This is a genomic window from Thermocrinis ruber (assembly GCF_000512735.1).
GTDB classification, from domain to species: domain Bacteria; phylum Aquificota; class Aquificia; order Aquificales; family Aquificaceae; genus Thermocrinis; species Thermocrinis ruber.
In genome coordinates this window covers 1-53,640 of sequence record NZ_CP007028.1, presented here as the reverse complement: position 1 = coordinate 53,640, position 53,640 = coordinate 1, and the positions used below count along the sequence as shown (strand labels likewise).

Genomic DNA, 53,640 nt, shown 5'->3' with positions numbered 1-53,640 from the left:
CTTCAAGGAAGTCATAAAAGAACTTGGCAAGGGCTTCTGCAGTAGGGCAAAAATCCACCGGGAAGAGCTTGAGGGCACCGTATTTTTCTGCTAATTCTTTAAGCTCTGGATACATAGGGTCCGCTTTGTCTATGATAAAGCTGTGGTCAATGGTGTCTATTAGCTCCTTCAGGGCATTTTTTACATGGTAGAAGTCTATTACCATGTCCTGCTCAGAGAGGGTATCAGAGCCCAGCACTACTTCCAGTACATAACTATGTCCGTGCAAATTTACGCACTTGTTAACTGGGATCTCCTTTCCAATAGTAAAGTCAGCTCCTCTTCCGTAGGTTAGGTTTTGCTTCCAAACCCTGTGTCCCGCCTCAAACCTAAAGACCTTGGATATTTGCCACTTCACACAAACTCCTCCATCATCTCCCTTCTTACCTCTCTTATTCGGTTATGCTCATCCACATAAACAAGAACAGGCTTAAAGTCCTTCAACTCTTCCTCGTCAAAGAGACCATAAGACGCTATTATGATAATATCTCCCACCGCACCAAGCCTCGCAGCGGCACCGTTTAGTCTCACCTCGCCCGAATACCTTGGTGCAGGAATTACATAAGTGGAAAACCTACTGCCTGTGTTCACGTTGTAGACCTCTATCTTCTCGTATGGAAGTAGCTGGGCCGCTTCCATGAGGCTAACATCCAAAGATAGGCTACCTTCGTAGTGAAGTTCTGTACCTGTTATCCTTGCCCTGTGTATTTTGGACTTTAGCATATATCTCTTCATGGGAGTATAAAAATATAAAAAAACTCTTTATTCTTTGCAAGTCCGTGCTATAATAAAGTTCAAGGAGGACTTGAAAATGCTACCCAAGGAGCTAATAGATTTTATGAGAAGTGTGGGAGTTTTCCCCATAGTCCTTACCACCACCGACAAAAACGGAGACCTTCACACCACCTTTATAACATGGGTTTACCCTGTTGATGATAAAACCCTTCGGCTTGCCCTCAGTTCCAACGCCAAAAGCGCAAAAAACATGCAGGAAACGGGAAAGGTAGCCATAATGGTCTTTAGTGCAAACACTGCCTTAGCCCTCTATGGCAATGCGAAGCTCATTCTTGAGAGAATAGAAGAGGTAAAGTTCCCTGTTTCTGTGTTTGAGGTTTCCATCCAAAGAGTGGAGGATGCGCTCTTTCCCGGTGGCACCGTTGTGGGAACTATACCCTTTATGCATACGGGCGACCTGCAAAAGGCAGGAGAACTGGACGAGCTTGTTCTATCCGCCTTAAGAGGTTAACCCTTAGAAGAAGAATCCCAAGACAAAGTGTATTCTACTGCGAGAGGTGTCACCGGGTACCTTTTTGGTCTTAAAGGCCCAGTCCAGCTTAATGGGGGCAAAGGGGGTGATAAACCTCACTCCTACGCCATAGCCTCCTTTTAGATTTTGAAGTTTTAACTCGCTGGTTTTATCAAAGCCAAGCCCTGTGTCGTAAAATAGTGCTCCGTAAAGTATATTTTTGTAAAGTGGATAGTTGGCTTCCGCAGAAAGTATTATTTGCCTTTTGGCACCTATGGGGTCTGAAGTGTTAGGGTCCAAAGGACCTGCATAGCCATATTTGTAGCCTCTGATTGTGAAGTCTCCACCTACGAAGAACCTTTCGTCCAAGGGCACCGTCTTTCTGCTGTAAGGTTCCACAACGCCAAGGACTCCCTTAAAGGCAAGTATTAAGTCTGTATCAAAAAATGGATCCTTTAGAAAGGTTTGATGGGATAGGTTAATTTTGTTAAACCTTTCCGTTCCTCCCAAAACGGGCACTGCAACCGAGTACCCTATCTCTGTAAGAGAACCCTTTGTGGGAAAGAGATAGTTATCCCTTGTATCCCTTGAAACGCCAAAAATAAACTTTCTAGATTGTCTTTCTCCAGCCTCCTGAAGTATTATGGGTGATGCGTTCGGAGATATGTTTGAGTATTTGACCCTCTGAAAGCTAATCCCACCGCTGATCCTCCAAAATTCGCTTATCTCTCTTGATATTATCAGGTCCAAACCTGTTCTTCCTACCGTGTAAGTTGTGTATTCTATACGCCTGTCGTAAACGGAACCACTAAGGTCTATGGGTAGGTTCAGAAACCATTTTTTTGTGTAAGAAAGGGCGTTGTCTTTTATTTTGCTACCGTAAGATACGGAAATGCTGGCTATGTCTCCTGTGCCTAAAAAGTTTCCCTTTCTAAGGGAGATAAAACCAGACAACTTGGTTACCTGGTTGTAGCCCAAACCTACAGAGAACTGTCCGGTAAATCTCTCTCTTACTCTGGTTTCCAGATCCAGCTTATTCCCTTCGACAGAGGAGGGTTCTATGCTAACATCCTCGTAATAACCCAGGTTGAAGATCCTCGTTCTTGACCTCTCCAATTCCCTCTGGTTGATAAGGTCTCCTTCCTGAACCCTCATCTCCCTTCTTATTACGTAATCTCTTGTTTCATAGTTTCCTCTTACCTCTATCCTTCCCACATAGAAGGGCTCACCCTCGGATATCCTTAAAACCACTTCCACTTCCTTTTTTTGGTTATCCCTTCTTTCCTCTCTATCCACAGAAACACCAAGGAAGCCTATTTGGGTGTATTGATCCCTTATGTTTTTAATGATGTTCTTTATAACCTCATCTCTATAAAATCCTCCCTTGTTCTTTTTAAGAAGATTACCTATCAGCTCCCTGGACGAAAAGTAAGTGTTCCCCTCTAGCTTCACTGCCTTCAGTTTATACCTTGGTCCCTCTTGAACTTCTATGAAAATCCTGTACCTGTTTTTTTCTTTTTCTACCCTGTATGAAACCTTTGCCTCCAAAAAGCCCTCAGACCTGTAAAACTCTTCGATCCTCTTTATATCCTCCTTAAGGAGTTCTTCACTAAAGGGTGGCTTTAGTCTAAAGGCAAGCAAGCTCGGGGGCTTCGTTTCCATCAGGTTCAAAAGTCTTCCCTTCCTAAAGCTTTTATTTCCTTTTATTTCAACGCTTGCCACATACTCAGGCTCACCCTCTATTATGTTATACACAAGCTTAGACGCTCCCTTTTTGGGCACGAGTTCATAAGAGACCTGCACGTTTGGGTATCCTTCCCTTTCGTATGCTTGAATGATCCTGTTTTTTATGGTTTCCATCTCCTCTTGGCTGAGGACCCTTCCCAGCTTTAGCCTTCTTTGTACCTCCACTTTCTCTTCTATGGCGGGTGAGGAGGTGAATTGCCGGGTCAACTCCTCCACATCTATCTTTCCCACCTCTGTTTCTATACCGATTTTCTTTTCAAGCTCATCGCTCTTTATCTTCTTGTTTCCTCTGAATTCTATTTTGTATATAACCGGCAGGTCTTTGACCTTGTAGGTTAGGAACACTTTATCTCCCAACTTTTCTTCGTACACTTCCACGCTTTCAAAAAAGCCGGTTCTGTAAAGGCGTCTTATATCTTCCCGCACTGCAAAGGGATCGTAAGACATACCCTCCTTAACCTTTATAAGTCCTCTAATTACATCCTCCGGCACATATAGGGCACCCTCTATTTTTACGCCCTCCACCCTTTGGGCAAAGAGCCAACCAAAGCTTACTAAAAGCAAGAGAACAATCCTACGCAATTTCTACACTCCTTTCTCCGGCTTTTATTACACCTAGTTCAAAGGCTTGAGGGATTTGGGAAAGCACTTTGCTTGCGTTCATTTCATCCACAACCAGAACAAACCCCACACCCATGTTAAAAACCCTAAACATCTCCTCCCTTTCTATTTTACCAAGTCTTTGCACCCAGTCAAAGATAGGATTTTTTGGAATTTTCTTCTCTTCCACCACCGCCTTTGTACCTTCTGGAAGGATCCGAACCAAGTTTCCCGGCAGTCCCCCGCCCGTTATATGCGCCATGCCTTTTATTTCCACTTTCTTTTCAATAAGCTCCTTTACCTCCCTCCAGTATATTCTTGTGGGTTCAAGCAAAACCTCCCCAAGGGTTTTTCCAAACTCTTCCATAAAGGTGGAATAGCTAAGTTTGTTTATCTCTACAACCTTTCTGATAAGGGAGTAGCCGTTGCTGTGAAAGCCCGAAGAAGGAAGTCCTATTAGAATGTCTCCAGGTTTTATGTTTTCCCCGGTTATGAGTTCCTCCTCTTCGCACACACCCACACAAAAGCCCGCAAGGTCATAGACGCCATCCGGATAAAAGCCGGGCATCTCTGCAGTTTCCCCGCCCACCAAGGGCATCTCCGCCTGCTTACAGCCTTCCAATATACCCTCAATAACCTTCTTTAGAACCTCCAACTCTATTCTGCCAGTAGCTATGTAATCCATAAATCCTAAGGGCTTAGCGCCGGAGGTTATAAGGTCATTAACGTTCATAGCCACAAGGTCTATGCCTACCGTGTGATGGATACCAAGCTCTTGGGCTATTTTGAGCTTTGTACCCACCCCGTCGGTGGTCATCATGAGTATTGGCTTTTTGTAGCCCTGCAGAGAAACACCGCTGGCAAAACTTCCAAAAAGCTTGATTTGGAAGCCCAAGCTCCTTGTCTTTTCTTTTATAAACTCCACAAATCTTTCTGCCTTTTCCAGGTCTACGCCCGCAGATTTGTACGTTAGCTTATCCATTTAAGTAAAACTCCTCCAAAACCGAGTAGATAGGTCCTATGGAAGTTAAAGAACTCCTTATTATGGATATTCTGTCCACCAGGTCCTCTCCAAAATTGTAGTTTTCGTACCTTTTGAGAAGGTTCTTTAGCTTTTTCTTATCATACTCCTTTATTCTGCAAATGGTTACATGAGGGTAAAAGGGCTTACCATCGCTCCTTATACCGTATTTTTTGTTGGTGTTGTATACATCCTTAGCCAGCGCCTTGAGTCTTTCTGCACCCTCTGATACACCAATCCATAGCACCCTTGCCTTATCTATGTCTGGGAAAACTCCTAAGGATTTATACTTTACCCTTATGGGTTTGTTTCTCTGAGAGACCTCCTGCACGCCCTTTATTATATCCATCAATTTCTCCTCCGGCACCTCTCCTATGAACTGAAAGGTCATGTGGTAGTTTTGTGGTTCCACCCACTTACCCTTTATAAAGTCCTCCGTTTGTTCCTTTAGCCTTTCCACCTGTTCCTGTATGGTCTTTGTGGAGAAGAAACCAACAAAAACTCTTACCACGCTTTTCTATTATAAAGCCACTCTACCCACTTTCTGAGCTCTATAGCTAAAAAGACAACCACTGGCATTATCAGGGTATACTGCAGATGTTCCACGTCTAAGGGCACCGTCTTGAAGAAATCCTCAAAAACATAAACCGCAAGGGCCTGTAGAACTATGCCTAGGATTATTCCTAAATACACGTAAGGGTTCGTTCTTACGTATTCAATTGGGTTCAAAAGGAAGGGCTTAGAGCTTATCTCTTGAATTCCAACAGCCCACAGGGAAACGACCGATGAGGTAAAGCTTATAGAAAGCGCCAGCTCGTAAGGATACTTAGACAGTATATAGCTAAAGAGTAGATAGTGCCCAAGGGCGCAGATTATGGCGGTATAGAGTATGTAAATTATCTGCTTCTTCCCCAGGAAAACTTCTTGAGGTCTCTTGGGCTTTTCCTTGGTTGGATCTCCTTCGTACTTGGTGAAGGGATAAGCCTTGTCTACCACACCATCGGTAACCAAGTTTAGCCAGAGTATGTGGGTAGGATACAGTGGTAAAGGCATTCCGGAGATGATGGCCAAGCTGTTGTAGATTATCTGAAAGCCGTTGGCGGAAAGGAGATATCTTATAACCTTGGCTATGTTTTGGGCTATTAGCCTACCTATCATTATGGCTTGGACGATAACCGTTAGATTATTGTCTGTTATGATCATGGCAGACGCATCCTTTGAAACTTGGGCACCAGAACCCATAGCTACGCCCAAGTCTGCCACCCTTAGGGCTGGTGCGTCGTTTACCCCATCGCCCGTTACCGCCACGATCTCTCCGTGGGACTGAAGGACCTTAACTATCCGATACTTGTCCTCCGGAAGAGCCCTTGCCACCACGGTGGTGCGTTTTAAAAGTTCGTAGAGTTCAGCGTCTGAATAGTTTGCAAGAGAAGCTCCCTCTATAGCAAAATCTCCCTCTTGGTAGATACCAACCATACTTGCCACCGCCTTTGCGGTCAGCAGATTGTCCCCAGTGATCATGATCACTCTTATGCCTGCCTTCTTTGCCCGTTCCACTGCCTCCTTTACACCCTTTTTAGGAGGATCTAAGAAACCCACCAAGCCAATTAGCTCAATTTTTACGCTATCTATATCCTCTGGAATCCTTTCAAGCTCTGCGTATCCAAAGGCTAAAACCCTTAGCCCCCTCTTTGCCATATGATCATGTTTTTCTTGTAAAACATTTAGGCTATTGCCCGCAAGCTTTGAGAGGCTTTCAAAAGCCCCTTTTATGTATAGTTTGTAGCCTTTATCACTTTTTACTACCACCGCCATCAACCTTCTTTTGGTGTCAAAGGGATGCTCCCAAACCCTCTCAAAGATACTTCTTATGCCCAACCAGTTAAAGCCCATCTCGTCCAACCACTCAAGAAGGGCAAGGTCTACCGCATCTCCCTTTTTGCCGTCCGAATCGTTGCACAAGGCGGAGCATAAAAATAGCTCTTCCTCGTTCAAAGGTATATAGTCTTCCACCTTCAGCCTTCCTTCCGTTATGGTGCCAGTTTTATCAGTGCATATGAAGGTGGCACTACCTAAAGTCTCCACCGCGGGCAGGTATCTGACCAAAACGTTGTTTCTGGCAAGCCTTATGGCACCTATCACAAGGGCTATGGTTATGACTATGGGAAGTCCTTCAGGCACCGCGGAAACAAGCTGGGCTACTGCAAAGAACACGATGAATTCCCAACTCCTACCTTGGGCTATACCTATCAAAACCAAGGTGGAGAGAATGAGCACTAATCCTACCACCAATTTTTTGGAAAAATCTCTTAGGGCAAGGGTTAGGGGGCTCTCCGGAGGCTTTTCTTCAAGCTTTTCCGCCATAAGCCCCATCTGGGTTTGCCTTCCCGTAGCAAAAACGACCGCCTTTGCCTTTCCTCTAACCACTACCGTGCCTTTGTATAGGCAATTGACCCTTTCGTAAAGAGGAGTGTCCTCCGGTAAAACAACATGGGAGTATTTTTCTACGGGCACCGATTCGCCCGTTAAAAGTGATTCATCCACCAACAGACCCGCCTCTTCCAGAAGCCTTAAGTCTGCGGGTACCACATCCCCCTCCGATAGAAGCACTATGTCTCCGGGCACCAAAAAGACTGCGTCTATCTCCATCTCTTTGCCATCTCTAATGACAATTACTTTTTGCCTTGTTAGCTTCTTTAGGCTCTCTATTGAAGCCCTCGCCTTTAGCTCCTGATAAAAACCTATAAGACCGTTTACGAGAACGAGCCCCCAGACGATCACAGAATCTTTCCAATCTCCAAGTAGAAGAGCCAAAAAGCCTGCCACAACCAAGATCAAAATCAGAGGATTGGTGTATTGCCTAAGCAGGATCGCCCAGACGCTCTCTTTCCTCTCCTCTATTTCGTTGAGCCCATAGCGCTTTAGTCTTCTCTCCGCTTCCTCTTGGGAGAGACCAAAGGGAGAGGTGTTTAACTCTTTTAGGACTTCCTCTATGGCTTTATTATGCATTAAAATCATTATACGTTCTCAGGGGACGTAGCTCAGTGGGAGAGCGCCTGCATCGCAAGCAGGAGGTCGGGGGTTCAAATCCCCTCGTCTCCACTTATATTTAAGAACTATGGGTATATTTTCCGAGGACCTTATAAACCTGGGTAATCTCATAGATGCAGAGATTGAGGTAAAAGTCCCTAAAGAGCTTTTGAACGAAACCTTTAAGGGCTTAAACTTTGAGGTGCTTGATGGCTTGCTGAGGGTTGGCTTTAAAAAGAAGGGATTTATCTTTTCAAAGAAAGTGCAGGTGCCCCTAAAGGAGGACGCGCAGAGTGTAAAAAACGAACAGCCGGATATAAGGGCAATAGGACTTACGGTAATGACTGAGAAAGGCTTGGAGGAGCTCTTGCAAAAGGGACCCTTTAAAAGGGAAGGAGAGCACGTATTTTTTAATCTCTGGGAAGCTATAACCAAAACAGAGGAGTACGCCAGAGTCCCCAAACAGTTCAAGAACAGGCTTCTTATAAACCGGTACAAACTCAAGCAGGGATATATACAGCTTTGGGTAAGGGTGAGCAAGGGATTATAATTTTTTCCCATGTATTACCTTCTTACAGTGCTTTTTATAATGGTTGCCCTGCTCCTGATAGTGGTGGTTTTGATGCAGAGGGGCAGGGGAGATGTGGGTAGTGCTTTCGGTGGTATGGGACAAGGTGTCTTTGGTCCCGGTGGCGTGGATACCATACTTACCAAGGCAACCTACTGGCTTGGCTTTATGCTCATGGGCATTGCCCTGCTTATAAGCTTTTTCCATCCCTCAAAGAGGGGCTCCCTTTTGGAAAATGAAGGTAAAGGAGCTAATACTCAGACCCAGCAAAGTGTCCCAAAGGGACAGACAGCTCCTTCTGGCACACCTTCTGGGGGTAAAAGCCCCTGAACTCTATCTGAAAATGGAGGAAGAGGTCCCCCTTCAGCTCTTGGAAGAGTACGAAAAATCTATAAAAAAGCTTGAGGAAGGTTATCCATTGCAATACCTTATTGGAGAATGGGACTTTTATGGAAGAACCTTTAAGGTGGCGGAGGGGGTTTTGATTCCAAGATCCGAAACAGAACTTTTGGTGGAGAAAACTTTGGAGCTGTTGGACTCTCGTAGGGATTACACAGGCTTAGAAATAGGAGTGGGGAGTGGTTGCATTGCCATTACCTTGCTTTTAGAAAGGGAAAGGCTGTTTATGTATGGCACGGATATAAATCCAAAGGCTTTGGAACTTACAAGGATAAACGCAGAGAACTACGGTGTTTCCCAAAGGCTTAAACTTTTGCAAGGCAAAGATTTTGAACCTGTAAAGGGCCTTCGCTTTGATTTTGTGGTTTCTAACCCTCCTTACATACCGGAGGGTCTTTGGGAAACTTTACCCGAAGGCGTAAAGCTGGAAGGTAAAGATGCCCTAATAGGTGGCAAAAAGGGTTGGGAGTTCTACGAAAGATTTGCCCAGCAGGTGGGAGATTTTCTCAAAGAAAACGGCTTTTTTGTTTTGGAAATAGGGCATGACCAAGGGCAGATAGTCCAAGAACTACTTAAGGATTATTCCCCTAAAATTTTCAAAGATTACTCAGGGCAGGATAGGGTGGTAGTAGGATGGAAATCTTAGGGCTTTTAGTTGCAGTGGTTTTCTTTGTTATATTGGAAGGTATTTTTTCTGGTTCAGAGATCGCCCTCGTAAAGACAGACAGGAGTAGAATTCTTGCCCTGTACAAAAAGACCAAGTATGAGTTTTTGATGGATTTTTACGAAAATCCAGAGGACTACATAACCCTAACAATGCTTGGATACACCGTTAGCATAGTTCTTGCCACCACCTTTTACACGCTGATAATCTTCAATTTGGCGGAGACCTTTAAGTTCTTATCTGGTTTGGAGGTACTTTTTTCTGCCACCCTTGTGATCTTTACTCTTATTTTTGGCGAATTTGTTCCAAAGGGTCTATTTCACAAACACTCAGAAAAAGTTTTGGTGCCCAGCCTCTGGTTTTTGAGCAAGCTAAAAAGGGTTCTTTTGCCTATTCTTAAGGCGGTTAGAATTTTGAGCCGACAATTGGGCAAAAGATTAGAAGGGTTATCTAAGGAAAAGCTTTCCCGAAGGGATCTGTTGGCAATAAAAGAAGAACTCGCGGAAGGAGAGGAGCTAAGGCTTGCGGTAAAGCTACTGTCTGCAAGGGATACTTACCTTTCGGAGGTGTTAAAGCCCATCCACCAGGTGGTCATGATCAGTGAAAACGCCACCGTAGAGCAGGCAATAGCAGAAATGAAGAGGAGCGGATACAAAAAACTGCCCGTTTATAGGGGCAGGGTGGATGAGATTGTGGGATATGTAGACATGTTTGATTTGGCGGAGTGGTATGGAAGGAACCTCAGCATAAAGGACTTTATTAGACCGGTTGCAGTCTTTCCTGAGTTTGCGTCTTTGCAAGAAGCCCTTGAGACCTTTAAAAGCACCAAGGAGGGTATGGGAATAGTGGTAGATGAGTTGGGAGTGGTTTTGGGCATTGTTACCGTTGATGACCTATCTTCCTTCTTTATGGGAGGCTTGGGTCGGGAGGAGCTGGAAGAGGATCGGGTCGTAGAGATAGAAAAGGATAAGTGGATCGTAGACGGGCGCTTTCAGATAGAGGACCTTGAAAGGCTTTTGGGCGTAGAGATTCCCAAGGGACCTTACTCCACCGTAGCGGGACTTTTGATCTATCATCTGAAACGAATCCCCAAAAAGGGAGAGCAGACGAACATCCAGGGTGTTATGTTCAAAGTGGTTCAAGCAGATGAAAAAAGGGTGCAAAAGGTTATGGTTGAGAAGGCTTCTTCTTAACTAACAAAGACGCCACCACCGAGATGAATATGGCGCTGAAGATCAAAAGCAAAGACACAAAAACCGGTATTTTATAAAACTCTGAGATCAGCATTTTCACGCCAATGAAAGCTAAGATGAACGAAAGCCCATAGTGTAAAAAGTGAAAGAGTGGCAAGATGGCATCTGCGGCAAAATAAAGGGACCTGAGCCCCAATATGGCAAAGATGTTGGAAGTATAAACTATGAAAGGATCCCTGGAGATGGCAAGTATGGCGGGCACCGAGTCAATGGCGAACATAATGTCTGAGCTTTCCACAAAGAGAAGGGACAAAAACAGTGGTGTAGCATAAAGCTTTTTGCCCTCTCTTACAAAGAATTTTCCATCCTTGTAGTTAGGTTTTAAAGGTATGAGCCTTTTGGCTATTTTGTAGACCAGTGTTTCTTCTGGGTGAAATTCTTTTTCCTCTGTAATCAAAAGCTTTACAGCGGAGACTATGAGGATTACACCAAAGATGTAAATTACCCAGTGAAAGAGCTTTATAAGTTCAACACCCGCAAAGATAAAGATCGCCCTAAAGACTATTGCCCCAAAAACTCCCCAAAAGAGCACCTTGTGTCTGAACTTTTCAGGCACTTTAAAGTAGGAAAATATAAGAATGAACACGAATATGTTGTCCAAGCTTAAGGCTTTTTCCAGGGAATAGCCCGTTATGTATTCCAAAAAGGCTTGGGTTCCCTTTGTGTAATACACATAGCCAGAAAAGGCAAGACCAACTCCGATCCAAAAGGCGGACAGGATCAGGGATTCTTTTACGGATATTTTATGAGGGTGTCTGTGAAAAACAAATAAGTCCAAAAACAGGGCAAGGAGGACCACAGAGCCAAAGATTATCCAATTTAGTTCATTCATTTAAGGCTTCCTTTATTCGGTCTATCACCTTAACGGGTAGCGGATCATAGCCATAAAATTCTGCCAAATAGAAGCTAACCCAATCTTCAAGGTAAGCAAGATATAAAAGCCTCTCCTCTAAGGTATCCCCCTTGCCTTGTAGCACTATGGGAGCCAAGCCCAACTCTTTAAAGAGTTCTTCTGTGATTTGAACCCTCCTTTTAACTCTAGGATGGTCCTCTGGATCCCACAGGATAATAAAGTGGCAGAGGTTCCTTGTTATTGGATTGTCAAGCCCTACAACTTCATTGTGATGGAGCTCGGGCAGTGTGGCGGTGTAGCAAAGGGTCTTGGAGTTTTCGTTGACCTGAGTTTTCCATCGGAAGGCTATGGGTTCCGTTAGCGGTGTGCCATAAACTATGGGAATGTAATTCTGAACAACTTGGGCAATGCGGTAAGCGGTTTCCTTTATCTCTCCTTTGCTTTCTTCCAAGTGCTTTCTTATTCTCTCTATGGGATCCTTTTTCCCAAACAAGCTCATAACCGCCGATAACATAAAGCCAAAGGCGTAGCGTGGAGCATAGTTAGAGGGAACCTCCACAAAGTCTAAACCTTCCCTTTGGGCAACCTCCCTTAGCTTACCCCCAGAGCTGACGCAGACAACCTTTAAACCCCTTTTTATCCCTTCATCCGCCACGCTCAAGGTCTCTTCCGTGTTTCCGCTGTAGCTGATAGCCACCAATAGCCAACCCTCCCTCACGTAAGGAGGCAGTTCATAACCCCTCAGAGATAGAACAGGAACCCTTACCCCATCCTTTTCTAAAAAGAGCTTTAGCACATCCCCCACAATCCCAGAGCCACCCATTCCGGTAAAGACGATCCCCCTGTAATCGTTGGGAGATATAGTAGTGATTTCATACACAACGAATTGTTCTGGCAATCTTTCTATCCATTCTTGTGCCTTCATAGGCCGAAGATTACCTGCTTGCCCGATTGGGTTGGCAGAGGAGTTTGGTGTCTCAACAGATTCAAAGAAAATTCAAGGTTGTTGTATAGGGTTATGGAGTAATTGTCCCAAAAGACGCAGGTGCCAGCGAGGCAAAAGTACCCACCGCTGGTGGGTGCGATCTGCTCTGCAATGAGTAGGGTGTAGTTGCCCATGTTGGAGACAGCAGTGTCTTCTCCTCTTACCACCACCTTTATATCGGGCATAAGAGGCTTTATAGTCGCACTGCATGCGAGCATGATTTTTTCTACATTAACTTCGTTTTTTTGGTTCTTGTTGTATCTTCTGATTTTTGAGGTTACCACAAAATACTTTTCTCCGTTGTGGTTGTTTACCTCGTCAATCACCTCATCTGGGTTTAGCTCCATGCCGAACCTTCTTGCCAGAGTGTTGCAGGTGTCCGCTATGTGATCCTCATTTTTATAGTATCCACCCAGTATGACCTTTTTTCCAAGCTCCCAAACCCACTTTTCTACCTCCTCCGCCTCCTTTTCAGTGAAAGGAATTTCTGGATAGTTGAACACGATCGTATCATACTCCTTTAACTTTTCCCAACGATCCACTTCCTCTATGATTATGTTGTGTTTTTCTGCCTCCCTCTGAAGGATTGAAAAGTAATAATAGTCTGTGACGGTAAATTCCTGATGGGTTATACTCCAGCCTACCTTGGTTATCATAAGTTCTTTATTTTATCACACTATCACGTTCACAAAGGACCTATCTCCTCGCCTTACCACTTCTATGCGTTGGTCAAACTTCTCTGCCAGATCCTCCAGATGGCTTATGATCCCAACCATCCTGTTGGCATTGAGCTTTATCATCTCAAAAAACTGAGATAGCTCTTCCCTCGTTTCCCTGTCAAGGCTACCAAAGCCCTCATCAATGAAAAGGCTCTCTATGGGTGCGTTCTTGGATATTATGTCGCTTACACCAAAGGCTAAAGAGAGGCTTGCCAAAAAGGTCTCTCCACCACTCAAGGTGCTTACGCTTCTTTTGTGTCCGGATATCCTGTCTATTATTAGGATTTCTGAACCCTCTAAGTCATACTCGTAGGCGCCAGATGTGAATTTTTGCAGGTAGAAGTTGGCCCTTGCTATGATCTTTTGGAGCATGATCTGACTTAAAAATTCCTGAAGCCTGTCTGCCCTAAAGTCCCTTTCAAGGATTCTGTATATACCCTCCTTCCTCTGAAGCTCCTCTTGATCCTTCAAAAGCTCTTCCCTCCTTTTTAACCCTTCCTCTATGCGCGTTTTTTGTTCCCTTAAATGTCCAAGCTGAACACTTTTGTTTTTGTGTTCTTCTTCCACCTGCTGCATCTTAGCCTTTATCTCTTGGGTAGGTTCTACTCCCTCAAAGTTCTTCAGTTCTTCCTTTAGCCTTTGTTCTTTTTCTTTCAACAGGGCAACGTTCCTTTTGTAATCTTCCAACTCTTGCTTTAGCCTTTCTATGTATTCCTTGGGTTTTATGAGTTTTTCCAGCTCTTGCACCGTTCCGAGCCCAAACTTCTTTATGGCCGGCTCCAAGTTTTTGGCAACCCTTTCCTTTTCCTCTTTTAGGTTTTGTATATTCCTTTCTCTTTCTAAAAGGGCGGTTTGGACCCTTTTCTCCTCCAGTTCTACATTTCTTAACTGTTCGGAGATAGTGGTATAGTTGTTTCTTATCATATCCCTTCTGTCTTTGAGGGTTTTTAACTGGACCTGTTTTTCCCTTATGTCCTGTTCCTTAACTTCCCAAAAGCCTTCTATTGCTAAATGCTCCTCTATCTCTTTTATTAAGGTTTGCAACTTTTCCCTTCTACCCTCCTGGGTGGATAGCCTTTCTCTTTTGGTGCTTAGCTCTTCCTTTAAATTCTTAAGTTTTTCCTCTGCCTGTTTTAGCTTTCTTCTGCATTCCTCCAGTTCAGCTTGGGACCTTTGTAGTTCCCTATACTCCTCTTCAAACCTCTCTTCTTCCTCCCATTCATTTAGCAGTTGCCTTAGCTCCCTCTCCTTTTCCTCCAGGGCAGAAAGCTTGCTCTCTATTCTTGCCTTTTTCTCAAGTTTCTCAGATTCAAGGGCTTTAAGCTTATCCAGTTCCCTTTTGATGGTTTCAAAGTTCTCAGAGGGCTCGGTGGGAGGTAGCTGGGTAATTACGTTGCCACACACTGGGCAAAGGTCTCCCTCCTTTAGGTGTGCCCTTATGTGTTCCACATGAAAGCGAATAAGGGAGCTTTCCTTCTCTTTTATGTCTTCTCTGATTTTTTCTAGCTGTTCTTCCAAGAGCTCCTTCTCTTCTTTAAGAAGTTCCAAGCTTTCCCTTTCCCTCCTTACCTCATCAAGCTTTATCTTTATGGGATTGAGCTCCAAAAGTCTTCTTTGCTTTTCCTCTAAATCTTCTATCTTCTCCCTTAGCTCCTTTATGTAGTTTTCGCCCCTGTCTATTCTCTCAGTTAGATTTTTGATATCTTCCTCCAAAGTCTTTATCTCTTCTTCTGCGTTTTCCAACTCCTTTAACTTTTGGTTTCTTTCTCTGTGTTTTTCAAGGGCGTTCTTTAGCCTTTCTAACTCCTTTGTTAGTTGTTCTATTTGCACATCGTACTCGCCCAATCTTTCCCACTCTTGACGGTATTTTTCCAACTGTATTTGGAACTGCTCCCTCTGATGGGAAAGTTTGGCAAGCTTTTCCCTTAAACTCTTTATTTCCTTTATCTCCTGCTCCTCCCTTTGGGAAAGACTCTTAAAACTTTCCACGTAGGGAGCATAGGAGCTTAGCTCTTCCATTACCTGAAGATCCCTCTCAAGCTGTTCCATCTTCTCTGCCTTTTCAAGAAGTTCTGTTAGCTGTCTTTGGCACTCTGTTAGCTCTTCTTGAAGGCGGTCCCTGTTGGATGCAACATTGAGCCTTTCTTGTAGCTTCTTTTTCTCTTCTTCCAAAAGGTTAAGGTCCTTCTCCAAAAGGGTGATCTCTTTGTTTACCCTTTCAAGCTCCTCTTTTGTGGCAAAGCTGAGCTCACGCAAGGATGCGGTTATACTCTCCAAGCGGTTTTCAATCTGTCTTTTTGTCTCCCTTATCAGCTCCGCCATTTTCTCAATAAGGGTATCTACACCCAAGAGCTTGTTTAGAATTTCTCTCCTTTGCTGTGGCCTTTCGGGCTTTAAAAACCTGTCAAACTGTCCCTGTGGCAAAAGTATAACCTTGGTAAAGGTATCATAATCAACTCCTAAGACCCTTTTGATCAGCTCAGGAAGCTCGTTTGCCTTTACATTCTTAAGCCTGTTCCCTTCCCAGAATCTTACCTCACCCCTTCCCTTCCTCACAGCCCTCTCGATGGCATACCTTTTGTCCCTGACGGAGAACTCCAAGAATACCCTCATATGGTCTGTTCCTTTTGAGATCAGGTGCTCATGGAGGTCTCTTTTATCTCCGTGCCTTGGCACCTTTCCAAAGAGGGCATAGCACATGGCGTCTATTAAACTTGTCTTTCCTGCCCCTGTCCTACCCTGAATGATAAAAAATCTGAGCCCTGAGAAGTCTACGCTATGCCTTCCCCTAAAGATGGTAAAGTTTTCCAGTTCAAGCCTGATGGGTCTCATGCTGAACTTCGTTCAAAAGGCGAAAAACTTCTCTTTCTATCTCCTCGGGTAGTTCTTGATTGTAATTCTGTTTGTAGTATGCCCTGTAAATCTGCAAAAGGTCCAAGCCTTCTACTTCTATGGGAAGCTCAGTAGAGCTACTCTCGGGCAGTTCCAAGTTTAAAAAGACAAGCTTTTCACCCAATACCTGATGCAGTTTTTGGGTTTTCAGATTGAGCATTGGGTCCTTTATGTCCGCCTCCAAGATCACCTTAAAGAGTGCCTTCTGATCCTTTATTTCATCCAGAACCTTGTCAATGCTTTGACCCTTTGCTATTCTCACCTCCTTTAACTGTCTGTATAGGGAAAGCTCCAGGGCTTGCACCTTCGCCCCAAATTCCTCCAAAACCACCAAATTAACAAACTTCTTTGTGTCCTTCTCGGAAAAATCTATCTGATAAAGACTGCCCGAGTAGTGAGTGGGTGGAACTGCTGACTCTATTCTTTGGTTGAGATGGAGATGTCCAAGGGCCACATAGTGAAAGCTCTCGGGTATTTGGTCTGGTCTTATGGCATAAAAACTGCTCACGCTTGCCTCCCTTTCTGAGCCAGCAATCTTCCCCTTTTCTACCATGAGGTGGGCAAGGAGTACGCGATATTTATAGCCTTCCACCGCCTTCGCCAAGGCTTTTAGATACTGGGCTACTTTGTGGGAGTAGCTTCTGTGGGCATCCTCCGAGATGGTGGTCAGGACCCTTTCACTGGGATAGGGCAGGCACGCAATGGCTAAGTCTTTGTATTGAAAGACCATATCCTCCACCTTTGGGCTTGGTCTGTCAAAGATATGCAACCTCCCCAACTTTTTGATGCCCGCATAAGCCCTAAGTTTATCGTAGCTATCGTGGTTGCCCGCTATAAGCACCACCTCTATACCTTTTCCTGCCCACTCTGTCAAAAACTCAAGGACTAGACCTTCTGCGGAGTAATCAGGGATCGCCTTGTCAAAGATGTCCCCTGAAATCAGCAAAACATCCACCTTTTCACTAAGACATATGTCTGAGACCTGTTCTAAGGCATAAGCCAAATCCTCGTTCCTTGATACTTTGTTTAAGGTTTTCCCCGCATGAAGGTCTGATATGTGGAGTAGCTTAAACATCCTTTAAGATTTTATCCAACTTCTCCACCAAGGGATTAAGTGGGTCCTCTTTCTTCAAAAGCTTCAGCTTATCTTTGGCTTCCCGTAGCACTATTTGAACTACCTCCTCCGGTGCGTTGGCGTGTTTCATAAGCTCTATATCTTCTTTATCTATCACTCCAAACTCTACCATAGTGTTCTTCATATAGTCCAGTAGAGGTTGCCAGAAGGGAGTGTAATAGAGGATTATGGGAAATCTGTAGACTTTACCCGTTTGCACGAGGGTAAGCGCCTCAAAGAGCTCATCAAAGGTGCCAAACCCTCCCGGAAAGATCACGTAAGCCATGGAGTATTTGATCAGCATAACCTTACGCACAAAGAAGTATTCAAACTTCAAAGATATATTTTGGTATTTGTTGGGTTTTTGCTCTGTAGGAATTTGTATGTTTAAACCCACAGATACAGTTCCTGCGTCATAAGCTCCCCTGTTTGCCGCCTCCATGATCCCTGGACCGCCACCGGTGATTATGTGAAAGCCAAGCTTTCCAAGCATAAAGGCGGTTCTGTATGCATGCTTGTATATCTCGTTTTCCTGACTTAACCGGGAGCTTCCAAAGAAGGTAACCGCAGGACCCACATGGGAGAGGGTATCAAACCCCTCCACAAATTCACTCATTATCTTCAAAACTCTCCAGGTGTCCCCCTGTTTTATCTTTAACTCTTCTATAAGCCTTAGTTGTTTATTGTTCATTTAGGTCCTTTACCATACCCTCTAGCTTTAAAAGGTCTCCCTCTTGAGGTTTGTTTATGTGGTGGGAGTATCTAACCTTTGCCCTCTTCTTTTGCTTAACCACTTTCTTCTTTAAAGACTTTACAGTTGTCTTTTTCTGCTGGGTTGCAGCCAAAGAGGGTTCAGGTAAGGTGATAGTGGAAAAAATAAAAAGGCTTAAGAATACAAAAATTAACTTCTTCATGCTCCACCTCCTTTGCCCCCTAGGGAGGCGGTTAAATTATAGCATATCCTCTTCCTCTTCCAAAAGGCTTATTGGTTTCCTACCCGCAAAGCCCTCGTTCAGCTCATGCCAGTACATTATGGTATCTTCGTCCTCTTTCCAGCAGAGCCAGATGTATCTGTTTTTATGAAAGCTCAAGAAATCCACCAGTATTGGGTCTATACCCTTTATCACTCCGCCCAGTGCTTCTATCTTTCTAAAAAGGGAGTCTATTAGCGCTTCCAGGTCCTTTATGTGGGATTCTAGATACATCCTTTCAAGGGGGTCCTGCTCCTCCTGAAGTCTTTCATAAGCTTCCGTTAGCTCCATTCTCTTGGTGTTTATCTCTTCCACTATGGGCTTGATTACAACTAAGGTCTCTCTTGCGGTGTCTAAATCAAAAACCTTCATCTGCATGGTTATTAATTTATAGGCAGTATTACCGTTGAGCAACAGTTTGGAGATACAACTGGCTCCAGACCTATCTCTTTAGCGTGGGTTAAAATACCTTCTGCGGGGAAGGTTATACCATTGACGCCCGCATAGAGGGCATAGAGGTCCATCTTGATCCTCTCAGGTCCTGCAGGTCTTGCACAGCCGATAACCACCGGCGTCTTTGGTAGTTTCAACCTTGCGTGCAAAAAGACCTTTGCACATTCCTCCGGCGTGGGTGGGGGTAAAAGTTGGAACTTTGCCTTTCCGTAGTAGGGCATAACTACCACTAAAACCAGACCATCTGGGTCAAACTTAGAGATCATGTCTATTGCCCTGTATTCACCCAAGATCTTCCCATAGTGGAGTCCAATGATCACATGGGGCACTATCTTATGGTTGTATTCTTTAAGAAGTGCCAGGGATTCCTCGTAATCTTTCACGGACTTATGGGGCAGTTTATAAACCTCCGCTATGGTCCTATCATCTCCTATCACATCCATAAGTACTGCATCTACGCCGGCTTTTTTTAGGCCCTTTGCCAGTTCCCTGTCTACAAGTCCCACATGGCAGGTGGTGATCAATCCCAGCTCCTTTTTGAGATAAGCAATGGCTTCAAAGAAAGGGTAGAGCTCTACCACTCCGTCCTTGTTGGAACCGCCAGATATTAGTATGCCTTCAATACCTTTGGCTTTTAGCTCCTCTCCAACCCTTTTTAGCTCCTCCGGTGTGGTGGCGGGAATCATGTGCCAGAGGATTTTGGACGCACAGTGGTCGCACATAAGCTCGCAGTTTTTACCCGTTATGGAAACATCCACAAACTTTGGACCAGTGGCTACGTAAAAGTCTTCCACTTGGTAGTGCTTGAAGCCAGGGCTATAAAAATAAACCTTCTTCCCGAAGTTCTCTTCCCTTACCTTGAAACCTTCAAAGAGCTCCTCTAAAAGTTCTTGATCGAGGGGGGAAGAGACCCCCTCAAGGTTTTGAATTATCCGCACTTTATACCCTTTTCGTTGGCTACCTTTGTTAGGGCATCCACAGCTGCCTGTCCCTTAAGCAGTAGATTGATTTCTTCAGGATTGGTGGGCTTTATCTTGGCGATCCAACCTTGACCGTAGGGGTCATCGTTTACCAAGGCGGGGTTTGTCTTGAGGGCTTCGTTTATCTCCACTATCTCACCGGTTAGAGGCGTAGGCACGGGTCCCACCCACTTACCGCTTTCTATGGTGGCTACACTTTTACGCCTTTCTATCACCCTGCCGGGCTTCTTGGGAGTGTAGGCAACGAGCCTTCCAGCCATTGCGGCCGCTATGGACGTTAGCCCTATGGTAAAGGTGCCATCTCCATTGTCCTTTGCCCATGTGAAGGCATTGGCCTCTGGGTCCACATCGTAAAGCAGGTCCTCGGGTATGTTGCACCCATTCACTACTGCCATGCTATACCCTCCTTTATAAGATTTTTAAAAGGTGATTACTTTATCTGCCTCCATCGCCCTGAGGGCGAACTCACTGGCCGGCACAATACCGTCCAGCTCTGGGATCAGCTCCTCCGGCTTGTAACCTAAAGCGTCTATAGCCTGCTTACAGGAGTAGAACTTAACTCCTGCCTGCTTAGCGTCCTTCATAAAATCGTAAACGGTCTTCAACTTCTTTCCGTTGACGCTCAAACAGTTTGGCTCTGCGGGCAAAATCCTCTCTGCCACACCCTTTTTCAGGAGCCTTGTTCCATCCATATTGAAAAACATTTCCACCTCTGCGTCGTTGGAAGCCATCAACGCAGCAATGTAAAAGGGCGACGCACATCTCCAGGGAGTTCTGGGTCCGCTGGTCATAAGGATCACAACCTTCACGACTCTATAGCCCTCCTTGCCTCCTCTTCTGACGGGACGCCCACAAAGGCAAGCTTTCCGTCTATGATGGTGGAGGGGACAGCCCTAATTACGAGCTTCTTTGCCCACATTCTACCCTCCGGCTGTGCCACATCCAAAACTTCATACTTAAAACCATACTCCTTTTGGAGTTTTTGCCAGAGGGCGTCCGCATCGGGACATGTGGCACACCATTGAGAGACCAAAAGGATCACATGTTTGTCCTTTGCCGCCATCACGTACACCTCATGCAGATTATGTCCCATTCATCTATGTATTCTCTCATCTTTTCTATGGCTTGGGGTCCATAGAGCAGATCCTTTAGGTCCCTTTCCAAGTCCACCGGCTTCATCCTCACGATCCAGCCCTCTCCGTAAGGGTCGTAGTTTATTATGTCTGGCTGTTCTAAAACCTTTTCGTTGCGTTCCACCACCTCTCCTTCCACTAGGGCGTTTATGGGTCCCGCCCACTTACCACTTTCAAGGGATGCCACCGGCTTTCCCTTCTTTATGTATTTACCCACGTCCTTTATACGGGCGTGGAGCAGGCGCCCAGCCCGGACCTGCCCCACATCCGTAAGACCCATTGTCACAGTCCCATCTTCGTTTATCCTCAACCACGTTTGGGTTTCTATCTCGTAGTACAGGTCCAGTGGGATTATACAGCCGTTATATTCCCACTCCTTTTCCATTCTTCCGCCTCAAGCCAACCCAAGCCTCTTTAGCACGGGCAGAGGGTCCGAAAGGTTATCCTTCAGCTTAACGTCGTTGGCGCTGTATCCAAAAGCCAAGCCCAAGAGTTGTGTGAAGTACGCGGCGGGCACATCCACATCGGGCACGCCCTTCATCATGAGCCTGTGTCTGTACATCTCCAGAGATGCGTGGCAGAGGGGGCATTCGGTAGCTATAATGTCTGCACCATTTCTCTTGGCGGTCTGCAGGATCATCATAACAAACTTCTCAGATACTTGCTCGTCAGACAGAGAGTGTGGTCCTCCACAGCACTGGGTATGCATGGGCTCAAACTCTACACTGGTAGCGCCCGCAGCCTCCAAAAGGGCATTCATGTAGTAGGGATGTTCGTCGTCATCGGCAGTTTCCCTTCTCCTTGGTCTTGCCTCTTCACTTTGACCACCTGCGTGGGAGTACGTCCTAGCATAGAAGTGAGGTCTTGTATAAAGACATCCGTAATAGTTGGCAACCTTTAGCCCTCTGAGGGGTCTTTTGGTCTTCTCCTTTACCTTCTGAGGTCCTGCCTCGTGATAGAACCACTCTAGGATGTGATAGGTCTCAGGAATTTTGTCCAAGGGGTCCACACCACCTTCTTTGAGAAGGGCATTGACCCTTTCAAAGATTTTGCTGTCCGTTTGCAAGAAGTATTCTGCCCTCTGCAGGGAGAAAGAACATCCGTTGCAGGGTGCCACGATCACATCGTGCCCTTGCTTTCTTGCCAAAGACATGTTCCGAGCGTTCAAAAGCAAGGTGCCCATAAAGGTAATATTCTTGGACTCCATTGCACCACAGCAGTTGTAATCTTCCAGATAATCCAGCTCCAAACCTAGCTCCCTTGCCACTATTCTGGTGGATACATCATAAGCCCTCGCGGCACCCTCTAAGGAACAACCTGGATAATAGGCAACCCTTTTACCAATAACACCCATCTTTATACCTCCTTAAGTTAGTGCTCCTTCTTCTTGCATAACTTTTCTTAGAACTTGCTTGAACTTGTTCCAACTTTTGGTCCTTGGATGGAAGAGCATGTGCTTGGCGTTCAGGACCAAAAAGCTAATGTTCATGGACTTTATGGGTTTCATTACCAACTGCTTTAGCCACTCGGGTGTTTCTCCGAGGAAGGGTATGGGCTTTTTCAGGATGGGGTCCTTTACCACATTGTAGCCTTGCTTTTCAATCCAACCAAAGAGCAATTCTCCGTCCTCTATCCTTCCGTACTCAAGGACCGATTCGGTAAAGAATTTGTCAAACTTCTTGGAAGGGTACTCGTCTATGAGACCCTTCTTCGCCATAGTTCTGAGGATTACCTTTAGCACCTCTTCCACCAGCACACCCTTTGGACATCTGTGGGTGCATTTATGACAGGACACGCACCTCCACATTACATCCGCGCGTTTTTGAAGCTCATCAATGAGCCCAAGCCTTGCCAAGTATATAAAGTGCCTTGGGTTGTACCGCTCATCCCAATAGTTGTGCACCGGACAAGAAGCGGTACAGTATGAACACTGATAGCATAGGGTTATGGTCTTTCCGTCTGGGGAGTTTATGATCTCCTTGGCAAAGTCCAGGTCATAATCGTTGATCACACGAGGGAGGATGATCAGGTTCCAGTCTCCTGATACATCCACCCCGTCAATAACTAATCTTTCCTTCCTTACAATTCTTTCTGGCTCTACTAAGCTTCTTTCGTGTATTGCCATGGCTAAACCTCCAATTCAATGTCTTGTGGTCTTTGAACACCTAAAAGTCTCCTTGCCATGACACCAGCCGGTGGGAAAAAGCCCTTGGCGCTATGCATGGTGGATAGCGTCATGTAATCCACATAGGTGGCGTATATCATGGCAAGGAAGATATCTACAAAAAGGTAGCCCTTTACCTTTATACCAAAATCAAGGAGCTTCTCTTGTATCTGTTTGTAGATCTGTTCAAACTCCTCGTAGGTTTCTCCGTACATATGCCTCTTTGGGGGCTCCTCCTTGAGGAAGACCACCGCTCCGCTCTCACTTTCGGGGTCCCATATCCAGCTGGTCCACAGCACATAATCCTCTGGGAACGTAAAGTGCAAAAGCTCAGACGCCAAGTCCCTCGCTGCCTTTCTATCCACACCCTTTATGGACTTTACAAAATTTTCCACCCTTTCTTCCCAGCTCTTAGCCTTTCCATAAAGCAGGTCGCTTATAGCCCTTTTTAGATTTTCCACGCCCGTCTCTTCTACGAGCCTTTGTCTCTTTCTCCTCACAGAGAATACCTTTTCTAAGATGCGGTCCAGGTCTTCTTTGCTCAAAGAAGCAAGGTTTTCCTTGCTCAAGCTCTTTTGGAAAAGGAGGGACTTGGCGAGGAGGTCCTTGTAAAACTCTTGGACAAACTCCTCACCCTCTCCGAGGATCTTTATGAGATAATCCCTAACCAAAAAATCGTCTAAAACTGCAAGTTTCTTCATACCGTTACCTTTGCACCCACGAAGGCTGCAGCCTCTGCACCGGCCGCTTCACCTTCGGAGAGGGAGGACTCTATGTCTATGGGTCCCTTGCAGGCACCCGCTATGAATATACCGGGTTTGTTGGAGATGATGTTAGAGCCAGACTCTTCGGATGGAACCAAGAACTTGCTGTCTGGGTCCTGAGCAAGTCCCAGTATTTTAGCTACCTTCTTTGTGCCCGCGGATGGTTCCATACCAAGCACAAGGACCACCAAGTCCATAGGTACTTCGGCAGGTCTTTGGACGATGGTGTCTTCGTGCTTTACCCTTAGCCTACCGTCTGCAGGGCTGTAGGTTATCTCCGCTATCCTACCCCTTACGTACCTTACGCCATACTGCTCTTGGGGTGCCCAGTAGAAGGGATACTCCCAAGTTCCGTAGGTTCTAACATCCATGTAGTAGCAGAAGACATCCACATCGGGATAGTGCTGTCTTATTTCCATAGCCTGCAGACCGGACAGGGCACAACCATATCTACAGCAGTGCACGTTGGTTACACCCAGCTGTCTGTCCCGAGAACCCACACAGAAAACAAAGGCTACCCTCTTTGGCAGTTGTCCGTTTGAAGGTCTGTAAAGTCTTCCTTCCTTGGAGAACATTTGTTCAAGCTCTAGGTTGGTGATCACGTCCGGATACAGTCCATAACCTAGCTCTCCCTTTCTCCTTGGGTCAAAGTGCTCAAAGCCCGTGGCAACCACTATAGCACCCACCTCGTGGGTTTCACCGTTGGAGAGGGTAACCTTGTAGCTTCCGGGCTCTCCCTCACAGGCGGTAAGCTCCGTCTTTAGTTTGACCTGCACGTTGGGGTTGCTTTCAACTTCCTTGATGTAGGGACCGAGCACCTGCTCTGGCTTTAGCTTTCTGGGTATGAGGGTGTGATAGTGGTTCAGGATAGGGTTCCCACCTAACCTGTCCTCTTTTTCCACCAGGATAGTTGGTATACCAAGCTTTCCAAGGATCCTTGCCGCTCCCAAACCGGCAGGTCCTCCACCAATTACCAGCACACTCTTTGCCATAACCAAACCTCCTATAAAGTGTTTATTAAAGGGGGCAAAAGCCCCCAAAAAAGCTTAGGACTTAAACAATGGCATATTGGCAGTGGCAGATGCCCTAGGCTTTCCTGTGGAGGTTTTGCTGTAGGGCTCATAAAGGTCGTATTCCTTGAAGAATTCCATCAGCTCGTCATACTTGCCAGCCTTTTCAAGCTCGGAGATGTACTTAACGGTGTCTTCCCATTCCTTCTTGAGCTCTCTCCAGTTGGTGATGCCCATCTTCTCAAGAAGTGGTTCGTAGTGGGAGCAGTTCCAGTAGAGCTGGACAATCTTGAATGGATGAGCTCCGCAGGCAAGTGCAGCAAACATTACATCGGACATTACCGCCACAGGGTAATACATGCCGTGTGCCTTTCCGATCCACTGGTTCTTTTCAAAGGTGGTGGTGCATCCCGTGTCGTGGGTAATGATTACGTCTGCCTTTACTTCCTCTGCGATCACCTTAAGCTTCCTTTGGATCGCCATAGACCTGGTGAACTCCCTTTCGGTTAGAATGTGCCTAAAGCCAAAGCCACAGCAGTCATACCATGTGGAGTAATCTACCACCTGGGCACCCAGTGCCTTTATAACTGCGGTGGATGCGGCAGGTCTTTGTCCGTTGTAAACTTCTGGGTCGTAGGGATAGTCGTCGGCGATCATCTTGTAGGTATGGCAGGCGTTGTGTATGGCAACCCTAACATTGGAGACATCTATACCCTTTGCCTTACCTTCCTTTTCGTAGAGTTCTTTGATCCTGTATCTCATAGCGTGGACCCACTCGGAGTAGTGAACCACCTCTTGGGGTATAACGATCCTTCCGTCCTCTGTTAGCCTTCCGAGCTTTTTGAGGATGGGCTTTACCGCATCCCTGAGCTCTTTGTTCATTATGAGCTGTTCCCTGGTTTCCTTGTAAGAACCAAAGGATGTTCCGCAGTGAATGAGGGGATAGTACCCAGTTTTCCAAGCTTGGTGCATGTTCCTGAGCCAAACTGCAGCCAAGGCTACGGGGTTGGAAGTTCCGGAACCATGATAGTTCCAAGCGGTGCAGGAAGTTTGGTGAGGCTCGTTAAGGTAATCGAGTCCAAACTTGTTCATAAACCAGAACAGTGAAGCGGGATATCCGGGTATGTTTCCACACTGTCCGCAGGATTTGTGGTGCCAAAGCTTGTTGGTAGGGATGAGCTTGATCCTTCCAGTCCTTGTATAGACGGGTATGGGTTGATGCTCCTCCGTGATCCTGTGTATGAGGATCTCGCCCTTAGCCTCCAGCTCTTCCATCATTTCAAAGATATGGTCGTAGTGGGCGTCATACTCCTTCACTGGGAAGGGTGGCTCTTCGGGGTACCTGAGAATACCCCCTGGGCTAACATAGCCCCATTTAGACTCTAACTTGGCGTGTGCCATGGTAACACCTCCTTAAGTTTTTTCGGGCTTCAAGCCCTTTTGTAAGCTCATTCTTCCTCTCCATAGAGCTCTTGGTATCTCTCTTCGTTCTCCTCCACAATGTCCATTATGACGTTGTAAAGGTTGGGGTCCAACTTCTCTAACATTTCAAAGATGCCCGTCTCTCTCCAGATGGTGTACATTTCTATGGCGGTTTCCAAGGATACTTCCCAAGCGGTCTTCACAGATTTACCCACATCAAAGGGAATGGCAAGTCTCTTTGCCCTGAGGTTTTCCATGTTGTCTGCCATCTTGGGACCCCAGTCGGGGAAGAAGTCGGGCTGTAGCATGTCGGCGGATAGCTGGTTTCCGGTGGTCATAACCTTTAGCAGAACCCTTCCGTAAGGTTTTAGAAGGTCCTTTGTTGCTTCAAAGGCGTTGCGGACCGCAACTTCTCTCATTATTGCCACAAGCCCACCGGGATTATTCACAAAGGGACACCTGATCCAACAGGTAAAGCATTGGGAGCAAGCCCAGATGTATTCGTGCATCATATCGTAGAGGACCTCTACATCTTCCTCTAAGAACCTCTGGACGATCTCCCGTGGGGAGAAATCAAAGAACCTGTTGGATGGGCAGGATGCAGTGCAAACACCGCAGTTCAGACAGCCAAAGATGTATTCCTTAAACCTAAAGTCCGATTTTACCTCTTCCACGATCCTGACTTTCTCTTCCCAAGGGACCATCTTGGTCTTCTCGGAGATGGGCAGGTTATATCCATAATTGTGTCCATCCATGGTATCACCTCCTGCAATTAATAAGCATAAACATATGAGCTTTCTCAGAAAAAGCAATTAAATTTTTCTTATAAGCATATAAGGATAAGCTTATAAAGGTGTGTAAAAAGGGGGAAGAGTTAAAGGGTAATGACCGCATACTCACCGCTCATTAGCTTGTCCAAGAAGGCTGCACCGCCTATAATACCGTCGCACAGTTCGGGGTTCACATCCTCTTTCTTATACTCCTCTGTGAGGTCCAAAGAAGGCACGCAGAGGTAGATCTTCACACCAGCGTCCTTTGCCATCTTTATAAAGTCATAGACGGTTTGCTCCACACCCGGTCTTACCTTTACCTTTTTGGCGTTATCCCTCATTAGCAAAAATCCAGCCTCGGAAGTTATGACCATCTCCACCTCGTAGTCCATGCTGGCGGCAGCAGTTGCCAGGAAGAAAGGAGCACCAGCTTGGGGGTTGATGAGCTCTCCAGTGGCTGGCTCTGCCCTAACAAAAAATGGTACAGTAAGGATGTAGAAGAGTACCTTTTCGTAAGCCATTTATAACCTCCTTATACAAAGATTATCATCGGTTTTTCTGATTCTAAAACGTAGTTAATGAAGGTGGCTGCACCCGCTGGTGGCTCAAGACCATCTATAAGGTCCTCGTACTTGTAGCCAAAGAGCTCCATGGTCATCTGGCAGGGTATGAGCTTTACACCTGCCTCTTTGCATGCTTCTAAAAGCTCTGGAATATCTGCCACACCGTGCTCTTTTATGGTCTTTTTCATCATATAAGTCATAAGGTCCGTCATACCGGGGATTATGCCCATTATTTGAGGAGGTCCGGGTAATATGGAGGATATGGCGTTGGTTATGGGGTTTTGCATGGATGGTGGAAAGGCCATAGGCATGGCTGGGTTTCCGATGGGGGCAATCTTGAGCTGATGCATTTTCTGCTTGTGGATAATGTTTAGCCCATAAAAGGTGAAAAATATGGCAGTTTCCACTCCGAGGGATGCGGCGGTGGAGGCGAGGATCAAAGGTGGATAGGCCATGTCAAGGGTGCCCTTTGTGGCTATTATGGCTAATCTTTCAGCCATAGCACTCCCTCCTTATTTTTTCCTCACATAGAATATGATCTTGCCACCCTCCTCTACCACTTCCAAGAGTTGGTGTCCTGTTCTGTTGCAGAAGGCGGGTATGTCTGCCTTTGCACCGGGGTCTGTGGTTATTATCTCCAACACCTGCCCGGACTGGAGCTCCTCCAATGCCTTTTTGGTCTTTAGCACGGGAAGAGGACAGTTAAGTCCAGACGCATCCAAGGTTTTGTCTGGAGTTATCGTAGCCATCTTTACACCTCCTATAAAAAGTTTTGCAATAGTATTATATTAATCCACCAATTGGAAGGGTTATTAGAATTTTCTAATGGAGCTATAAGAGAAGGTTATAAACATGCCTTTAAAGAGCTTTTATCAGTTTATGAAGGAAAAGTCCTTGGAGTATTATAGCCAATGCAGAGACATAGGACAGGACTTTTTTACTGCACCAGAGTTAGACAGAGCCTTTGGCTATGCGGTGGGAGAGCTCGCCAGTGAGCTTTTGAAGGATCATCCACAGTCAGTCATTCTGGAGCTGGGTGCGGGAAGGGGGACACTTGCTTACGATATTCTGAGCTTTCTAAAGCTCTACAGTCCTGAGCTTTTTGAAAGACTGCACTATCTTATATACGACTTTAGCCAGGGTTTAAAAGAAAGGCAAAGGAGGCTTTTAAGGGATTTTGAGGGTAAAGTCTTTTGGGTGGATGAAGTGCCAGAGTTCTCTGGTTTGGTGCTTTCCAACGAATTCTTTGATTGCCTTCCGGTTAGGATCGCCAAAGGTGGGAAGGAGCTCTATTTGGAAGATGGAAAGGAAGTTTGGTTGCCTTTGGAAGATTTGGAGGTGAAGGACTATATGGAAAGGCTCGGGATGAAGGAGGAAGATGTTGCCTACGAGGTGTGTTTGGATTGTGTGAAGTTTTTGGGGGAACTCGCAAGGAAGCTCAGGGAGGGCTACATTTTAACCGTAGATTATGGTTATTTGGAATTCCCAAAGGCTGGCACAGTGGTGGGCTACAGGGGGCACAGACTCGTAAAGGATATATACTCCAGCGAGCCCTTTGACATAACCGCAAGCGTCAACTTCAGGGCACTGATGGAATACGGCAAGGACTTCGGGCTTGAGGTGGTGTTTTTTAAAAACCAAAGGGACTTTTTGCTCTCCTCAAAGGTGTTCGTTGAAGAACTCTCTGCGGTAGCAGAAGATCAGAGCCCGCAGGCTTTGGAGAGGCTATCAAGACTAAAAACCATGCTCATAAGCATGGGAGAGAGGTTCAAAGTTCTTCTTCAGAGAAAAGGTAGCTGAGAACCTCCTGAAGGCTCTTTTTGTAAGCGGGAAAGCCCTCTAGCTCCGGGCTAAGGCTTACCCTTTTGTAGCCTTTTATAGATTTCCAACCCTCCAACAGGACAAAGTCAAAGTCAGAAAAGTATCTTTGAACTAAATCCTCCAGTTCTTCATCCGTGCGTTCATAGAGGGTGATCCTTCCCGGAGATACTATGCATACCTTTGGTAGAATTTGAAAGAGCCGGTGGGTATCACTGCCTTCTTTGTCTGTTAGGGCGTGTCCCTTTGGGTCATGCTTTAAATAGGCTACCTTGTAGCCCATCTCCGTGAGCCTTTTGGCAACCTGCTCTATAAGGGTTGTCTTTCCGCTGTTATGATATCCCACAAAGAATACCAGCTTGAGTTTTTTGTCCATTGGATATAATTTTATTTATCGTAAGGAGGGTGTAGCTCAGTTGGTAGAGCAGTGGACTGTGGATCCACGGGTCGCGGGTTCGAGTCCCGTCACCCTCCCCACCATCAAAGGAGGCACCCATGGAAGTCCTTTCTGTTGATAAAACTATAGAGAATGTCCAATGTCCTATAGCAATCCTGCTCTACGAGGATGATCAATCCAACCTGAACTTTTTAAAGGATCTGGTGCAGGATGTCAAGCTTTTGATGTCTGCAGAGAACTTTAAGGGTAAAGAGGGCTCCACTGCAAAGCTTAACCTTTTGAAGGATGGAAAGGTTATAACTTTGTACTTGGGGAGCTTGGGTCCAAAGGAGAAGGTGCACATAGATAGCTTTAGAAGGGCGACAGCCCTCATAGTCAAAAGGGCAAAGAAGGACAAGGTCCAAAGCCTTTTTGTGTATGCGGGGGAAAATTTGGACGAAAAGACTACCCAAGCCATAACGGAGGGTGCCATCCTCGGAGACTATCGCTTTGACAAGTATAAAACCCAAAAGGAAGAGGAAGAAACGAAGCTTTCTACGGTAGAAATCTATAAAGGAGACGAGAGAGGAATAAGAATCGGGCAGATCCTGGCAAACGCCCAAAGGTTTGTAAGGGACCTCGTCAATGAGCCGGGCAATGTGATCAACCCTATAACCCTTGCGGAAATAGCCCAGAAGCTTGCGCAGGAGCACGGGCTTGAGTGTAAGGTCTATGATGAAAAGCAAATTCAGGAGATGGGCATGCTTGCCCTTTGGAGTGTAGGAAAGGGCTCCGCAACACCACCCAGGTTCATACACCTTACCTATAAGCCAGAGGGTGAGCCAAAGGATAGGGTGGTCTTTGTGGGCAAGGGTTTGACCTTTGACAGTGGAGGACTGAACATAAAGACGGGCGATTATATGAGGACTATGAAGATGGACAAGGCGGGCGCTTGCACTGTTTTGGGTATTATGAAGGCAGTTGCCCAGTTAAAGCTCCCAGTGGAGGTGCACGGGATCATAGGTGCAGCGGAGAACATGCCCAGCGGAACCGCATACAGACCTGATGACATCATAAGGGCAATGAACGGAAAGACCATTGAAATAGACAACACGGACGCGGAGGGTAGGGTTACCTTGGCGGACGCCCTTTCTTATGCGTCAAACTTAGAGCCCTCTTGGATCATAGATTTGGCCACTTTGACGGGTGCCTGTATGGTAGCCCTCGGAGAATACACTGCGGGGCTCTTTACCAACGACCCAGAATTTGGAGAGGAGCTTATAAAGGTCTCCAAAAGGACTGGGGAAAGGCTCTGGATGTTGCCCATGGATGACAAAAAGCTGAGGGAGAAGATCAAGAAGGGCGATGGGGATGTTCTAAATAGCGGTGGAAGGTATGGTGGTGCCATAACCGCCGCCATGTTTTTGGAGGAGTTTGTGAAGGAAGGCATAAAGTGGGTCCACTTGGACATAGCTGGACCTGCCTACTTCAAAGAGGAGTTTGACTATTACTCAAAGGGTGCCACGGGCTTTGGTCTTAGAACTTGCGTAGAGTATCTGATGGAGAAATATCAATGAAAATATTGGTGCATGTATGCTGTGCTCCTGATGCAGTCTATTTTCTAAAAAGGCTAAGAGAAGACTTTCCACAGGCGGAGATCTGTGCCTTCTTTTACGACCCAAACATACATCCATACGAGGAATACAGGCTGAGGCTTTTGGAGACCGAAAGAACGTGCCATCATCTGGGCATTACCCTTTATGAAGGAGAGTACGACCTGGAAAGTTGGATGAACGCGGTAAAGGGCTTAGAAGAGGAACCAGAGAGGGGAAAAAGGTGTGAGGTTTGTTTTGACTACCGACTACAAAGGTCTGTAAGGTTTGCCAAAGAGATCTCTGCTACACACTTTACCACAACCCTTTTGATGAGTCCGAAAAAGGACTTTAAGACCCTTTCGGAGGTGGGCAGGAGGCTCTCAGAATCTGAAGGCATAGAGTTTTTGGCGCTGGATTACAGAAAGGGTGGTGGTACGCAAGAGATGTATAGGCTTTCAAAGGAGCTTGAGCTTTACCACCAAGATTACTGCGGATGCATATACGGGCTTTTCAAACAGAAGAAGGAAAAGGCAATGTGGGACCTTATATCCTTTGGGGGAAGAAGACCGGGCAGTAGGGAGGAAAGGCTCTTTATAAAAGAGGTTCGGCTCTTTGCAGAAAAGCTCGGTCTATCCTGTAAGGAGTGGGAGTTCTCCTTTTTAAACTGGAAACTCTTGCATTCAAGCTTGAAGGTGGGAGAGGTAGCCATCCCTCACTATGTGGTGCCCTTTTCAAGGGCTATCAAGGGCATCTTAAAGGGCAAGCCGGAAGAAGTAACGGAGGATGTCCTCTACTACAAAAAGGGTCTAAAGGTGGTGCTTTTGGAAAGGCTTCAGGATAGACCCATTGAGGATATAAATCCTATTTCAGACCCTACCTTTTTGGTGGATAAAAGCTACAGGGAAATGCTCTTGGAAAAACCTATAAGTGCCCAATTGGAGGCGGAGCTAAGCTGGGACACCTCAAGCGTCCTGCTGGTGGGTTCTCAAGGGGCTGAGAAGGTCTTGGGCTTTCCTGTGGATACGCTACAAGACCAAAGGGGCGTCAGCCTGCAAGAAATCTGTAATTTCATACAAGAGAAAGAGAAGGAAATAAGGGAAGGGAGCTTGGCGGTAGCCTTGCTAGGTGCTGAGTCCTTGGGCAGGAGCGGTAGCAGGTTCTTAGAGGAACGCTTGGGAATAAAGGTAAGGGAAGCTCAATGGATGCCCTGCTTTTAGTGGTTTTTGCCTATCTTTTGGGTTCTGTGCTCTTTGGGGAGGTGGTGGCAAAGAGTAAGGGCATAGACTTGAGGGCGGTGGGTAGTGGCAACGTGGGTGCTACTAACGTGGCAAGGGCTCTGGGCAAAAAGTATGCCCTGTTGGTCTTTCTGCTGGACCTTTTTAAAGGCTTTTTTCCAATTCTTTTATCAAGGTTTTACTTTGGTCTTGATAGTTGGACTACCTTCTTTGTGGGGCTCTTTGCCTTTCTTGGGCATCTGTACCCTGTCTTCCATGGCTTTAGAGGGGGCAAGGGTGTAGCAACCGCCTTTGGGGTGCTTTTGGGCATTTCTCCCTTTTTAGCAGTTCTTTCCCTATTGGTTTGGCTTTTGGTTTTTAAGCTAAAGGGCTATGTTTCCTTGGCTTCCCTCAGTGCTTGCACCTTTGCGGTGGTCTTGTCCCTCTTTTTGTTGCCCTTTAAACTCTTTTTGATGAGCCTTATAATTGGCGTTTTTATCTTTTACAGGCATAGAGATAACATAAAAAGGCTTTTGGAGGGGACAGAGCTTGGCTTTAAAAGATGAAGTTTGTTTTGGGCTTTAATCTTCTGCTTTTTCTCTTCAGGGTTCTCTATGTGCTTTATTCTCCTTTAGATCTTACCCCCGAAGAAGCCCAGTACTGGGACTGGTCAAGGCGCTTGGACCTGAGCTACTACTCAAAGCCCCCTATGGTGGCATACGCAAACTTTTTAACCACATCCCTTTTGGGAAACACCGAACTGGCGGTTAGGATTACTCCGATCGTTCTATCCTTTTTGATGTCCATCGTTACCTACTTTTTTGCTAGAAAACTCTTTGACGAAAGGGTTGCGATAATTTCTTCAACCCTTCCCCAGCTTTCCGTGGGCTTGGCTATCAACTCCCTTCTCATGACTACAGACGCCCTGCTGATATTCTTTTGGAGCTTGAGCCTGATAGCCTTTTGGTATGCGTTGGAAAAAAACAGTGCCTTTTGGTGGCTGTTGCTGGGCGTTTTTTCTGGCTTTGCCTTTTTGAGTAAATACCCGGCGGTCTTTCTTTTGCCTTTAGCCTTGCTTTACCTCAGCATATACAAAAGAGAGCTACTTTTGTCTGCCAAAACTTACCTTAGCCTGTTGCCACCCCTTTTTATGAGTCTGCCGGTGCTTTACTGGAACTACAAGCATCAGTTTGTTTCCTTTAAGCATGTTTCCACCTTGGCGACCAAGCATGCAAGCCTTTTTAATCCAAATAGCCTTTTGGAGTATTTAGGAGGGCAGTTGCTCTTGGTTTCAATCCTTCCCTTCTTTTTTATGCTTAAGGGATGGCTTTTGGGCTGGAAGGACAGAAGGCTTGGCTTTTTGACAGTGTTTTCTCTTCCCGTCTTTCTGTTCTTTTTAGCCCTGTCTTTGAGAAAGCATGTGGAAGCCAACTGGTCTGGTTTTGCCTACTTTGGCGGTTTTTTGCTGGCGAGCTATTATCTTTCCAAAAGCAGGTTTTTGAAGCCCACATACGCTTTGAGCTTTGTCCTCTTTATCTTACTCCACTTCAGCCCAATTTTGGACAAGGTGGGGTTAAAAAAACTTTTGCCCCCAAACAGAGACCCAGTCAAAGTGGCAATAGGTTGGGAACTTTTGGGTAAAGAGGTGAGCAAACTCTACACAGGACAGGAAATAATCCTTAGCCCCCACTATCAAATATCCGCAGAGCTTGCCTTTTACACACGGGGAAACCCACGCACCTACTGTATAAACCTTGGAAGGCGTATGAACCAGTATGACCTTTGGAGAGAAAGTATGAAGAGCTACATAGGCAAAGACGGCATATACGTGGATTATTCACCCATTGATAGCAGAGTTTTGGAGGGCTTTGAGGGTATAATAGAGCACAGGGTTTTACCCATCCGCTGGAGGGGAGAGGTGGTTAAAGAGTTCCATATATACAAGCTTAAAAACTACAAACACACAATAAGGGAGGAAAGAATGTTTGAAGGTTATTAGGTGGCTTCTGTCTTTTTATATTTTGGGCTACCTTTTTTACCATCTTACCCCAGTCTTTTATGCAGTTCATGTAAATTACGCACCCCCAAAGCCTGCTCCACTGCCCTATCAGAAAACCTGCAAGGTGGTCTTTGGTGTAAAAACTGCCCTTGATGGAGGTGTTGGAAGGCCAGGTTCCTTGGAAAGGGCATTAGAAGAAAAGGGTATAACCTTTTCTTTTGGACACTCCATTGACTACTCCCCGCGCATCAGAAGAGGTAATGTACCAGAAGGCTATGGATACAGAGACTTGGGCGGACTGAGTCTCTTTTTTTACTTTATCTTTTCTTATGTGCCCAAGCTTATAACCTTTTCGGAGAGGGAAGACCCCTACGGACTTTTGAAACCAAAGGATTGCAAACCAGTCCTTTCTGACCTTCCTGTGCTCGTTTCCACCCCTCTGGGAGAGCTTCCAAGTTACTTTTTTGTCTTGGGAAAACGGTGGAACCTTGCCTATCCAGATTGCGATAGCATGCTCTCCTTTTACCCAGTGGTGGGTAGGGAACTCAGCTTTTCCATATACAGCCCTCCAAAATTAAACCCTCCGCTGGATGCGCCTCTCCCAAAGGCGCATTTGAACCTCAAGGTGGAAGGCAAAAAGGTGCTGATGCTTGTATATAGAGACGGAGGACTATTTGAGGTCTATGACCAACCTTTGCTTACCCTGAACCTTGAGGAGGAGGGAAGCTATCAGCTAAAGGTTTATAGCTATAAATTTAAAGCCTTTGGTTTTTACTTTGGGTTGAGGTTCGTGGGATGCCTTTCGGAGATAAGGGTTAAATCCTTTTAAGTCCGTCAGTTTGTAGGCTTTCTGTTTGAGAGTATATTATATTATTATGATCTACTCAGAAACTGTTAAATATGCCCTGCTGGCGCTTGCTTACTTGGCTTTGAACAGGGATAGGCTTGTTAAGGTGGAGGAGATCGCAGAAGCCCAAAACATTCCAAAACCTTTTCTATCAAACATACTCCACAAACTGGTTAAGGAAAGGGTGCTAAGGTCCTACAAAGGCCCAAACGGTGGATTTACTTTTATGATCCCACCAGAGAAGATCACAATATACGATGTAATAAAGTATTTGGACGAGGACTATCGTTTAGACTACTGTGCCCTAAGACCAGGAAGATGTGAAGAATGGCGAAGTTCACCCTGTGCAGTTCATGACAAATGGATAGCTCTGAGGGAACACATAATGGAGTATTTGACCTCCACCACCATTACAGAGTTGGCTGGAGTTGAAGAAAAACATGGAGAGGCTAACCAGTAAAAAAGTAATATAATTAGTCCCATGGAAGAGGAAAAAAGGGAAGAAGCACAAACCCAAGGTGAGGGTCTATCCTCCCTCTGGCAGGAAACATTAAAGGAACAGGAAGAAAAAGAGAGGGAGGAAAAAGGGGAAGTTTTGACACCGGATATTCAGGAAAAGCTAAAAAAGTTCCTTGACCTACCCTTGCTAATAGAGGTGGTTGTTGGCTCCACCACTTTGACCTTAGGGGAAATTCTGAATTTGGGTCCTGGCTCTGTGGTAGAATTGGACAACTTGGTGGAAGAACCCGTGGATATAAAGGTGAACGGCAAGCTGGTAGCAAAAGGAGAACTCGTTGTGGTGGAAGAAAAGTTTGGTGTAAAGATCACGGACATTGTGGAGAGGGAGGAGAGGGTAAAAAGGGCTCTTTAGTACTTTCCTGTTATGTAGTCCGCTACAGAGGAGGCAGCGATCGCCTTGGGCTTTACCACTGGCTTTAGTCCCTGTGCCAACACAAACCCTATTGCTTCTTTGAGGATCACAGAGGAATTGTGCTGTGGGTTTGGGTTTATGTCTAAATGCACCTCAAAGGGTCTGTTGCCTACCACATCTATGAGCTCCAGGGCGGTGTAAACAGCCCTGCTTACCTCCTCCATGAGCCTTTGTCTTAGGGACCTTATGCGCTTTACTTTTTCCGTCTTCCAAAAGACCTTGGCACCCCTGCATGAATCTATATGAACCACTATCACTATCACAAAGATGGTGCTATCGTTTACCTGCCTTGAATCGCAACCCACATATATGGCGGTCTTCTCTGAGGTGCCTTTTATAAACTCCCTGACTTCGTCAAAGTTCTTTATCTGAGGCATTGAACTTACCTCTAAACTCTACGGGCTTCATATAGGTAGGTCTAAAAAGAATCCAATCTTTCAAGTTCTCTGCGCTTCTGCCATAGCATACTTCACACAAAAGCCCTCCTTCCACCAGCTTGGAGTTATCATCACAGCAATCAGTCAGGTTCCAAAACTCGTAGTTATCGTGAAATATGAGCTTTCCACAACCAAGACAACTATAAAGCTTGCAACCTTTGGATTTCAAAAACTCCTCCAACTCCTGATCTAAAGGCAACTCTTCCATTTCAAAAACCGTTTTCAAAAACTCCCTCTGTCTTTCACTTAGTTCCCTAAGTTGCATTGGTATATATTTTATCCCTATGTTGGTGGATGAGTTTGATGTGGCGGTTATTGGTGGTGGTCATGCGGGCATAGAGGCGGCGCTGGCGAGTGCCCGTATGGGTGCCAAAACGGTTATGTTCGTGCTGAACGCAGACACCATCGGACAGATGTCCTGCAACCCTGCCATAGGTGGCGTAGCAAAGGGTATTGTAGTGAGGGAGATAGACGCCCTTGGTGGAGAGATGGGAAAGGCTATAGACCACACGGGCATTCAGTTTAAGATGTTAAACACCCGTAAGGGCAAAGCGGTTTGGTCTCCGAGGGCTCAGGCGGACAAAAAGGCATACAGGGAGTATATGAAGAGGGTCTGCGAAAATCAGGAGAACCTTCACATAAAACAGGACGAGGTGGTGGATATTATCGTGGAAAACAACCGAGTGGTGGGAGTAAAAACTCGCCTTGGGCTTGAATACAAAGTAAAGGCTGTGGTGGTCACCACGGGTACTTTTCTGAACGGAGTTATTTACATAGGCGATAAAACCTTTCCGGGCGGTAGGGCTTGGGAGCCAAACTCCACGGGACTAGCGGACTTTTACAAAAGGCACGGCTTTCCACTAATGAGGTTCAAAACGGGTACTCCCGCAAGGTTGGACAGGAGGACTATAGATTTTTCTGTCCTTGAACCCGCACCGGGTGATGACCCACCCCCAAAGTTCTCCTTCTGGACAGAGCCCGTGGGAAGCTATTGGTTTGAAAAGGGTAAACCCCAAGCCCTCTGCTGGATCACTTACACCACTCCAAAGACCCACGAGATCATAAGAAAGAACCTTCATAGAACTGCCCTCTACGGTGGGCTCATAAAGGGCATAGGACCAAGGTACTGCCCCTCCATAGAGGACAAGGTGGTAAAGTTCCCCGATAAGGAAAGACACCAAATATTTTTAGAACCTGAAGGCTGGGACACCATAGAGATTTACCCCAATGGACTTTCCACCTCTTTACCGGAGGAAATTCAGTGGGAGATGTACAGGTCTATCCCCGGGCTTGAAAAGGTGGAGCTGATAAGACCAGCTTACGCCATAGAGTATGACGTGGTGCCTCCGACGGAACTTTATCCCACCTTGGAGACCAAGAAAATAAGAGGACTCTTTCATGCGGGCAACTTTAACGGCACCACAGGGTACGAGGAAGCGGCTGGACAGGGCATTCTTGCTGGCATAAACGCTGCCCTGAGGGCTTTTGGCAAAGAGCCCATATATCTTAGAAGGGACGAGAGCTACATTGGTATAATGGTGGATGACCTTACCACAAAGGGTGTGACGGAACCCTACAGACTTTTCACCTCACGTTCTGAGTATAGGCTTTACTTGAGACAGGACAATGCCATTTTGAGGCTTGCCAAGCTTGGAAGAGAGCTAGGGCTTTTGACAGAAGAACAGTATAAACTGGTAAAAGAGTTAGAAAGTGAAATTCAAGCTTGGCTTGAGTTCTACAAAGGGTATAAGGTATCCGTTGCCATAGGCTCCGATGTTAGGGCTTACAGTCTTTCTCAACTCTTGACCTCTGAGCGTTCCATCTGGGATCTAAAAGAGCTTGGAGTTAGCGTGCCAGAGCATCCTTACGTGGCGGAGGAGGTGGAGATCCAGCTAAAATACGAACCATACATAGAAAGGGAGAGGAAGTTGAACGAAAAATTAAAGAAGCTTGAGGATACACCCATTCCAGAGGATATAGACTACGACAAGGTACCCGGGCTCACAAACGAGGCGAGGGAAAAGCTCAAAAAGTTCAGACCGCTGACGGTGGGGCAAGCTAGCAGGATAGATGGCATAACACCGGCAACCATAACAGCCCTGCTGGCATTTTTGGGTAAGCTAGACTGAGATGCTACTTCTTTCTATAGTTCTTTACATACTTCTCACCTTAGCCATAGGGGTCTATGCAAGCACCTTTGTAAAGAACTCAAAGGATTACCTTTTGGCGGGGAGAAATCTCCCCTTCTTTATGGCTACCTTTGTTGCCTTTGCCACCTGGTTTGGTGCAGAAACTGTTTTGGGGGCATCCTCTCAGATGGCAAAGGAAGGGCTTTGGGGCGTGATAGAGGACCCCTTTGGCGCAGCCCTCTGTCTAATATTGGTGGGTTTATTCTTTGCAAAGCCCCTGTATAGGCTGAACCTCTTGACCTTTGGAGATTTTTACAGAAGGTTTTACGGCAGAAAGGCGGAAATTGTGGCGAGCCTTTTACTCATAGCATCCTACTTTGGTTGGATCGGTGCCCAGATGCTTGCCATAGGTCTGATCCTGAGCATAACCACCGGCATTAGCATAAAGCTTGGAACTGTTATAGGTTCTTTGGTGGTGGTCTTTTACACCTTTTTGGGTGGCATGTGGGCAGTTTCTCTTACGGATTTTATCCAAACCATAATGATCATAGTAGGACTTTTGTTTGCCCTCTATGAAGTTTCTCAAGGCTTTAGCCAGATTCCTCAAGTTTTAGCTTCCCAACAGCCGGAGTTCTACAAGTTCTTTCCTTCTTTGAACCCCCACGAGTTCTTGCTATTTATCACCGCCCTTATTACCATAGGACTTGGTTCCATACCCCAGCAGGATGTCTTCCAAAGGGTTATGTCCTCTCGTTCAGAAAGGGTTGCAGTCTATTCTTCCATTACTGCGGGCTTTATGTATCTAACTATTGCCTTTATCCCTCTGATCCTTGCCATCTTCGCGAGGGTAAATTACCCAGAGCTTTTGAAACTTGACGCCCAACTGATGCTTCCTACGCTGATTATGGAGCATACATCTACCCTTACAAAGGTTCTATTCTTTGGGGCACTGCTTTCTGCCATAATGAGCACGTCCAGTTCTGCCATTCTTGCCCCTTCCGCAATTCTAAGTGAAAACCTTCTGAGGCCGATGTTTAAAAACCTCTCCGACAGGGGCTTCCTTTGGCTCACTAGGTTTTCTGTGATTTTGATAAGCTTTATTTCCCTTCTCTTTGCCCTCAGTGGAGAGTCCATCTTTCACTTGGTGGGAGACTCCTCCGCCTTGAGCTTGGTGTCTTTGTTTGTTCCCTTGGTGGCTGGACTTTACTTCAAGGGTTCTAATCAACACTCCGCGATATTTAGCATGGCTTCGGGCTTTTTCGTCTGGGCAGTTTTAAACTATGGCTTTGAGTATGAATTTTCCCTCCTTGCGGGGCTTTTTACAAGCCTCTTTGCCTATCTTTTGACTTCTCTCTTAAGCTCCGTACTTAGCAAGGCGCAGGGAGTGGGCAAACATAATGTTGATTAACTTCTTAGCTGGGAATATGCCGAGCTCTCCCTTAAGGCACTCCCTCTCGGTAAATCTTTGGGAAGTTCCTCCCAGCACATAGTCGGACTTCAAAAGCACCGGAACAGGATGCCAAGAGTGTCCTTTGAGCACAGAGGGCGTAGAGTGGTCTCCTGTGATCACCAGAACGCTTGGCTTTAGCTCAAGGATCTTTGGAAGGTTTTTGTCAAACTCCTCTATGACCTTGACCTTTCCTTCCCAGTTTCCGTCTTCGCCGTAAGAATCTGTCTTTTTTATGTGCAAGAAGAAAAAGTCATAATCGTTCCAAAGGCTTCTTAAGGTTTCTATCTCATCTTCTATGGAAGAGCCTTCAAAGTTTATAACATCCATTCCCACCAAGCTGGCAAGCCCCCTATACATAGGATAGACCGCAATGGCACAGGCTTTCAGCCCAAACCTCTCCTCAAAACCCTTCATCTTTGGCTTTTGGGAAAAGCCCCTCAAAAGCACATAGTTTGCCTTTGGCTCATCCTTTAAAAGCTCACCCACCTTATGCACGAACTTTTCCACTACCTCAGCCACCCTTTGGGCGTTGGCGTTCATGGCTATGGGTTTTAGGGGCTCCTTTCCTTCCTTTTGGGGGTCTGTGTCCTTTATTTGGTCTGAACCTTCGGGCAGTGGATGCGGAAACCTTAGCACCAGCGCAAACCTGTGCTCCATTCCCGGTTCAATGATCACCTCAACTCCGTCTATTTCCTTTATGTTTTCCTTGATCCTTTGGGTTATTCTCCTGTTTTCTTCTGTGGCAATCCTACCCGCCCTCCTGTCCTTCACTATAGGCTTGCCATCTACATACTCTACCGTTGCGTAGTTTCCTCTTATGGCGATGTCTGTGTCCTTTACCTCAATGCCAAGCCCAAGGGCTTCGAGGATCCCCCTTCCTATCTGATACTCAAGGGGGTCGTAGCCAAAGATTCCCAAGTGTCCGGGACCACTGCCGGGCGTGATGCCGTAATCCACCGGGATATGAAGACCAAGGGCACTTTCCTTTGCCAAGCTATCAAGGTTTGGCGTGTGGGCAAGCTCAAGCTCCGTTTTGCCATCCTTTACGGGAAGTCCACCGATTCCATCAAGAACTACAAGCAAAAGCTTGCTGTTGTTTTTCTGAACAAGTTTTTCAAGCATGATTATAATTTTAAACACGCCTCCGATGAGAAATTCAAAAAAGCTGTAAATCTTTTAAAAAAGCTTTGGCAGGGATAAGGCTTATTATAGCTTTCTCAGGAAGTCTCAAACACGGAGGTAATTTCTAACCCTAAGGTATAGGCCAACTTTATGATTTATATCATATCTTTTCCTTGACTTTAGTTTAAATTTAAGAGCCCATTTAACAACTAAAGGGAGACTTAGCCATGCGAAAAATATGGTTTGTAGCCCTCTTGCTTATTGCCAGCTTGCTGTCTTTAGTTTGGCTTGCAAGTAGCCAATCCACCGCCTCAAAAAGCCTAACAAAGGCAAATCCTTCACACACTCCTTCAATGCCCTCTAAGAAAGCTGTTTCTGCCAAGCTTGCGGACTTGGAGCGTGGATGGGTAAAAAATGAAGGACAGTGGGATGAAAGGGCACTCTTTTCTGCCCCAGGATACTTTGGCAACACATGGATAACTAAGGATGGCGATCTCTTGCATGTGGCAGTCAAGAAGGAAAAGTGCAAAGATAAGACAGAAAAAGCCAAAGGGTGCCCTTCCAAAAGCTGGGTGATTTCTGAACGCTGGGTGGGTGGAAAAGTTCAAACCATAAAGGGAGAAGAAGAACTCCAGACAAAGGTAAGCTACTTCATAGGAAACGACCCTTCCAAGCACAAATCTGGTCTTTCCACCTACAGGTATGTTTCTTTGGGTGAAGTATGGTCTGGAGTGGAGGTAAAGCTAAAGGCCACCCAAAAGACAGTGGAAAAGCTATTTTATGTCCAGCCCGGTGCAGACCCTTCTAAGATTGTGGTAGAGGTTGGCGGTGCTAAAGGTTTGAAGCTTTCTAAGCATGGAGAGATAATCATCAAGACTGGTTTGGGAGATTTAAAGCTTTCTAAACCCATAGCATGGCAGGAAAAGGATGGCAAAAAGCTTCCAGTGGAAGTCTCATACAAGCTAATTGGCAAAAACCGCTACAGCTTTGAGGTAGCCAAGGCAGACCCAAGCTTGCCTATTGTGATAGACCCAATCCTTCAATCGACCTACCTGGGAGGAAGCGGGGGCGATTATGCCTACGCCCTTGCCATCCATCCCACAACGGGTGATGTCTATGTGGCGGGAGATACAGAGTATACCAAATTTCCTGGTACTAATGACGGGGCGCAGGAAAGCCATGGAGGATCCTACTATGACGCCTTCGTGACAAGGCTGACTGCTGATTTGGCGGCGGATAGTGGTTCCGGTGGTAGTGGCGGTGGCGGTGGTTCTGGCGGTGGCGGCGGTGGCGGCGGTGGATGTTCTATGACTGGCTCCGCATCTTCTGTGGCTGGCTTGTGGAACATCCTCGTGTGGCTATCTGTCCCATTCTTTGCGTTGGCAAGAAGGATAAGAAGGAAATAAAAACCCTTGGGTCCCCTCCGGGGGACCTTTGATAAAATCTTTTAATGAAGCTGTTGATCTTTTTACATCAGAAAAGCTGGAAAAGTCCTCTGGAGGAATATTAATACTTTACTTGCTTACCTTCATAGTTTCCTTCAGGAAGTCTTGGCTGTTTAAATTTTCCCACACGATGTATGATATAATTTTAAACATCATGTACACTAGAATCTATCTTCCTCCTTCAATGGGCTACATGCAGGAATACACAAAGGACAAAAAGAAGCTCGCCCAGGAGTTTGAGGCGGTCCTGTTAAAGGAAGTTTTGAAAGAGGGCTTCAAAGGGTTTATGAACGGTAAAGGCTTTCAGCAAAGGTTATACTACGATGCCTTTTTGGAGAACTTAAGCAGGCACTTAGCCCTCAATGGAGGCGTGGGCATAGCCCAGTTCATCTTCAAAAACCTAAAGGATTGAGCTATCTGTCGGAACTGCTCAAATACTTGCTCAACCCTTCAAAGATCTTCTCTGGCTCTACTTTATACTCTCCCCTTTCCAGCTTTGCCTTTATCTCTGAAACTTTGCTTTCCAGTTCTGAAAGGTCGGGTTGTGGTCTGCTCTTTGCCACCTCTGAAAGCTCAACCTTTACCGCCTCTTGTTCTTTAACCTCTGCGGGCTTTTCCTTGCTTTTTCTTTCTTGCTCAAGGATATTATTTACCAAGTTCCATAAATCTACCCTTTCTATCATGGCTCTGAATATATTATCGTATTTTTTAAGGGAAGTTTAAGCCGAAAATGGACAGCGTGGAAAAGGCGAAAAAGCTCATAGAGGAGCTAAAGGAGAATAACCATCTCAAGCTTAGAAGGAGCTTTGGAGTAGGGCTGTATCTTTTTAACCTTCTGAAGAACAGACTTTCAAACAGCCATTTAGAGCTTTTAAAAAAGTTTGACTCCATGCCCTTTCCCAAAAAGGTTGCCATACTTCAGGAGATAGAGCAGGCATTAAACAAGGAGGAGCTCGTTCCAACAGTTTCTTTTGATGGGTATCCCAAAAAGCCCATAGAGAAGTTTTTTATCCCTATTGAAAGCTTAAAGATTTTAGACCCAAAGGAAAAGAAGCTTTTAAAGTCTTTGAACATAAAAGACCTGTATTCTGCCCTTTGGTATGTGCCCGTAAGGTATGAGGACCGAAGGCTAAACACCTCCATAAAAACCTCCATTCCCGGAAAGGCGGTTGCCCTAAAGGTCAAGGTGGTGGAAAGTTCATGGGAGCCAGATGCCAAGTATCCCATCTCTGTGTTATGTGAAGACGGCACCAGCTACCTTAGCCTAAAATACAGGTTCAAGGATAAAAGGGCACTTTTAAGCTTCAAAAAAGGCACCGAGCTTATAGTCTACGGAAAGCTCATGGAGTATAAGGGAGAAAAGTATATGGTCCATCCGGAACTGCTGAAGGAAGAGGAAGCTGGTAAAGTTTTGCCCTTTTATAACATAAGGGTAAAGTCTGCGGAAAGCATGTCTGCCAAACTAAGGCACAGGAAGGTAAGACAAGCCATTCAAAAGCTGTTGGAATACCTACGATACATGCCCGAATACCTACCCGAGGAACTTTTAAAAAAGCACAACCTCTACAGACTGCCAGAAAGTCTGTATTTTTTACACGCTCCCCATCAGTGGGATGAAAGGTTAAACACTTGGGACACACCAGCCCACCATCGGTTGATATACGAAGACCTTCTTCTTTTCCAGCTTGCCCTCCAGCTTAAAAGAAGAGAGATAAAATCCCTAAGGGCACCAAGGCTTTTGAGGGCAGAGGAGCACATACAGGAGTTTTTAAGGAGCCTTCCCTTTGGGCTAACCCAAGCCCAGCTCAGGGTCCTAAAAGAGATCTTAGAGGATGTGAAGCAAGAGACACCCATGAACCGGCTTTTGCAAGGAGATGTGGGAAGTGGAAAAACGGTGGTTGCAATGGCTATCTCCTACGCCTTTGCCAAGGAGGGTTATCAGTCCGCCATAATGGTCCCAACTGAGATACTGGCTTACCAACACTACGAAAACTTTAAAAGGTTTTTGGAACCCCTTGGCGTTAAGGTGGGACTTCTTACTTCTTCGGTAAAAACCGCCCAAAGGAGGAGCCTGCTGAGGCATATAAGAGAGGGCAACATACAGGTGGTAGTGGGGACCCACGCCCTCATACAGGAGGGTGTTAGTTTTAAAAGCTTGGGTTTTGCAGTGGTTGATGAACAGCACCGCTTTGGTGTTTTGCAGAGGAAAAGGCTCCTTGAAAAGTCAGAAGAATTCTTCCCCCACCTTCTTGTAATGTCTGCCACACCCATTCCAAGGACCCTTGCCCTTTCCCTGTATGGAGATTTGGATATTTCAATAATAGACCAGATGCCCGCAGGTAGAAAGCCCGTAATCACAAGGCTATTTTTTGAGTCCGAAATGGAAAAGGTTTTAAAGTTCATCAAAGAGGAGCTTCAAAAGGGACACAAGGCGTACGTTATATACCCTGTTATAGAGGATTCTCCTAAGCTTGAGCTAAAGTCTGCGGTAAAAGAGTTTGAACGATGGAAAGCCCTCTTCCCAGATAGGAAGGTTCTCCTCTTACATGGAAGGCTAAAAGACGAGGAAAAGAAAAGGGTAATGGAGGAGTTCAAACAGGATGGGGACATTCTTGTTTCCACGACGGTGGTAGAGGTGGGAGTGGATGTGCCAGATGCGACGGTTATGGTGATAGAATCCGCCCACCGTTTTGGGCTTTCTCAGCTTCATCAACTGAGGGGAAGGGTGGGCAGGTCCCAGCTTCAGTCCTTTTGCTTCCTTGTGGTTCCAGATCAGATGCGATATGACCAAGAAAGTCTAAAAAGGCTGAAGGTTTTAGTGCAAACTAACGATGGTTTTAAAATAGCAGAGGAGGACCTGAAGATGAGGGGTCCGGGGGAGCTTTTGGGAGAGAGCCAGTCTGGATACTTTGGTTTTTGGGTAGCAAACCTCCAGAGGGAAAGGGATAGACACTTCCTTGAAGTGTGTAAAAAAGATGCACAGGAGCTTTTAGAAAAGGACCCGTACCTTGAAAGATATCCAGAGCTAAGACAAGTGCTCTTTTACAGGTATTCGGAGGGGATAATAGCACCCCCTTGACATCCTCTAAAAAAGGTATATAATGATAGATGTAAATTGGAGTTTGGGGATTAGAAACTCCCTCCCCCTCCCTCCCCAAATTTGTTTGCCCCACCGCCAGGTGGGGCCTTTGTAAAAATGAAATTCCCAGAGTTGATCCCGGCAAAGTTCTTAAGAAGGTTAAACAGGTTTGTGGGAGAGGTATCCATCGAGGGCAAAAGAGTTTTTGCACACATAAGAAACACGGGGAGGCTGACGGAGCTTTTAAAGCCGGGCAACACGGTCTTTTTGAAGGAAAAGAATTCGGGGAAGTATCCCTTTGAAGTGCTCTTGGTGGATATGGGAAGTTCACTAGTTTGCATAGACTCTACAATCACCCCAAAGCTGTATGCAGAGTTTTTGAATTTGCCCGTTAGGTTTGAGCCCAAGTTTGAAAAGCATCGCTTTGACCTCATGTATGACAGCAGGGTGGTGGAAACAAAGTCTGTGAATTTGGTAGAAGATGGCGTAGCCCTCTTTCCGGACGCACCTACCGAGAGAGGAAGAAGGCACATACAAAAACTCATAGAACTTTCTGAGCAGGGCTTTGAACCTCAGCTAATTTTTGTGGTGCAAAGGGAAGATGCCTTAGTCTTCTCTCCAAACTACAAAGTGGATAAACCTTTCTCGGAGGCGGTCCAAGAATTCTACAACAGAGGGCTAACGGTTAAAGCTTTTCTGTGCAATGTTAGCCTGAGAGAAATCAGCATAAGCAGGGAGATAGAGGTTATATTTTTAAAAGATGGCTGAGATTATAGTTGCACCCCACGCAGGCTTTTGCTTCGGAGTTAGGAGGGCAATAGCCCTCGCAGAAAAGGTTTCTGCAGAAAAGGGTGGCAAGAGGATATGGTCTATGGGACCCCTCATTCACAACCCTCAAGAGGTCCAAAGGCTGAGGGGTTTAGGCATTGAAGTTATGGCCTCAGAAGAGGACGCCAAAGAGGGAGACACGGTGATCATCCGCTCCCACGGAATACCACCCCAGAAGGAAAGGGAACTTTTGCAAAAGGGCCTAAGGCTTGTGGATGCCACCTGTCCCTATGTGAAGGCAGTGCATCAGGCTGTGGAAAAGCTTGTGCAAGAGGGCTACTTTGTGGTACTGGTGGGAGAAAGGGACCATCCGGAGGTTATTGGCACACTTGGGTATTTGCAAGAGGCGGGTGGCACAGGCGTAGTAGTGGAAAAGAAAGAGGACTTGGAAAAGCTCAAAAACCTGGAGAGGGTTGGTGTGGTTGCCCAGACTACCCAAAGCGAGCAGTTCTTCAAAGAGGTAGTAGGTGAGCTTGCCCTATGGGTAAAGGAGCTAAAGGTCATAAACACCATCTGCAACGCCACTTCCGAAAGGCAGGAGGATGTTTATGAGTTGGCAGGGAAGGTGGATGTGATGATCATAGTGGGTGGTAAAAACAGTGGAAACACCCGTAGGCTTTATCAAATATCCTCCTCTTTGAACCCAAGGAGCTATCACGTAGAGACTGCAGAGGAGCTAAAGCCCGAATGGTTTGTGGGAGTCCAAAGGGTGGGTATAACCGCCGGTGCATCCACACCAGACTGGATTATAGAGCAGGTAAAAAGCAAGATTCAAGAGCTTTTATCATGAAGGTTTTTATGATTGACAACTACGACTCCTTTACCTACAACCTGGTGCAGTATTTTCAAATCCTCGGTGCAGAGGTGGTGGTAAAGAGAAACGACCAAACTACCATTGAGGAGATCAGAGAGTTATACCCCGATGCCATCGTTATATCCCCCGGTCCCTGCAGTCCAAAGGAGGCGGGCATTTCAGTGAAGGTAGTCCAGGAGCTATACAGAGATTATCCCATATTGGGCGTTTGCTTGGGGCATCAGTCCATCGGTTATGCCTTTGGGGCAAACATAGTCCGGGCAAAAAGGCTAATGCACGGAAAGACCTCTCTCATTACTCACACAGGAGAGGGTATATTCTCTGGCATTCCCAATCCCTTTACTGCAGTTAGATACCACTCTCTGGTCATAGACGAGCGCACCCTACCGCCCTTTCTCAAGGTAACCGCCCGCTCTGAGGAGGACGACGAGGTTATGGCAATCCAGCATACAGAGTACCCGGTCTTTGGAGTGCAGTTTCATCCAGAATCAGTGCTTTCGGAAGCCGGGATGGATATTTTGAAAAACTTCTTAACTATAGCCCAAGGCTATCGTCTATCCATCTAAGGTAATCTTCGTTTCCTCCCAGAATGGGGAGGGCTATGATCTCGGGAACCGTGTAGGGATGGACACTCTTTACTTCTTTTATAAGCTCTTCCAACTTTTGGAGAGAAGTTTTTATCATCAGCAGGCTCTCTTTGTCCCTTTCAATGTTTCCCTTCCACCAGTAGATGGAATTTACCTCCGGCACCACATTGACACAGGCACCCAGCTTATTTTTCACAATGTAGTCTGCGAGTTCTAAGCCTTTATCCGTAGGAATTGTTATCAAGACCACTACATGTTTCCAGTCCATGGCTTATATAATTATACCCATGGAAAGGGTACTTATTTTCAACCCAGAGGGAGACAGAGAGCCAAGCAAGAGAAAGATAGTCTTTGGTAACCCCACCAACATTATGGAACTTAACAACGTCAAATATCAGTGGGCTTTTGACCTATACAAGACTATGGGCTTTACCAACTTTTGGATCCCGGAAGAAATTCCGATGCTAGAGGACAAAAAGCAGTATGAGAGGCTTTTGTCCGAGCATGAGCGGAGAGCCTACGAGCTTGTTATCAGCTTTTTGATAGCCTTGGATTCCTATCAGGTTAATATGCTAAAGGAGTTTGCCCGGTATTTGACTGCACCGGAGTTGGTTATGGCAATTACCTCTCAGGAGTTCCAAGAGGCACTGCACTCTTACTCTTACCAGTTCATCCTTGAGAGCGTCGTGGAGCCTACCAAGGCGGACGAAATCTACAACTACTGGCGTCAGGACGAAAAGCTTATGGAAAGAAACAAGGTAGTAGCTGAAGTTTACAACGAGTTTATAAAAAATCCCACCGAGGAGAACTTTATAAAGGCTGTCTTTGGAAACTATGTCTTGGAGAGCCTGTACTTTTATTCGGGCTTTGCCTTCTTTTACACCCTTGGCAGGCAGGGGAAGATGCTAAACACCGTCCAGCAGATCAAATACATCAACAGGGATGAGCTGACTCACGTGACGCTCTTTAGGAACATAATAAATACCCTCAAGGAGGAACAGCCTGACCTATTTACACCCGAGATCAACAAGTGGGTCTATGAGTTTTTCAAGTTTGCCACCGAAAAGGAAATAGAATGGGGCAAGTATGTTACCAACAACCAAATCCTTGGGCTAAACGACAAGCTCATTGAAAGGTATATAAAGTATCTTGCCAACCTCAGGCTCACTCAGATAGGCTATGAGCCCCTTTATCCGGAGGTTACAGAAAACCCCATGAAGTGGATAGACCAGTTCAGGACCATAAACGATACAAAAACAGACTTCTTCCAAGCAAAGCCTCAAACCTACGCCAAAAGAAGCGAACTAAAGTGGTAAAGCACTCTGCCAAGCTCATTGCCAGCTACTCTTATAGAAAGCTAAGATACACTCCAAACCATCCCCTTAGGATCCCCAGAGTCAGCCTTCTTTTGGAGTTTTTGAAGGCTATGGAGCTTTTGGAAGATGGGGAATGGGTGGAGAGTAGACCCGCCCAGTGGGAGGAACTCACGCTCTTTCACGAAGAGGAATATCTTTTAGCCCTCCAGAGGGCAGACCAGGAGGGTAGGGTGAGTAAAGAAGTAAGGGAGAGATTCCATATTGGAACCATTGAAAACCCAGTTTCTCCCGCCATGTGGAAGGGTTCTTTGCTTGCCACTGGTTCTTCGGTGCAGGCGGTCCAGCTCTTTTTGGAGGGCAATTTAGCCTTCAACCCGGCGGGTGGTATGCATCACGCCTACCCAAGCAGGGCCAATGGCTTTTGCTTTATCAACGATCCGGCAGTGGCAATAAACTACCTAAAACAGAAAGGCTACCGCAAAATCCTTTACATAGACTTAGATGCCCATCACTGCGATGGTGTGCAGGATGGCTTTTACGAGGATGACGAGGTTTTTGTCCTTTCCCTTCATCAGTCTCCTGAGTATGCCTTTCCTTTTAACAGGGGCTTTTTGGAGGAAAGAGGCAGAGGCAAAGGAAAGGGCTACAATCTGAACATCCCACTGCCCAAAGGCATCAACGACAGTGAGTTTTTGTACGCTTTAGAAAAAGCCATTGATATAGTAAAGGATATCTTTGAACCGGAGGTATACGTGCTCCAGCTGGGGACAGATACCCTCAAAGAGGACTATCTTTCAAAGTTTGAGCTCTCCAACTGGGGGTTTTTGAGGGCTTTTAGGTTGGTAAAAGACGCTTTTGGAGAGGGCATTTATTTAGGTGGGGGTGGCTATCATCCCATAGCCTTGGCGAGGGCTTGGGCACTGATCTGGTGCGAGCTCTCCCAAAGGGAAATTCCAAAGTTTTTAACTCCAAAGGCAAAGGAGGTGCTTTTAAAGGTGGATTTTGAAGAGTTTGAAGAAGAGGACAAAAGCTACATGTTTGAAAGGCTCTTGGATGAGCCAAGGGAAGGAGAAGTGAGGCAGGAAGTAAAAGATATTCTTGAGAAAGCAAGGGCTTTAGTCTATTCTTAGCCTGTGTTCCCGGGCACGCTGGAGATATTCTATGAGTTCTTCCTTCTTTTCGTTCTCTATAAGCCCTTTTAGTTTCTCCAAGGATTGGATAAACTCCTCTATTGCCCAAAGCAGGTTCTCCCTGTTTTCCAAAAATATGTCCCTCCACATTACAGGGTCCGAGGCGGCAATACGGGTAAAGTCCTTAAAGCCACCGCCGGGGTATAGAAAAAGGTCTATGTTTGTTTTTTTGCTTAGCTTTTCCATGGCGTCCATAAGGGCAAAGGCTACTGCGTGAGGAAGATGGGAAACCGCACCAAAAACCACATCATGAACAAAGGGATCCATGAATTCTACAAAGGCGTCAAGCCTTTCCCACATGAACTTGACCTTTTGGAGGGCTAACCGGTCCGTTCTCTGTGTGGGTGTTAAAACTACCCTTTTGTTTTTAAAGAGCTCTGGGTTGCTGTATTGGACGCCGGACTTTTCTGTGCCCGCTATAGGATGCCCTCCCACAAAATACCCACCAAAGAAATCCTCCATCATATACACGAGCCTGCCCTTCACACTACCAAGGTCTGTGATTAGGACTTTCTCATCAAGCACCTCTTTTAGTCCTCTGGCAACCTGTTCAAAGGCTCCCACGGGTACCGCCAGCACCACAAGATCTGGCTCAAAGTCTCTTAGGGCTAACATTTGAGTGGAACCCTCATCTATCACTCCAAGCTCCTTTCCCCTTTTTATTGCCTCGGGGTTTATGTCCATGCCAAAGGTTGAACAGCCAAGGCGGGATTTCACCGCGAGGGAAAAGGAACCTCCCATAAAGCCCACGCCCACGATGGCAACTCTCTTAAACATTCTCCTTTACCTGCTCTATGGAGGTTTCCTTTTTTCTCCTCCCCAGCTTCCCAAAGATGAGAGAAATTTCATAAAGCAATATGAGGGGTATAGCCATAAGCACTTGGGTGGTGGCATCTGGAGCTATAAAGGCGCCTATCACAAAGGCTATGACTATAAAGTATTTTCTGAAGGCTTTTAATTGCTGTTCGGAAACTATGCCCGCCCTCTGCAAAAGGTACAGAACAATTGGCAACTGAAAAGCCAAACCAAAGCCCACGATCATCTTTAGCAAGAAGGACACATAAAGATTTACCGAAAGGTAGGGAGTAGCCTGCAATTGGGAAAAGCCTATGCCTATTAAAAACTTTAGGGCTATGGGCATCACCAAAAAGTAGGCAAAGCTTACACCCAAAAGAAAGAGTATGATAGAAAAGAGGGTTATAGGGATCACCAACCTTTTCTCATGAGGATAAAGGGCTGGCTCCACAAACTTCCAAAGCTGATAGAGGATAACAGGAGAGGAGAGAATAAAGCCAAAAACCACCGAAATCTTTATGAGTATGAAGAGAGGCTCTGTGGGGGAAAGGGTTATGAGCTGGACCTGAGGGTAGGCCCTCTTTACAGGCTCCTTTAGCACTTCAAAAATATACTGGGCTAAGTAGAAGGCTGCGCCAGTGGCAACCAAAAAGGCTACAACGGACTTAATCAGCCTTTGTCTTAGTTCCCTCAGATGTTCCGTCAGCGGCATCTTGGGAAGTTCTTGACCCATCCTCTAACACCTCTTCAGTTTTAGTCTCTTCCTCCAAGCTATTGGACTCTTCTGTAAGCTTCATGGTTTCCTCTAACACTTCTTCAGTTTTAGCCTCCTCTTCTAAGTTTTTGGATTCTTCCATAACCTTTCTGTTAATCTCCTCTAAATACATCTGATATCTGAGCTCATCCCAAGTTTCCCTTACCTTTCTGAGCAGTTCTCCCAGCTTTCCCGCCAGTTCTATGGTCTTTTCTGGTCCCAAGACAATCAAAGCTACCAAAAGGATCAGAATTAACTCAGGAAAGTCCATTTGGGATTATTATAAGCCCAAGCTTTTTCTGATGCTCTTTTCAAAAAAGGAGACCATGTACATAAACTTCCTGTCCTCCCTGCATCTTTGCTCCACCTTTTTTACCGCGTACATAACTGCGGTGTGGTCCTTTTTGCCAAAGAACTCACCAATCTGAGAGTAGGGTAGGTTTAGAATGGTTTTACACAGAAACATGGCTATATGTCTGGCGTTTATCATCCTTCTCTCTTTGGTATCCTTTTTTAATAGCTCTGGGTTTAGCTTAAAGCCCTTTGCCACCGTGTTGATTATCAACTGAACCTTTTTTTCTTTGTCTAACTCCTCAGACTTTGGAAGCCTTTTTATACCACTTACCTTTAAGGTTTTCACAAAGCCCTCTATCTCCCTAACGTTGTAGCCGGTGTTTTCAAAGACATAGTCTATGGTCTCTTGGTCTAAGGGCAGTCCGTAAAGGATCAGTTTTTGTTTTATGATACGTCTTTTGGTCTCCTCGTCCAAACCGATCTCTATGATCAAACCACTTTCGAACCGGCTGACGAGCCTCTCTGAAACATCCTTCAGGTCTCTGGGATGCCTGTCGCTAACCAAGACGATCTGCTTTTCCTCCGCCTGAAGCTTTTCGTAAATTCTAAAGAGCTCAATTTGGGTTCTCTCTTTGCCTACCAAAAATTGCACATCGTCCAAGAGTAAAACATCCAAATTAAAGAACCTCTCCCTGAACTCCTCCACCCTGTTTTCTTTGAAAGCCTTGACCATGCTGTCCGAGAAGTCCATGAGGGGGATGTAAAGCACCCTATACCGGGCTTTGAGCTGGTTGCCAATGGCGTGCAAAAGGTGGGTTTTTCCAAGACCAGACCTTCCGTATATGAAGAGAGGATTAAAAAGCTTGCCCGGGTTTTTTGTCACCTCAAGGCACACCTTATAAGCGAGCTCGTTGGACGGTCCTACCACAAAGTTTTCAAAGGTGTATTTATCTAAGAGGTTGTCCTTTGGGCTTTCTATTTCCTTTTGCTCTTTTCTTTCTCCTTCGCACTCTACCACTACCTTTTTGCCAAAGCCCTTAAGGCGGGTGCTAAGGTAGGCAATAGCCCACCTTTTGTATTCTTCGTTTGGAGTCAGAATCAGTATCTTATCTGTATCCTCCCTTATTAGAAACTGTCTGAAGATTCCAACTGCGAACTTGTCTAAGCTCTCTATGAGATTTAAGAAGCTACCCCCTTCCATGGTTTGGAATAGCATAAGGGAATGGCAGGAGGTTTTGTTAAGAAATTGTTAAGAAATTTC

The 53,640-nt window shown here is 45.9% G+C and carries 61 protein-coding genes and 2 tRNA genes (1 of these 63 only partly in view); 25 read left to right on the top strand and 38 right to left on the bottom strand.

What is annotated here, in order from left to right; translation table 11 throughout:
- Together THERU_RS00315 and panD are read right to left on the bottom strand one after the other, a co-directional pair.
- Window positions 1–397 carry the 5' portion of a 6-pyruvoyl trahydropterin synthase family protein gene (locus THERU_RS00315; protein ID WP_025305292.1) on the bottom strand. 104 nt of this gene lie to the left of the window's left edge, so the window shows 397 of its 501 coding nt (coding positions 1–397); it begins with the start codon at window positions 395–397; the stop codon falls past the left edge of the window.
- The gene (panD, locus tag THERU_RS00310; RefSeq protein WP_025305291.1) at window positions 394–774 is read right to left on the bottom strand and encodes an aspartate 1-decarboxylase; all 381 of its coding nucleotides are present in this window, start codon (window positions 772–774) and stop codon (window positions 394–396) included. The genes THERU_RS00315 and panD overlap by 4 nt, the downstream gene beginning before the upstream one ends.
- 76 nt (window positions 775–850) lie before the next feature.
- Between panD and THERU_RS00305 the strand changes: the two genes are divergently transcribed.
- Window positions 851–1,285 (top strand): pyridoxamine 5'-phosphate oxidase family protein, encoded by a 435-nt coding sequence (locus THERU_RS00305; protein ID WP_025305290.1) that lies wholly within the window; start codon window positions 851–853, stop codon window positions 1,283–1,285.
- A 3-nt stretch (window positions 1,286–1,288) separates the two neighbouring features.
- Here THERU_RS00305 and bamA read toward each other — a convergent pair whose 3' ends face one another.
- Genes bamA through THERU_RS00285 form a run of 4 tightly spaced genes read right to left on the bottom strand, consistent with a single transcriptional unit; the run spans window position 1,289 to window position 7,661 of the window.
- A complete protein-coding gene (gene bamA / locus THERU_RS00300; protein WP_025305289.1) occupies window positions 1,289–3,613 on the bottom strand; it encodes an outer membrane protein assembly factor BamA in 2,325 nt (774 codons plus the stop codon).
- Window positions 3,606–4,613, bottom strand: a complete 1,008-nt coding sequence (gene purM, locus THERU_RS00295; protein WP_025305288.1) for a phosphoribosylformylglycinamidine cyclo-ligase — start codon at window positions 4,611–4,613, stop codon at window positions 3,606–3,608. Before purM ends, bamA begins: the two co-directional genes overlap by 8 nt.
- Window positions 4,606–5,163 (bottom strand): RNA 2',3'-cyclic phosphodiesterase, encoded by a 558-nt coding sequence (gene thpR / locus THERU_RS00290; protein ID WP_025305287.1) that lies wholly within the window; start codon window positions 5,161–5,163, stop codon window positions 4,606–4,608. The genes purM and thpR overlap by 8 nt, the downstream gene beginning before the upstream one ends.
- Window positions 5,157–7,661 (bottom strand): cation-translocating P-type ATPase, encoded by a 2,505-nt coding sequence (locus THERU_RS00285; protein ID WP_025305286.1) that lies wholly within the window; start codon window positions 7,659–7,661, stop codon window positions 5,157–5,159. Before THERU_RS00285 ends, thpR begins: the two co-directional genes overlap by 7 nt.
- 21 nt (window positions 7,662–7,682) lie before the next feature.
- Between THERU_RS00285 and THERU_RS00280 the strand changes: the two genes are divergently transcribed.
- From THERU_RS00280 to THERU_RS00260, 5 genes are all read left to right on the top strand, one after another.
- Window positions 7,683–7,754 (top strand) — tRNA-Ala (locus tag THERU_RS00280).
- Window positions 7,755–7,770: 16 nt separating this feature from the next.
- Window positions 7,771–8,232 carry a hypothetical protein gene (locus tag THERU_RS08410; RefSeq protein ID WP_025305285.1) on the top strand — a complete coding sequence of 154 codons (462 nt, stop codon included), beginning with the start codon at window positions 7,771–7,773 and terminating at the stop codon, window positions 8,230–8,232.
- A 9-nt stretch (window positions 8,233–8,241) separates the two neighbouring features.
- Window positions 8,242–8,580: a preprotein translocase subunit SecG gene (gene secG / locus THERU_RS00270; protein WP_025305284.1), complete on the top strand. Its 339-nt coding sequence runs from the start codon at window positions 8,242–8,244 to the stop codon at window positions 8,578–8,580.
- Window positions 8,486–9,295, top strand: coding sequence for a peptide chain release factor N(5)-glutamine methyltransferase (gene prmC / locus THERU_RS00265; protein ID WP_038531916.1), 810 nt, complete (start codon window positions 8,486–8,488; stop codon window positions 9,293–9,295). Before secG ends, prmC begins: the two co-directional genes overlap by 95 nt.
- Window positions 9,283–10,506 (top strand): hemolysin family protein, encoded by a 1,224-nt coding sequence (locus tag THERU_RS00260; protein WP_025305282.1) that lies wholly within the window; start codon window positions 9,283–9,285, stop codon window positions 10,504–10,506. Before prmC ends, THERU_RS00260 begins: the two co-directional genes overlap by 13 nt.
- Here THERU_RS00260 and THERU_RS00255 read toward each other — a convergent pair.
- The 22 genes from THERU_RS00255 to THERU_RS00150 form a co-directional block, all read right to left on the bottom strand.
- On the bottom strand, window positions 10,481–11,398 hold the full coding sequence (locus THERU_RS00255) for a TerC family protein (RefSeq protein ID WP_025305281.1): 918 nt from the start codon (window positions 11,396–11,398) through the stop codon (window positions 10,481–10,483). The two genes, THERU_RS00260 and THERU_RS00255, sit on opposite strands and share 26 nt — an antisense overlap.
- Window positions 11,391–12,344 carry a bifunctional phosphoglucose/phosphomannose isomerase gene (locus THERU_RS00250; protein ID WP_025305280.1) on the bottom strand — a complete coding sequence of 318 codons (954 nt, stop codon included), beginning with the start codon at window positions 12,342–12,344 and terminating at the stop codon, window positions 11,391–11,393. The genes THERU_RS00255 and THERU_RS00250 overlap by 8 nt, the downstream gene beginning before the upstream one ends.
- Window positions 12,341–13,060 carry a hypothetical protein gene (locus THERU_RS00245; protein ID WP_156916177.1) on the bottom strand — a complete coding sequence of 240 codons (720 nt, stop codon included), beginning with the start codon at window positions 13,058–13,060 and terminating at the stop codon, window positions 12,341–12,343. Before THERU_RS00245 ends, THERU_RS00250 begins: the two co-directional genes overlap by 4 nt.
- Before the next feature lie 15 nt (window positions 13,061–13,075).
- The gene (locus THERU_RS00240; protein WP_025305278.1) at window positions 13,076–15,955 is read right to left on the bottom strand and encodes an SbcC/MukB-like Walker B domain-containing protein; all 2,880 of its coding nucleotides are present in this window, start codon (window positions 15,953–15,955) and stop codon (window positions 13,076–13,078) included.
- Window positions 15,936–17,090, bottom strand: a complete 1,155-nt coding sequence (locus THERU_RS00235) for a metallophosphoesterase family protein (RefSeq protein ID WP_025305277.1) — start codon at window positions 17,088–17,090, stop codon at window positions 15,936–15,938. The genes THERU_RS00240 and THERU_RS00235 overlap by 20 nt, the downstream gene beginning before the upstream one ends.
- Window positions 17,083–17,820: an LOG family protein gene (locus tag THERU_RS00230; protein ID WP_025305276.1), complete on the bottom strand. Its 738-nt coding sequence runs from the start codon at window positions 17,818–17,820 to the stop codon at window positions 17,083–17,085. The genes THERU_RS00235 and THERU_RS00230 overlap by 8 nt, the downstream gene beginning before the upstream one ends.
- Window positions 17,810–18,043 carry a hypothetical protein gene (locus THERU_RS00225; RefSeq protein WP_025305275.1) on the bottom strand — a complete coding sequence of 78 codons (234 nt, stop codon included), beginning with the start codon at window positions 18,041–18,043 and terminating at the stop codon, window positions 17,810–17,812. Before THERU_RS00225 ends, THERU_RS00230 begins: the two co-directional genes overlap by 11 nt.
- 36 nt (window positions 18,044–18,079) lie before the next feature.
- On the bottom strand, window positions 18,080–18,478 hold the full coding sequence (locus THERU_RS00220; protein WP_245565824.1) for a DUF2203 domain-containing protein: 399 nt from the start codon (window positions 18,476–18,478) through the stop codon (window positions 18,080–18,082).
- Window positions 18,479–18,483: 5 nt separating this feature from the next.
- Window positions 18,484–19,491, bottom strand: coding sequence for a radical SAM protein (locus THERU_RS00215; protein ID WP_025305273.1), 1,008 nt, complete (start codon window positions 19,489–19,491; stop codon window positions 18,484–18,486).
- A complete protein-coding gene (gene gcvH, locus THERU_RS00210; protein ID WP_025305272.1) occupies window positions 19,482–19,928 on the bottom strand; it encodes a glycine cleavage system protein H in 447 nt (148 codons plus the stop codon). The genes THERU_RS00215 and gcvH (THERU_RS00210) overlap by 10 nt, the downstream gene beginning before the upstream one ends.
- A 24-nt stretch (window positions 19,929–19,952) precedes the next feature.
- Complete coding sequence (locus THERU_RS00205; RefSeq protein WP_025305271.1) at window positions 19,953–20,342, bottom strand: DsrE family protein; 390 nt, start codon at window positions 20,340–20,342, stop codon at window positions 19,953–19,955.
- Window positions 20,339–20,596: a thioredoxin family protein gene (locus tag THERU_RS00200; RefSeq protein ID WP_025305270.1), complete on the bottom strand. Its 258-nt coding sequence runs from the start codon at window positions 20,594–20,596 to the stop codon at window positions 20,339–20,341. Before THERU_RS00200 ends, THERU_RS00205 begins: the two co-directional genes overlap by 4 nt.
- The gene (gene gcvH / locus THERU_RS00195) at window positions 20,596–21,051 is read right to left on the bottom strand and encodes a glycine cleavage system protein H (protein WP_025305269.1); all 456 of its coding nucleotides are present in this window, start codon (window positions 21,049–21,051) and stop codon (window positions 20,596–20,598) included. The genes THERU_RS00200 and gcvH (THERU_RS00195) overlap by 1 nt, the downstream gene beginning before the upstream one ends.
- Window positions 21,052–21,060: 9 nt before the next feature.
- Complete coding sequence (locus THERU_RS00190; RefSeq protein ID WP_025305268.1) at window positions 21,061–22,020, bottom strand: CoB--CoM heterodisulfide reductase iron-sulfur subunit B family protein; 960 nt, start codon at window positions 22,018–22,020, stop codon at window positions 21,061–21,063.
- A gap of 12 nt (window positions 22,021–22,032) precedes the next feature.
- Entirely contained in the window at window positions 22,033–22,791 is a 759-nt protein-coding gene (locus tag THERU_RS00185; protein ID WP_025305267.1) for a 4Fe-4S dicluster domain-containing protein, read from the bottom strand.
- Between the two features lie 2 nt (window positions 22,792–22,793).
- The gene (locus tag THERU_RS00180) at window positions 22,794–23,531 is read right to left on the bottom strand and encodes a hypothetical protein (RefSeq protein WP_025305266.1); all 738 of its coding nucleotides are present in this window, start codon (window positions 23,529–23,531) and stop codon (window positions 22,794–22,796) included.
- A complete protein-coding gene (locus THERU_RS00175; RefSeq protein ID WP_025305265.1) occupies window positions 23,528–24,586 on the bottom strand; it encodes an FAD-dependent oxidoreductase in 1,059 nt (352 codons plus the stop codon). Before THERU_RS00175 ends, THERU_RS00180 begins: the two co-directional genes overlap by 4 nt.
- Window positions 24,587–24,640: 54 nt before the next feature.
- Window positions 24,641–26,005 carry a heterodisulfide reductase-related iron-sulfur binding cluster gene (locus THERU_RS00170; protein WP_025305264.1) on the bottom strand — a complete coding sequence of 455 codons (1,365 nt, stop codon included), beginning with the start codon at window positions 26,003–26,005 and terminating at the stop codon, window positions 24,641–24,643.
- Between the two features lie 47 nt (window positions 26,006–26,052).
- On the bottom strand, window positions 26,053–26,781 hold the full coding sequence (locus tag THERU_RS00165; RefSeq protein WP_038531910.1) for a 4Fe-4S dicluster domain-containing protein: 729 nt from the start codon (window positions 26,779–26,781) through the stop codon (window positions 26,053–26,055).
- Window positions 26,782–26,900: 119 nt separating this feature from the next.
- The gene (locus tag THERU_RS00160) at window positions 26,901–27,317 is read right to left on the bottom strand and encodes a DsrE family protein (RefSeq protein WP_025305262.1); all 417 of its coding nucleotides are present in this window, start codon (window positions 27,315–27,317) and stop codon (window positions 26,901–26,903) included.
- A gap of 11 nt (window positions 27,318–27,328) precedes the next feature.
- Window positions 27,329–27,859: a DsrE/DsrF/DrsH-like family protein gene (locus tag THERU_RS00155; RefSeq protein WP_025305261.1), complete on the bottom strand. Its 531-nt coding sequence runs from the start codon at window positions 27,857–27,859 to the stop codon at window positions 27,329–27,331.
- Between the two features lie 12 nt (window positions 27,860–27,871).
- The gene (locus THERU_RS00150; RefSeq protein ID WP_025305260.1) at window positions 27,872–28,108 is read right to left on the bottom strand and encodes a sulfurtransferase TusA family protein; all 237 of its coding nucleotides are present in this window, start codon (window positions 28,106–28,108) and stop codon (window positions 27,872–27,874) included.
- A 103-nt stretch (window positions 28,109–28,211) separates the two neighbouring features.
- On the opposite strand from THERU_RS00150, the gene THERU_RS00145 reads away from it, so the two are divergent.
- A complete protein-coding gene (locus THERU_RS00145; RefSeq protein ID WP_025305259.1) occupies window positions 28,212–29,159 on the top strand; it encodes an SAM-dependent methyltransferase in 948 nt (315 codons plus the stop codon).
- Here THERU_RS00145 and THERU_RS00140 read toward each other — a convergent pair.
- Entirely contained in the window at window positions 29,128–29,553 is a 426-nt protein-coding gene (locus THERU_RS00140) for a molybdopterin-guanine dinucleotide biosynthesis protein B (RefSeq protein ID WP_025305258.1), read from the bottom strand. The genes THERU_RS00145 and THERU_RS00140 overlap by 32 nt on opposite strands.
- A 25-nt stretch (window positions 29,554–29,578) precedes the next feature.
- On the opposite strand from THERU_RS00140, the gene THERU_RS00135 reads away from it, so the two are divergent.
- The 8 genes from THERU_RS00135 (at window position 29,579) to fliN (ending at window position 36,079) form a co-directional block, all read left to right on the top strand.
- Window positions 29,579–29,654, top strand: a tRNA-His gene (locus tag THERU_RS00135).
- 18 nt (window positions 29,655–29,672) lie between these two features.
- Window positions 29,673–31,130, top strand: a complete 1,458-nt coding sequence (locus THERU_RS00130) for a leucyl aminopeptidase (protein ID WP_025305257.1) — start codon at window positions 29,673–29,675, stop codon at window positions 31,128–31,130.
- Window positions 31,127–32,365, top strand: a complete 1,239-nt coding sequence (locus tag THERU_RS00125; RefSeq protein WP_025305256.1) for an epoxyqueuosine reductase QueH — start codon at window positions 31,127–31,129, stop codon at window positions 32,363–32,365. Before THERU_RS00130 ends, THERU_RS00125 begins: the two co-directional genes overlap by 4 nt.
- Window positions 32,347–32,928: a glycerol-3-phosphate 1-O-acyltransferase PlsY gene (gene plsY, locus THERU_RS00120; protein WP_025305255.1), complete on the top strand. Its 582-nt coding sequence runs from the start codon at window positions 32,347–32,349 to the stop codon at window positions 32,926–32,928. The genes THERU_RS00125 and plsY overlap by 19 nt, the downstream gene beginning before the upstream one ends.
- Window positions 32,925–34,361 (top strand): ArnT family glycosyltransferase, encoded by a 1,437-nt coding sequence (locus tag THERU_RS00115; RefSeq protein WP_025305254.1) that lies wholly within the window; start codon window positions 32,925–32,927, stop codon window positions 34,359–34,361. Before plsY ends, THERU_RS00115 begins: the two co-directional genes overlap by 4 nt.
- Window positions 34,348–35,190, top strand: coding sequence for a hypothetical protein (locus tag THERU_RS00110; RefSeq protein WP_025305253.1), 843 nt, complete (start codon window positions 34,348–34,350; stop codon window positions 35,188–35,190). Before THERU_RS00115 ends, THERU_RS00110 begins: the two co-directional genes overlap by 14 nt.
- A 46-nt stretch (window positions 35,191–35,236) precedes the next feature.
- Entirely contained in the window at window positions 35,237–35,668 is a 432-nt protein-coding gene (locus THERU_RS00105) for an RrF2 family transcriptional regulator (protein ID WP_025305252.1), read from the top strand.
- Between the two features lie 21 nt (window positions 35,669–35,689).
- Window positions 35,690–36,079 carry a flagellar motor switch protein FliN gene (gene fliN / locus THERU_RS00100; protein ID WP_025305251.1) on the top strand — a complete coding sequence of 130 codons (390 nt, stop codon included), beginning with the start codon at window positions 35,690–35,692 and terminating at the stop codon, window positions 36,077–36,079.
- Here the strand turns inward: fliN and THERU_RS00095 are convergent.
- Together THERU_RS00095 and THERU_RS00090 are read right to left on the bottom strand one after the other, a co-directional pair.
- Window positions 36,076–36,516, bottom strand: a complete 441-nt coding sequence (locus THERU_RS00095) for a ribonuclease H-like YkuK family protein (protein WP_025305250.1) — start codon at window positions 36,514–36,516, stop codon at window positions 36,076–36,078. The genes fliN and THERU_RS00095 overlap by 4 nt on opposite strands.
- Window positions 36,494–36,841, bottom strand: coding sequence for a hypothetical protein (locus THERU_RS00090; RefSeq protein WP_025305249.1), 348 nt, complete (start codon window positions 36,839–36,841; stop codon window positions 36,494–36,496). The genes THERU_RS00095 and THERU_RS00090 overlap by 23 nt, the downstream gene beginning before the upstream one ends.
- Before the next feature lie 19 nt (window positions 36,842–36,860).
- Between THERU_RS00090 and mnmG the strand changes: the two genes are divergently transcribed.
- Window positions 36,861–38,705, top strand: a complete 1,845-nt coding sequence (mnmG, locus tag THERU_RS00085) for a tRNA uridine-5-carboxymethylaminomethyl(34) synthesis enzyme MnmG (RefSeq protein ID WP_025305248.1) — start codon at window positions 36,861–36,863, stop codon at window positions 38,703–38,705.
- Window position 38,706: 1 nt separating this feature from the next.
- Window positions 38,707–40,113: a high affinity choline transporter 1 gene (locus THERU_RS00080; RefSeq protein ID WP_025305247.1), complete on the top strand. Its 1,407-nt coding sequence runs from the start codon at window positions 38,707–38,709 to the stop codon at window positions 40,111–40,113.
- Here THERU_RS00080 and THERU_RS00075 read toward each other — a convergent pair.
- On the bottom strand, window positions 40,060–41,277 hold the full coding sequence (locus THERU_RS00075; protein WP_038531905.1) for a 2,3-bisphosphoglycerate-independent phosphoglycerate mutase: 1,218 nt from the start codon (window positions 41,275–41,277) through the stop codon (window positions 40,060–40,062). The two genes, THERU_RS00080 and THERU_RS00075, sit on opposite strands and share 54 nt — an antisense overlap.
- Before the next feature lie 227 nt (window positions 41,278–41,504).
- Between THERU_RS00075 and THERU_RS08520 the strand changes: the two genes are divergently transcribed.
- Window positions 41,505–42,683 (top strand): DUF7948 domain-containing protein, encoded by a 1,179-nt coding sequence (locus tag THERU_RS08520; protein WP_025305245.1) that lies wholly within the window; start codon window positions 41,505–41,507, stop codon window positions 42,681–42,683.
- A 193-nt stretch (window positions 42,684–42,876) separates the two neighbouring features.
- Entirely contained in the window at window positions 42,877–43,134 is a 258-nt protein-coding gene (locus THERU_RS08515; protein WP_156916175.1) for a hypothetical protein, read from the top strand.
- Window position 43,135: 1 nt separating this feature from the next.
- On the opposite strand, the gene THERU_RS00060 is transcribed toward THERU_RS08515, so the two are convergent.
- A complete protein-coding gene (locus THERU_RS00060; protein ID WP_025305243.1) occupies window positions 43,136–43,405 on the bottom strand; it encodes a flagellar biosynthesis anti-sigma factor FlgM in 270 nt (89 codons plus the stop codon).
- 47 nt (window positions 43,406–43,452) lie between these two features.
- On the opposite strand from THERU_RS00060, the gene recG reads away from it, so the two are divergent.
- The 4 genes from recG to THERU_RS00040 all read left to right on the top strand — a co-directional run bounded on the left by recG (window position 43,453) and on the right by THERU_RS00040 (window position 48,009).
- The gene (gene recG / locus THERU_RS00055) at window positions 43,453–45,801 is read left to right on the top strand and encodes an ATP-dependent DNA helicase RecG (protein WP_025305242.1); all 2,349 of its coding nucleotides are present in this window, start codon (window positions 43,453–43,455) and stop codon (window positions 45,799–45,801) included.
- 117 nt (window positions 45,802–45,918) lie between these two features.
- Window positions 45,919–46,569: a DNA/RNA nuclease SfsA gene (gene sfsA, locus THERU_RS00050; RefSeq protein ID WP_025305241.1), complete on the top strand. Its 651-nt coding sequence runs from the start codon at window positions 45,919–45,921 to the stop codon at window positions 46,567–46,569.
- The gene (gene ispH, locus THERU_RS00045; RefSeq protein WP_025305240.1) at window positions 46,562–47,419 is read left to right on the top strand and encodes a 4-hydroxy-3-methylbut-2-enyl diphosphate reductase; all 858 of its coding nucleotides are present in this window, start codon (window positions 46,562–46,564) and stop codon (window positions 47,417–47,419) included. The genes sfsA and ispH overlap by 8 nt, the downstream gene beginning before the upstream one ends.
- A complete protein-coding gene (locus tag THERU_RS00040; RefSeq protein ID WP_025305239.1) occupies window positions 47,416–48,009 on the top strand; it encodes an anthranilate synthase component II in 594 nt (197 codons plus the stop codon). Before ispH ends, THERU_RS00040 begins: the two co-directional genes overlap by 4 nt.
- Here THERU_RS00040 and cutA read toward each other — a convergent pair.
- Window positions 47,978–48,298: a divalent-cation tolerance protein CutA gene (cutA, locus tag THERU_RS00035; protein WP_025305238.1), complete on the bottom strand. Its 321-nt coding sequence runs from the start codon at window positions 48,296–48,298 to the stop codon at window positions 47,978–47,980. The two genes, THERU_RS00040 and cutA, sit on opposite strands and share 32 nt — an antisense overlap.
- Before the next feature lie 19 nt (window positions 48,299–48,317).
- On the opposite strand from cutA, the gene THERU_RS00030 reads away from it, so the two are divergent.
- Window positions 48,318–49,346 (top strand): ribonucleotide-diphosphate reductase subunit beta, encoded by a 1,029-nt coding sequence (locus tag THERU_RS00030; protein WP_038532303.1) that lies wholly within the window; start codon window positions 48,318–48,320, stop codon window positions 49,344–49,346.
- The gene (locus THERU_RS00025) at window positions 49,340–50,476 is read left to right on the top strand and encodes an acetoin utilization protein AcuC (RefSeq protein WP_025305236.1); all 1,137 of its coding nucleotides are present in this window, start codon (window positions 49,340–49,342) and stop codon (window positions 50,474–50,476) included. The genes THERU_RS00030 and THERU_RS00025 overlap by 7 nt, the downstream gene beginning before the upstream one ends.
- Here THERU_RS00025 and THERU_RS00020 read toward each other — a convergent pair.
- The 4 genes from THERU_RS00020 to THERU_RS00005 are packed head-to-tail and all read right to left on the bottom strand — an operon-like array spanning window position 50,462 to window position 53,580.
- Window positions 50,462–51,313: a prephenate dehydrogenase gene (locus THERU_RS00020; RefSeq protein WP_025305235.1), complete on the bottom strand. Its 852-nt coding sequence runs from the start codon at window positions 51,311–51,313 to the stop codon at window positions 50,462–50,464. The genes THERU_RS00025 and THERU_RS00020 overlap by 15 nt on opposite strands.
- Window positions 51,306–52,043: a twin-arginine translocase subunit TatC gene (gene tatC / locus THERU_RS00015; RefSeq protein WP_025305234.1), complete on the bottom strand. Its 738-nt coding sequence runs from the start codon at window positions 52,041–52,043 to the stop codon at window positions 51,306–51,308. Before tatC ends, THERU_RS00020 begins: the two co-directional genes overlap by 8 nt.
- Window positions 51,997–52,356, bottom strand: coding sequence for a twin-arginine translocase TatA/TatE family subunit (locus THERU_RS00010; protein ID WP_025305233.1), 360 nt, complete (start codon window positions 52,354–52,356; stop codon window positions 51,997–51,999). Before THERU_RS00010 ends, tatC begins: the two co-directional genes overlap by 47 nt.
- 9 nt (window positions 52,357–52,365) lie before the next feature.
- A complete protein-coding gene (locus THERU_RS00005) occupies window positions 52,366–53,580 on the bottom strand; it encodes a chromosomal replication initiator protein DnaA (protein WP_025305232.1) in 1,215 nt (404 codons plus the stop codon).
- Window positions 53,581–53,640 lie beyond the last annotated feature (60 nt).

What these genes read in the sequence shown, in the direction of transcription:
- panD (WP_025305291.1), bottom strand. Translation starts at nt 774, where the DNA reads ATGAAGAGATATATGCTAAAGTCCAAAATACACAGGGCAAGGATAACA.
- THERU_RS00305 (WP_025305290.1), top strand. Translation starts at nt 851, where the DNA reads ATGCTACCCAAGGAGCTAATAGATTTTATGAGAAGTGTGGGAGTTTTC.
- purM (WP_025305288.1), bottom strand. Translation starts at nt 4,613, where the DNA reads ATGGATAAGCTAACGTACAAATCTGCGGGCGTAGACCTGGAAAAGGCA.
- THERU_RS00285 (WP_025305286.1), bottom strand. Translation starts at nt 7,661, where the DNA reads ATGCATAATAAAGCCATAGAGGAAGTCCTAAAAGAGTTAAACACCTCT.
- THERU_RS08410 (WP_025305285.1), top strand. Translation starts at nt 7,771, where the DNA reads ATGGGTATATTTTCCGAGGACCTTATAAACCTGGGTAATCTCATAGAT.
- secG (WP_025305284.1), top strand. Translation starts at nt 8,242, where the DNA reads ATGTATTACCTTCTTACAGTGCTTTTTATAATGGTTGCCCTGCTCCTG.
- prmC (WP_038531916.1), top strand. Translation starts at nt 8,486, where the DNA reads ATGAAGGTAAAGGAGCTAATACTCAGACCCAGCAAAGTGTCCCAAAGG.
- THERU_RS00260 (WP_025305282.1), top strand. Translation starts at nt 9,283, where the DNA reads ATGGAAATCTTAGGGCTTTTAGTTGCAGTGGTTTTCTTTGTTATATTG.
- THERU_RS00255 (WP_025305281.1), bottom strand. Translation starts at nt 11,398, where the DNA reads ATGAATGAACTAAATTGGATAATCTTTGGCTCTGTGGTCCTCCTTGCC.
- THERU_RS00250 (WP_025305280.1), bottom strand. Translation starts at nt 12,344, where the DNA reads ATGAAGGCACAAGAATGGATAGAAAGATTGCCAGAACAATTCGTTGTG.
- THERU_RS00245 (WP_156916177.1), bottom strand. Translation starts at nt 13,060, where the DNA reads ATGATAACCAAGGTAGGCTGGAGTATAACCCATCAGGAATTTACCGTC.
- THERU_RS00240 (WP_025305278.1), bottom strand. Translation starts at nt 15,955, where the DNA reads ATGAGACCCATCAGGCTTGAACTGGAAAACTTTACCATCTTTAGGGGA.
- THERU_RS00235 (WP_025305277.1), bottom strand. Translation starts at nt 17,090, where the DNA reads ATGTTTAAGCTACTCCACATATCAGACCTTCATGCGGGGAAAACCTTA.
- THERU_RS00230 (WP_025305276.1), bottom strand. Translation starts at nt 17,820, where the DNA reads ATGAACAATAAACAACTAAGGCTTATAGAAGAGTTAAAGATAAAACAG.
- THERU_RS00225 (WP_025305275.1), bottom strand. Translation starts at nt 18,043, where the DNA reads ATGAAGAAGTTAATTTTTGTATTCTTAAGCCTTTTTATTTTTTCCACT.
- THERU_RS00220 (WP_245565824.1), bottom strand. Translation starts at nt 18,478, where the DNA reads ATGCAGATGAAGGTTTTTGATTTAGACACCGCAAGAGAGACCTTAGTT.
- gcvH (WP_025305272.1), bottom strand. Translation starts at nt 19,928, where the DNA reads ATGGCAGTAGTGAATGGGTGCAACATACCCGAGGACCTGCTTTACGAT.
- THERU_RS00200 (WP_025305270.1), bottom strand. Translation starts at nt 20,596, where the DNA reads ATGGCGGCAAAGGACAAACATGTGATCCTTTTGGTCTCTCAATGGTGT.
- gcvH (WP_025305269.1), bottom strand. Translation starts at nt 21,051, where the DNA reads ATGGAAAAGGAGTGGGAATATAACGGCTGTATAATCCCACTGGACCTG.
- THERU_RS00190 (WP_025305268.1), bottom strand. Translation starts at nt 22,020, where the DNA reads ATGGGTGTTATTGGTAAAAGGGTTGCCTATTATCCAGGTTGTTCCTTA.
- THERU_RS00185 (WP_025305267.1), bottom strand. Translation starts at nt 22,791, where the DNA reads ATGGCAATACACGAAAGAAGCTTAGTAGAGCCAGAAAGAATTGTAAGG.
- THERU_RS00180 (WP_025305266.1), bottom strand. Translation starts at nt 23,531, where the DNA reads ATGAAGAAACTTGCAGTTTTAGACGATTTTTTGGTTAGGGATTATCTC.
- THERU_RS00175 (WP_025305265.1), bottom strand. Translation starts at nt 24,586, where the DNA reads ATGGCAAAGAGTGTGCTGGTAATTGGTGGAGGACCTGCCGGTTTGGGA.
- THERU_RS00170 (WP_025305264.1), bottom strand. Translation starts at nt 26,005, where the DNA reads ATGGCACACGCCAAGTTAGAGTCTAAATGGGGCTATGTTAGCCCAGGG.
- THERU_RS00165 (WP_038531910.1), bottom strand. Translation starts at nt 26,781, where the DNA reads ATGGATGGACACAATTATGGATATAACCTGCCCATCTCCGAGAAGACC.
- THERU_RS00160 (WP_025305262.1), bottom strand. Translation starts at nt 27,317, where the DNA reads ATGGCTTACGAAAAGGTACTCTTCTACATCCTTACTGTACCATTTTTT.
- THERU_RS00155 (WP_025305261.1), bottom strand. Translation starts at nt 27,859, where the DNA reads ATGGCTGAAAGATTAGCCATAATAGCCACAAAGGGCACCCTTGACATG.
- THERU_RS00150 (WP_025305260.1), bottom strand. Translation starts at nt 28,108, where the DNA reads ATGGCTACGATAACTCCAGACAAAACCTTGGATGCGTCTGGACTTAAC.
- THERU_RS00145 (WP_025305259.1), top strand. Translation starts at nt 28,212, where the DNA reads ATGCCTTTAAAGAGCTTTTATCAGTTTATGAAGGAAAAGTCCTTGGAG.
- THERU_RS00140 (WP_025305258.1), bottom strand. Translation starts at nt 29,553, where the DNA reads ATGGACAAAAAACTCAAGCTGGTATTCTTTGTGGGATATCATAACAGC.
- THERU_RS00130 (WP_025305257.1), top strand. Translation starts at nt 29,673, where the DNA reads ATGGAAGTCCTTTCTGTTGATAAAACTATAGAGAATGTCCAATGTCCT.
- THERU_RS00125 (WP_025305256.1), top strand. Translation starts at nt 31,127, where the DNA reads ATGAAAATATTGGTGCATGTATGCTGTGCTCCTGATGCAGTCTATTTT.
- plsY (WP_025305255.1), top strand. Translation starts at nt 32,347, where the DNA reads ATGGATGCCCTGCTTTTAGTGGTTTTTGCCTATCTTTTGGGTTCTGTG.
- THERU_RS00115 (WP_025305254.1), top strand. Translation starts at nt 32,925, where the DNA reads ATGAAGTTTGTTTTGGGCTTTAATCTTCTGCTTTTTCTCTTCAGGGTT.
- THERU_RS00105 (WP_025305252.1), top strand. Translation starts at nt 35,237, where the DNA reads ATGATCTACTCAGAAACTGTTAAATATGCCCTGCTGGCGCTTGCTTAC.
- fliN (WP_025305251.1), top strand. Translation starts at nt 35,690, where the DNA reads ATGGAAGAGGAAAAAAGGGAAGAAGCACAAACCCAAGGTGAGGGTCTA.
- THERU_RS00095 (WP_025305250.1), bottom strand. Translation starts at nt 36,516, where the DNA reads ATGCCTCAGATAAAGAACTTTGACGAAGTCAGGGAGTTTATAAAAGGC.
- THERU_RS00090 (WP_025305249.1), bottom strand. Translation starts at nt 36,841, where the DNA reads ATGCAACTTAGGGAACTAAGTGAAAGACAGAGGGAGTTTTTGAAAACG.
- mnmG (WP_025305248.1), top strand. Translation starts at nt 36,861, where the DNA reads ATGTTGGTGGATGAGTTTGATGTGGCGGTTATTGGTGGTGGTCATGCG.
- THERU_RS00080 (WP_025305247.1), top strand. Translation starts at nt 38,707, where the DNA reads ATGCTACTTCTTTCTATAGTTCTTTACATACTTCTCACCTTAGCCATA.
- THERU_RS00075 (WP_038531905.1), bottom strand. Translation starts at nt 41,277, where the DNA reads ATGCTTGAAAAACTTGTTCAGAAAAACAACAGCAAGCTTTTGCTTGTA.
- THERU_RS08520 (WP_025305245.1), top strand. Translation starts at nt 41,505, where the DNA reads ATGCGAAAAATATGGTTTGTAGCCCTCTTGCTTATTGCCAGCTTGCTG.
- THERU_RS08515 (WP_156916175.1), top strand. Translation starts at nt 42,877, where the DNA reads ATGTACACTAGAATCTATCTTCCTCCTTCAATGGGCTACATGCAGGAA.
- THERU_RS00060 (WP_025305243.1), bottom strand. Translation starts at nt 43,405, where the DNA reads ATGATAGAAAGGGTAGATTTATGGAACTTGGTAAATAATATCCTTGAG.
- recG (WP_025305242.1), top strand. Translation starts at nt 43,453, where the DNA reads ATGGACAGCGTGGAAAAGGCGAAAAAGCTCATAGAGGAGCTAAAGGAG.
- sfsA (WP_025305241.1), top strand. Translation starts at nt 45,919, where the DNA reads ATGAAATTCCCAGAGTTGATCCCGGCAAAGTTCTTAAGAAGGTTAAAC.
- ispH (WP_025305240.1), top strand. Translation starts at nt 46,562, where the DNA reads ATGGCTGAGATTATAGTTGCACCCCACGCAGGCTTTTGCTTCGGAGTT.
- THERU_RS00040 (WP_025305239.1), top strand. Translation starts at nt 47,416, where the DNA reads ATGAAGGTTTTTATGATTGACAACTACGACTCCTTTACCTACAACCTG.
- cutA (WP_025305238.1), bottom strand. Translation starts at nt 48,298, where the DNA reads ATGGACTGGAAACATGTAGTGGTCTTGATAACAATTCCTACGGATAAA.
- THERU_RS00030 (WP_038532303.1), top strand. Translation starts at nt 48,318, where the DNA reads ATGGAAAGGGTACTTATTTTCAACCCAGAGGGAGACAGAGAGCCAAGC.
- THERU_RS00020 (WP_025305235.1), bottom strand. Translation starts at nt 51,313, where the DNA reads ATGTTTAAGAGAGTTGCCATCGTGGGCGTGGGCTTTATGGGAGGTTCC.
- tatC (WP_025305234.1), bottom strand. Translation starts at nt 52,043, where the DNA reads ATGCCGCTGACGGAACATCTGAGGGAACTAAGACAAAGGCTGATTAAG.
- THERU_RS00010 (WP_025305233.1), bottom strand. Translation starts at nt 52,356, where the DNA reads ATGGACTTTCCTGAGTTAATTCTGATCCTTTTGGTAGCTTTGATTGTC.
- THERU_RS00005 (WP_025305232.1), bottom strand. Translation starts at nt 53,580, where the DNA reads ATGGAAGGGGGTAGCTTCTTAAATCTCATAGAGAGCTTAGACAAGTTC.